This window comes from Paracoccus sp. IB05 (assembly GCF_016405985.1).
Classification (GTDB): domain Bacteria; phylum Pseudomonadota; class Alphaproteobacteria; order Rhodobacterales; family Rhodobacteraceae; genus Pseudogemmobacter.
This window is the reverse complement of sequence record NZ_JAEFCF010000040.1, coordinates 1-48,381: the sequence shown is the minus strand read 5'-3', so window position 1 is coordinate 48,381 and position 48,381 is coordinate 1. Positions and strand designations below refer to the sequence as shown.

Sequence of the window (48,381 nt, the reverse complement as noted above, 5' to 3'; positions counted from 1 at the left end):
CTCTGATGCGTATCTCAAGCGATCCCATCTGCAATTGGGTGCCTGTAAGGGCCACGATCGCCCTTCCTGCCTCGAAGTCCTCTCAGAGCTTCAAGAGCCTGTGTCGTCCTACCGGGACGCGCTCTGGCGGCTCTTCGAGTACCAGCGTGAAGCCGGTATCGGCTATCAGAAAACGCCCATGCCCTGGGCCATTCAGCTTGTCGCTGACATGTTCTGGATCGAACCCCGCAAGGTCCGCGCCGATCTGATCAAAATGGCGCAGGTGTCCTGATGGACCCCGTTATCGGTTCCGCGCTTATCGGCGCGGGTTCATCGCTGCTTCACGCCTTCTGTGTGGGGGCGCACCCATAGCTGGCGCAACTGGCTTTCCTCTCGGTGACGATGAGGCAGACCGGTTCTTTGAACGACGTCACCTGCACTCAGCCAAAGGCAGGCTTTGCCCGCCTTGCCCTCTCCTGCAACGTGGACGCCATAGGGAGGCGGGCACAGCATACCGGGTCGTCCACGCCTTTCCGCCAGAAGGCTTTTGCGACGGATCACGCGAAGGGATCATTGCAATGAACTGCCGCTCTGCGCCATATTCCGGGCATGGAACAAGGCCTTGCCGACTTCCACATAGCGGTCAGGCCGCGCCGGTACGGCACCGCAGGAACGAGGGAGAGATGAGGGTGCAACGCTGGCCATGAGTATGGTCATTCAATACTGGCATCAAACCGACTGCCCGCCAGAGATCCGCCGCCGGCAGAGCGAATGGGCGCGCGCCTTCCCCGGACAGTACCAGCTCTTTGATCGCAAGACCGCCGCCGACTATCTCGACCGGCATTTCGGGGGGGAGGCGCTGGCAGGCTTTCTTGCCTGCGCGGTCCCTGCAATGGCCTCGGACTATTTCCGGTATCACCGGCTGGCGGCGGAAGGCGGGATCTATGTCGACCCGGCCTTTCTGCCCGGCCCCCTCGCCCCGCAGCTGTTGCGATCCGGACATCCGGTATTCGCGCTCTCGGCCCCGGCGGAGGACCTTACTCCTGCAGTCCGGCAGGCGCGCACCGTTCTCGGCCGGGTGCTGATCAACAGCGTTTTGCATGCGGGCCCGGCCCCGATGCGTTACTTCGTCTTGTTCGCGGAGCTGGTGCGGCGCCTTGTCCGGCAGCGGGCCGCAGACCAGATCCCGATGCTGACAGGGTTCGGAGTGCTGACGGCGTTTGACTATATCATCAGCCTTTCAGAGCCGGATCCGGCGCATGTCCTGGACGCGCTGCGCAACGCCGTTCCGCCGGGCAGCGACCGCGCTCTGGAGGTGATCGGCGCGTTTGTGACGGACCATGCCGGGGGGTTTCATGGTGTTTCGCGCAGCACAACAGGATCGATGGCGGCGATGGCGGCCTCGCTCTACCGGCCTAGGGAAGATCAGGCACGGCCTGCAGATCCGCCACATTGGTCACACCATGACGGCAGCATTTTCGCGCCTGGCCGTCCCCGCCCCCTGCCCTCTCGGGAAATGCAATCTCCGGAAATGCGCTCGGCGGAGATCACCCGGAACCAGCTCATCCATCAGGGGCTGTTCGATCCTGTTTACTATCTCAGTCAGTGTGGGGATGGCCTGGGCACAAGCGAGGCATGGCGCCATTTCCAAAGCCATGGCGATGCAAAGGGGCTGGATCCATCCCCCTATTTCTCCACTAAGTTCTATAAAGCGAGCTACCCCAACTGGCACAAAAAAGCCGCCAGCGCGGCAGAGGATTATCTGTTGCGGGTGGCAAAAGGTCAGAAACGCCAGCCCCACCCCCTGATTGACCCCGAGGATTACCGCGAGGCCTATCCCGATCTGCGCGACCCCGCGCAAGATCCCGTGCGGCATTTCATCCTGCATGGCGATGCCGAGGGGCGCTCGCCTTCCAAAGGGTTCGATGCCGCTTTCTATCGCCGGTGTTACCTCACGCTCGGCCAAAGCCACCCGTTTCGCCACTATGTCACCAAAGGGTCAGCGCGGGGATTTCTGCCGCGGCCAACACCTGTCGATGCGGCAATGTCACGCGAAGCGATGGGGGCTGCGATGACCGGACGGCCACGCCCCTTCGTGCTGGTCTGCCATGACGCGCAAAAGGCCGGGGTGCCGATCCTGACGCTCGATCTGGCGCGCGCCCTTGGCACCCGGGGCTATGATCCGGTTTTCCTTATGGGCAATGCCGGGCCCTTGCTCGACAGGTTTCGTGCGCTTGGCCCCGTTTTCATCCTGGCAGGGGGATGGGATGCAACCGGGCTGGCCTCTGCGCTGCCCCAGGGCACGGCTGCGCTGATCAATACCAGTGCCGCCGCCGGGCTTTCGGTACCTCTGGCGCAGGCAGGTCTCGACTGTCTGGTGCTGCTGCATGAGATGCCCGATTACATCCGGGACCAGGGCCTGATGCCGGATCTTCGTCTGGCGCAAGCGGCGGGCGCCCGGCTGATTGCCTCGATGCCGCAGATTTCACGGGCAATTTCACAGGATATTTCGCAGGTTCCCTTACGGGGCAAGGCAGGGGCGCCGGTTGGGGCCCCCTGCCCTGTCGGGCAATTGCGCCCCGGGATCATACCGCCCCCGACGCCGCTGGCCTCATTCCGGCGCGCGCGTCTCTGGCGGCAGCGGCAAGACGGGCCGGTCTTTATCGGCGCCGGCCATGCCGACAAGCGCAAAGGCTTTGATCTCTTTCTCGACGCGGCCCGGCGTATCCTGGCGGCGCAGCCCGGCGCGCGCTTTGTCTGGCTGGGGGCGCTGGACGCCTGGGCCAGGGATCTCGCGAATGCCGCCCTGGCCGGGGGGCTGCCCCTGACCCTGCCCGGATTTGTCGAGGATTGCCTCGGCTGGTATCGCGCCGCTGACGTCTATCTGCTGACCTCGCGCCAGGATCCGGGGCCGACCACCGCGATCCATGCTGCAGCGGTTGGCACACCCTTTGTCGGCTATGCCGCCGATATCGGCCTGATCGGGATGACAGAGGGCGCCGGGCGTTTCCTGCCCCCCGAGGATGAGGCGGGATTTGTCGCGGCAGCGGTTGCCGCCGCCAATGCCGTCACCGCCGGGTCCCGCCGGGATCTGCGCCGGCTGATCCGACGGGAGACCGGGTTCGGGCCCTATGTCACAGCGCTTCTGAGCCGGTTTCACTCCGCAGCAGACGGCGAAGCCTGACCCAGTCGCGGATCGGCATGGCCGGATTGCCGATCATGCGCGCCCCGGCCGCGACCTTGCCGATCACCACCGCGCCGCCGCCGATCTCTGCCCCGTCGCCGATCTCCATCACCCGGCGGCGGCTGCCATTCATGACCGCCCCCCTCGGCGCGATATTCACGCTTTCGCCGATCTTCACATGCCCGGCCAGGGCGGATTCGATCGCCAGCGTTGAAAAATCGCCGATCTCCACATCATGGCCGATGCTGGAGGACAGGATCATCGCACAGGCGCCGATCCGCACCGCCGGCCCGATCCGGGTCCAGGGCATGGTGATCGAACCGGGGCCGAATTGCACATCCGGATCGACATGCGGCAGGTCGGGGCAGCAGGCGGTGGCAAGAGTTGCTCCTTCCTCGCGCAGCCCCCCGGCCACCCGGCGCCGCAATCCGGGGTTCGAGACCGTCAGCAGCACAGGCAAAGCTGCGTGGTCACGCAGCCGCGCAGCTGAAGAGATCACCGGCACACCAAGGCCGGGATGCACGAACCCGTTTTCAATATCATCAATCAGCGCCCGGACACGGACGCGGCCCCGCCAGTATTCCTCAAGCCCGCGCAGGATCATCAGACTATGCCCGCGTGCACCGAAGACGGTGATCTCGTCGAAATCACTGGTGGATTTCATTCGGCCTGCTCCGGTTTGGGGTCGCTGTGATCAAGCACCGCCGCAACGATTGCGGTGATCCGGGCCAGCTGTGGCGCAGTAATACGGCCATGAAAGGGCAGGCAGAGAAGTTCAGGCCCCGCCTCCGGCGCCACCGGGGGCGCACCGGAGGCGGTCACGATACCGGCATCGGCCCAGTATGTGCCAGGGCCGCAAAGCAGCGGAAAGTGATCTCGCGCGAAGATGCGCCCCTCGGCGAGGGCCAGCACGAGCCGCGCGCGCAGATCCGGCGCAAGACGCAGCGCGTAATAGCCGGGGCTTTCGCCCCCTGCCCGATGCAGCCGCAGCCCAGGCAAGCCGGAGAATGCATTGTCATAGGCCTGGCGCAACGCCCGGCGCGCGGTCAGCTCTGCCGGCAGATCGGGCAAGAGCGCCAGCCCCATGGCCGCATGCAGTTCCGAAAGTTTGCCATTGAGACCCGGCCCGGTCGCCCGCCCCTGTTCCAGCCCGAAATTGCGCAGCCGGCGCAGGGCCGCCGCCTGATTACCGCGCGTGACGACAAACCCGCCCTCGGCCGTATTCAGCAATTTGGTCGCATGCAGGGAAAAGGCCGAGGCATCGCCGAAATGACCAATCGGCATGCCGTCAATCTCGGCCCCGAAGGCATGGGCGGCATCATAGACCAGCCAGAGGCCATGCCGGCGCGCGAGGGTCTCCAGCGCCGCGACATCGCAGGGCATCCCCAGGAAATGCACCGGCAGAATGGCCGCCGTGCGCGGTGTGATCGCCGCCTCCACCGCGCGCGGGCAGAGCGTCAGCCGGTCTGGATCGACATCGGCAAAGACCGGCACCAGCCCGAGCGCTGTGATCGCCTGCGCGGTCGCGGCAAATGTGAGCGGGGTGGTGATGACCTCGGCTCCTGACGGCAGCTCGCCCAGCATCAGCGCAAGTGTCAGTGCCATCGTTCCCGATGAGGTCAGCGAGACCGTATCCCCCGCGTGCTGCCGCTCATTCAACGCGCGTTCCAGCCGCGTATGCAATACACCGCCATTGGTCAGCCAGCCCGCATCCAGCGCCTCGGCGGTCAGGCGGGCGAAACGGGCGGGATCGGGCAGCATCGGCGCGCCGAACAGGACAGGCGGCAGATCAGTCATTGAAGGCTCCGCTCGCAAGCGCCTCGCGCAGGTCCCGATTGGACGTGAAGGGGAGCTGATGCTTGCGATGAAGCTGCGTGCCGCCTCCCATCACCGGCAGGATATCGGCTCCGCCTGCCTGACAGCTGACACCAAGCATCCGCTCGATCGCATGGGCAAGGGTCCCGTCAACCTGGCCAGCCTCGGGCGGGAATGCCTCCTGCCCGAGCGCCAGATCCTGAAGCGGGCGGAGCGCGGCGCTGCGGGCCCAGAACATCGACCCCACCGGAAAGCGCAGTCTGTCATTGTCGGGCAGCGGCCCGGGCAGTGCCATCCGCCGTGCCAGTTCGCGCGCGATATCGCGGTTCGCCCCCCAATGTGCCGCGCCAAGCACCGCGCGATACGTGACCGGAACCACCATGCCAAGCCTGAGGATCGACCCGAAAAAGGACAGGATCCGGTTCACCTCGCCTTCCGAACCGAGCAGGCAGCCGAGAATATGCGCCAGCCAGTCATCCAGCCTGTCGGAATGCAGCGAGCGTTTGCCATGCAGATGCAGTACGATGTCATGGCGGGCATGGGCATCGGCAAAGCCATATAGTTTGGGCCAGATATCGCGGCCCCGGTTCGCAAATACCCGGATCTCGGCATCCGGCAGATGCGCGCGGATGTGCCTCGCCTTCTCATCGGTGTCAGTTGACACATAGAGGCAGAACGGCACGGCAATATGCGCGAGCCTCGCGGCAAAGACCGGCGCCAGCTCGTCATAATAAAGGTGCAGGAACACACCCACCGGACGGCCCGGCGCGGCACATTGCGCCCTCGGGCGCAACGGCAATCCCGCCTTGCCCCGTTCGCGCACAAAACCCTGAGGACCATGCGCCCAGAGCGGCTCATTGCTCACAATCCGGGTCAGCACCGGTTCGAGCAATTTCGGCCCGACATCCAGGTGCAGGGGAGAGGCGCGATCCTCCAAAGCTTCGATCACCCTGCGCGCACGGCCTGCAATCCTCTCGATCCGGGCTGTCCGGTCAGGTGCGGCCCCGCGCCGGGCGAGCTGCCGCATCTCGTGAAGATCCGCCGAGAGCACGTGGATGATGCCCGCGCTACCCGTGTCGGAGGGCAAGGGCGCAGGCCCCCCCTGCTCCAGACACTGCAGCGCTGCGACGATCTCTTGCGCTGCGGCCAAAACGGTCGACCGGACATCATCTGCCACAGAGGCAGCGCTGCCGGCTGTAGGTATCGGAATGGATCGACCCGGGGAATAGGCCGCGGCGGCAACGGAAGAGCTGCTGATCAGCGCACGCGCCCGGTCAAGGATCACGCCCGCAGCCCTGTCAAAGCCGTATCGGGAAACCACACGATCATGCAGGGCAATCCGATCCGGCAAACCGACGGGCGGCGCCGCGAGCAGTTGATTCAGCGTCGACACCAGCTCTTCCTGCCCGGCAGCCTGCCGGATCTCAGGAAAATCCGGATCGTGGAAGCCGGACACCCGGTCTGAGACAACAAGCGCCCCGCTGGCCAGCGCGTCAAAGCTGCGGTTGCTCATGAAGCCCCGCGTCGCCATCGGCGGCATATGGCTGTTCAGCAGGATGCGGGCGCTGGCATAGACTTCAACCAGCGCCTCAGAATTCAGGCGCTCGCCCCGCCAGAGACGGGCGGGCACCACATCCTTCCAGCCCGGCCCCCAGATCTGCGGCTCAAACCCGGCCTCTGCCGCCCAAAGGATAATGCGGCGATCCACGCGGGGGGCATAGCCGCCGACAAAGGCCAGCGGAATCTCATCCGCCCCCGCCGGACGCCGCAAGGGATGGAAACGGGCACATTCGGTGGCCTGAGGCAGGTAATCTGCCGCAAGCCCATGATCCCGCAGCTGGGACGTGAGCTTCTCGGAGCCGATGAACAATGCCTGATAGCGTCGCAACATCCCGATCGGCGCCACGTTCGGCGGACTGATCATCCAGAGCAGATTGGCCATCCCCGCGACAGGCTCTTCCAGATGCGGGCCAGCGATCTGCAAGAGAACCGAGGGCAGCGCGGACGGCTCCGGCTCTTCGCCCCGAAACACCAGAACCGCCTCACAGCCCGCATGCCGCCGGATGGCCCGGGCCAGGCCTTCCGCGTATTGGCTTTCACCCCAGGACTGGTGGTTCGTCCTCGTCGCATTGATCCTGATACAGACGAGAACCCCTGACCCGCTCATAGCATTTTATCCGATACGTCCAGGAGCACCCAGGCGCGCCCCGCTGACAGGCCCAGATTTGAGGTTTTTGCGAGGAGCGTCAATGCGCTGCACCACCCCTTCGGGCGGGCTTTACGCATGGATCGGACGCGATGGCAGGCTTTTGCGCCCCTGCCCTCAGCAAAAACCTATAAATCCATTATAATTCAACATATTACAATGAATTGGCCGCGGTTTCACCCTGAGTTGCCGAAATTTCCCTCAAGGCTTCTGTTGATCGGTCTTGCGCCCTGCCCATGCGCCAGATGGTGGCGCATTTGCAAACCAGACAAAGCCGGGGTTTTATGGCCAGGCTAGCGGGTGGCGCACGAAAACGCAGCAGTCAGCCTGACTGCTCCGGCCCGTCGAGCGCGACCGGGCCGAGCGTTGGCCAGAGATCTCCCGGCCCGGGATTGGCCCGGTCAGAGCTGCCGCCGAAATGGGTCATGATGCCCCAGACCGCGTTCAATGCGGTCTGAACCGCCCCCTCGACCCAGGCCGGGGTCCAGCTGATGCCATCCCCGGCAAGGAAAATGCCGCGCTGATCCGCCGGCATCTCGGCCTGAATGAAGTGTCGGTACATCCGCAGATTATACCGGTAATGCCCGGGCAGCGCGCCTTTGAAGGCACCAAGGAAATTGTCATCCGCCTCCCAGCTGACGCAGATCGGGTTGCCGCGAATATGGCTCCGGATGTCAGTGCCGGGATAGATCCGCTCCAAAGCCGCAAGCGCCAGTTCGACCCGCTTTTCCGGCCCGTAAGGCAGCACTTTCAGCGCATCGGTCATCCAGCTGTAGGACAGGCAAATGACGGCCGGCCTGTCGGGGCCATTGTCGAAGAAATAGGTGCCGCGTGTGTTGCGATCGGTCAGCGTCATCGACAGAAGCGGCCGCCCGTCGGGGCCGGTTTCCTTCCAGAACGGCCGGTCGACCATGACAAAGGTTTTCGCGGCCTGCATATATCGGGTGCGGTCCAGCGCCATCCAGAGTTTCTGATCAAACAGCGCCTCATCCACGGCGACCGAAGTGGTCAGAAGATGGCTCTGACAGGTCACCAGCACCGCGCTGTAATCGCGCGCCACACCCCATTGGTCGGTGACGGTGAACCCGCCCTGCCCGCTCCGCGCGATGCGCGTCGCGCGCCCCAGCGTGGCACCCCCGTTCAGATCCGCCAGCGAGGTGCCCTCGGGCCAATGCGCCGCGCGCGCAGGCAGACGCCAGAGCTGATGCAGCACCCCTTCAACCCCGCCGACGATATAGCGCTGATGGTCGTCCAGTTCGAGCAGGTTCACCCGCAGGATCTCGAGCATCGAATTCGGAAAGTCACTGTCCCAGCCGCCGGTGCCAAACCCAACCTGGCCAAAGACCTCGCGATGCCGGAAGCCAAGGCTCTGGAACGCACTGGACGAGGTGACGAAATCGTAAAATGTCCGCTCATCCCATTTCGCAACCAGCGGATCCCAGATCGCTTTCAGACGGGCTACATCGCGGTCGCGCACGGCTTCGGTCAGGGCGGCGAAATCGGCATGTTCCTCAAGCGCGGCGCGGTACGCGGCGGCGACCTCGTGATAAAGCTGCGGCAGATCCTCGGGGCCGCGGGCGAAATGGGTCTCGCCTTCAAGGTCGATCACCGTCGATCCGGCGGCCTCGGTCAGCGGATTGGGGAAAGGGCGGCTTTCGACGCCGAGGAGATCGACATAATGGTAGAAGGCGCGCGACGAGACTGGAAAGCGCATGCCGCCAAGTTCGGCGATAGTATCCTCCGTGCCCTCGAACAGCTCAGAGCGCAGCCGGCCACCGAACTTACCAGATTCGTAGATTTCGGGATGGAGGCCCAGCTTCATCAGTTCATAGCCCGCGATGATGCCCGCAGCCCCCGCCCCGATCACCGCGAGTTTTTCACCAAAGCGCGCCTTCGGCACGCTGCCGAGCCCGGCGGGATGCGTCAGCCAGTCGTCATAGGCAAAGGGAAAATCCGGGCCGAAGGCGGTTACAGGCTTTTTCAGGGTCATACTATCAGAGGCTTTCGGGCTGGTGCTTTGCAGATTGAGGGAAACCAGGGCAGATTTGTAAAGACAGTAGCGGAAGCGAGGTTCAGATGAAGGTGGCACTCTGGCAGGCGAAGCCGACCAATGGGAACATTGAGGCGGCATTTTCGGCGATTTGCACACAGCTGCAGGTGGCGGCAGCGGCAGGGGCCAAACTCCTGCTGGCGCCGGAGCTGTTGCTGCCGGGTTATAACCGGCCGGATCTGCATGAAAGCCTGTCACAGCCGCTGGACGGCGCATGGATCACCCGGTTGCGTGAGATGGCGGCGCGCGCGGGCTGCGGCATCTGCCTCGGCTGGGCAGAACGGGATGGCGCTACCGTTTACAACGCCGCCACGACGATCGGCCCCGATGGCGCGGTGCTGGCGCATTACCGCAAGATCCAGCTTTTCGGCCCGATGGAGCGCCGATCATTTCACCCTGGCGACCAGCTTTGTCCGGTGTTTGATCTGGAAGGACGAAAGCTTGCCATGCTGGTTTGCTATGACATCGAGTTTCCCGCCCATGCGGCAGCTCTTTCCCGCAATGGCGCCGAGCTGATTCTTGTGCCCACAGCCAATCCTGCCGGCTTTGAACATGTTCAGCGCATCCTGGTGCCGGCCCGCGCGCATGAAGGCAATTGCGCCGTGGCCTATGCCAATCTGACCGGTGCGGAAGGGGACCTGACCTTTGGCGGGCTTTCCGTGATTGCCGGGCCGGATGGCCAGCCGCTTGCAACCGCCGGTGCCCGGGGAGAGGCATTGTTGATTGTGGACCTCGCGGCGTCAGATGAGGTGCCAGAGAATCTGAGATCTGCGCAGGCGGCGGATTTCAGGCCGGTCTGATCTTTCGAAACATCCGGCATGTTTACCCTGGTATACATACCCCGAGGCTTGGGTGTTTACCCCGGTATACATCTGGCCGCAGGCGCGGATCTCACAAGGGAATGGAACATCCGCACGGGGTCTGGCACCTGGACCTCTGCCTTTCGCAGCACCGCGTTGAGATAAGCGCCGGGGCTGCGGATACGACCAAAGGCCTCCACAAGGCCCAGAACCACCAGCGCGCAGCCCTGCAGCCCAAACCGTTTTTTCGCGAGGCCAAGCACGGGATGCGTCAAACCGATCGCCGGGGCCAGTGTTTCAGACAGCCGGATAAGATCAGGCCAGCTTCGCGGCGGGTGTGGAGCGTAATCTTTCACACTCGCAGCCATCTCCAGGCATTCATCAAGGCTGATATCCTGTGCTTTCTGAGCAGAGTCAGAATCAAAGGTTTCTTTTCCTGATCTCTGAATGTGCCGGTCATTCTGGCCGTTGCTGGCGGTCATTTCGCCGGATCGTTCAGATGCAGTATCTGGCTGTGTCATGTCGGGCGGCATGTGGTCAGGCGCGCTGTCATCCGGATCGGGCAGGGTCGCCGCGATAGCCCGCAGCTCATCAGGCCCGAGCTTTCGCCGCAGCGCGAGGCGGGCAGTTTCCAGGAGTGGCTGAGCCAGATCTGCGGCGCTGTGAAACAGCCGGTCGCGGATCACTGCCCGCAGGGCCTTCACCTGAGCGGCTTCCTGATGGCAGGTCTCAGCAAGGGCTTCCAGATGGGGATGCAGGTCGAACAGCGGCGCGAGGCTGATACCATAGCTCAGCTGCACATCGGCCTCAGAATTGCGGACCTGATAGCGTTTGCCATTGGGGCTCGGCCGCTTGCTCACCAGCCCGACAGACCGGAGATGGTTCAGCCGGCGGCGCAAGGTGCGCTCGTCAATGCCGTCACAGCGTGCGATGAGCACCCGGTTCGAGGCGAAGACCATCCTCTGATCGGGCTGCGGATCCTGTGGCAAAAGGCTCAGGAGCCCGCGCAGAACCGCAATGTCGCGGTCGCGCAGCTGAAGCCGTTCACGGCAGATCCGTACCAGATCCAGAAGGTGCCAGCGCAGGTCGGTGCCGCCTTTGCCTGTCATCTGCGGCAGGGCAGGGCGAGAGGGTGCAAACGACCGGCGCCCGTCCCGGCGGGGCAGGGGCGAATAAGTGATCTGTTCCATGATGTCATCGGGCGGAACGAGAAGACGGTCCGATTATGGGCCGCATGCCGGCTGGCACACCGGGAAAACGACAACAGTTTTCCAATCACCGCCTGAGCGATGTTGCATGTGATTCGGGCCTGCGCTAGAGTGCTCTTGCTAGACGTTAAGCATTCTCAGGGTTGGCGCCCTGTGGTTTGCACGGGCCTTCCGGGTGGTTTCCATTCGGAAGGTCTTTCTTTTTCCGACGCTGCTCCTTTGTTGTTATCGTTGGGGTGTGATGTGTCCGGTCAGCTGCGTTTCGCGCGCGCCGCCAGAAATTCCTCATGCAGGCGCGGCAGCAGATCCTGGGCCTCGTCATGCAGCCAGGCCGCGAAAGCTGCATTCCCGGCCGTCGCCTCAAAGCTCATCCGGGCCCTTTGCAGCCGGACCGAGCCCAGCTCTGTCCCGTCACGGGCGAGGATAGGGGCGGCACTGTCGGCAGCGGCTGCTTTTACCGGCCGCGCAGCCGCCGGGATCGCCCTGACCCAGGCCTCAAAGCGCTGATCCGAGGTCAGCTCCGGGGCAAATGGGGCAGGGTGGACCGAGCCCGCCGCGATCTGTCCTTCGAGGATCCGCAAGGCCAGATCGTACCAGCGCTTCCAGCCCACCGAGGGCGCCGCGCCAATCCGCTCAATCACTTCACGCGGCAGCGCCTCGCGCACTTTGCGCATATGCGAGGTATGGCTGCGACTGACATTCAGCGCGTCCTGGATCACGCGGGCCTCATAGCCTGCCTCTTCAAGGTCGCCGGCAAACAGCGCCTTTTCAATGAACGAGGGATCCTTCCTCAGATTGTTTTCCTGGCCCTGAGCCAGCACCGCCTCTTCATCCGACAGCGTGCGGATCAGCGCCTTGACCGGCAGGTCAAGACCCCGGATCGCCGCCAGACGGCGCCGGCCATAGACCACCTGATAGCGGCCGCTGAGCTTTGGATGCGGGCGCAGCAGGATCGGCACCTGCTGCCCGTGTTTCGCAATGCTCTCGCGCAGTTCCAGGATGTCTTCGCCCAGATCGCCAAGCCGGTCCCTGAGGCCGGTATCTTCGATCTGGGCCGGATCAATCTCCTGGACCGAACGGCTGCCGATGCTGCGCAGGTCATTGCGGATCGCCGCTATCGGGCCGCTGGCCTGAAAGACCTCGGGCATCTTGGCGGACTCAGCCACCCCGGCAGGGCGCGGGGCAGGGGAGATGCCTTCGAACATGTTCTTGCGGGCCATGTCAGTTCCTTCCCCAGGCTCTGTGGATGTCTTGCTCCAGCTCACGCGCGACCGCATTCACGGATTCCATCGCGCGGTCATAGGTATTGCGGTTCATGCTGCCGCGCCCGACCTCGAACAGGGTCTGATGCGTCAGCCCGGCATCCGAGATGGCGGTGGATTTCAGGAAGGTCTCGGTCATCACCCGTTTCCCGAAATTCGCACGCAAAAGCCCGGCGACCTGGGCCTGCGGCCCGTCCGAGGGTTCGAACCGCGACACCAAGTACCGCAGGAAATCGTAATCCAGCGTCATGCCTGCGTCCCGGATCGTATCAAGAAGCGACGCTGCCATGGTCAGAAACTGCGCCAGCGAAGCCACGTCGATGAAATTCGGCACCACCGGGATCAGGATCGACGAGGAGGCCACCAGCGAAGACAGCGTCAGGAAGCCCAGCTGTGGCGGGCAGTCAATGAAGACAAGGTCGTAATTTGCCTCGACCGACTGGATCGCCTCGCGCAGGCGCAGATAAAACGGCGGCTCCGAGCCCTGGCGCAGCGCATAGGGGGTCTCGGTTTCATATTCCGACAGGATCAGCCCGCCTGCCGCGATGTCGAGACCGTGGAAATAGGTCTTGCGAATGACCTCGTCCATCGGCAGCGGGTCGGTGTAGCGGATCGCGTCATAGATCGTGCCCTGATGCGAGAAATCAATCTCGGGGCGCAGGCCGGTCATCGAAGACAATGAGGCCTGGGGGTCCATATCGATCACCAGCACCCGGTAGCCATGCAGCGCGAACCACTGGCTGAGATAGGCCGCGGAAGTCGTCTTGGCCGACCCCCCCTTGAAGGAGACGCAGGACAGGATCTGCACGGGCTCCTGCCCGACCCGGCCGCGCAGGTAAAGCGAAGGGTCCCGGGTGGTGCGCGCCAGCGCGAGGCGGATCAGCCCGAGATCTTCTGCCGTGTAAAGCCTGCGGCCGCGTTCGTCCTGCGCCACATCGGGGATCTTGTCTTCGGCATGCAGCTTGCGCAGATGTCCGGGGGCGAGGCCAAGAAAATCGGCCGCTTCTCCCGAGGAAAAGCTGCGCAGATATTTCCGTGCATCCGGCGCAAAATTGCGCTCCAGATGCTGGCGGATGGAATCGTGCAAGGTTGCTGCATCGCCCTGGAGCTCTGCAAATACACGCTCTGCTGTCATGCAGCCCTCATTTATCCTGTGCGGCACAGTTTTTCTGTGCTCTGCCCCCTGTACAGGGATGCTCGTGATGTCTGTAGCGCAAAAATCCGAAATTCTTGCATTTCTGCGCTACAAAGAGAAATGCGCCAGGAATGGGCGTCACGCAAGAAAATTCTACACCTGGTAGTGCCTTCCCGGGCCCGCTTGTGGATAAAATGCGGCGCCCGGTTGTCATGTGGCCGAAATGTAACGAAAACAGCCCGGTTGGTCATCCCGACCTGTATCAATATCTTGTAGCATTCCCGGCGCCGCTGGCCGCCGGATCAAAGCTGCGATTCGTCAGGCAGGTCAGAACGCTCTCCGCCCGTGATCGGGCCGCCGCTGATGTGTTTGTGAGGGCGTCGGCACGGGGTTGCGCATCTGGTTCCACAAGGCCGGGACAGCCAGGTGTTTATGCCGGTGCCGCAGGTTGAAAAAGCATCTGGTCGCGCCAGCCATGTCTTCATGGGTCACCGCGCCACCTTCTCCCCGGGGGATAGAACCGGCCCTGTCCGGCATGCTTGAAAGACAGGGGTGGAACTGTTATCTTACCTTTGTCTTACATTGGAGCTTTGCTCATGCCCCGGCCCCCCTCTGTGACCACGACCCTTTCGACCAAAGGCCAGATTATCCTGCCCAAGGCCATCCGGCAGCGGCGGGACTGGGAGGTTGGCACCCGGCTCATCGTCGAAGAGACGGCAGAGGGTGTGCTTCTGAAACGCGCGCCCAGCTTTGCCGCAACAAAGCCCGAGGATGTCTTTGCCCTGCTGCCTCATCGCGGCGATCCGAAATCGGTTGAAGAGATGGATGCGGCCGTGCTGGCCGAAGCCCGGCGGCGTCATGATCGCGATTGATACGAATGTGGTGGTGCGCTACCTGACCGGTGATCACCCCGACCAGTCGCCGCGCGCCCGCGCCCTGGTCAATGGCCAGGCAATTTTTGTCGCGGTGACGGTCATCCTGGAAACCGAATGGGTGCTGCGCAGCGCTTACGGCTACAAACCGGCCGAAGTGGCGCGCGCGCTCCGTGCCTTTGGCGGGCTCGCGACCGTGACCATTGAAGATGCGGTGATCGTGGCGGATGCGCTGGACCGGGCCGAACAGGGCATGGATTTCGCCGATGCGCTGCATCTGGGAAAATCGGCGCAATGTGATGGTTTCGTGAGTTTTGACCGAAGGTTCGTCAAACTGGCGCAGGAGGCTGGATTTTTGGACGTGCAAAGCGCCTGACCCGATGGGCGCTGACCACCTCCGGTGATCTGCGGGGCTGGCGCCCGGGGGCAATCTCACGCTTTATGGCAATATGGGTGCGGCGGCGTTGGGGCCAGCGCATCCAGGGTATTGGAGCATGCCTATGACCTTTGACCCCGCCGCAGGTCTCTCTGCGCCCCGCGGCCCGCAGGATTTGGCAAATGACCCGCGCAATCCGGGCATGCCGCTTGAGATTGCGATGTTCGAAGGCCACGCGGTCAATCGCTCTGCCACAGAGCGCCGGGCCGCGTCGCTGGGGGCGCGCCGCACGGTCAAGAAAGAGTATCAGGCGGCCTGGCTGATCAATGCGATCCGCTGCATCGACCTGACGACGCTCGCCGGCGACGATACTGCGGCGCGGGTGCGCCGTCTTTGCGCCAAAGCCCGCCAGCCGCTGGCCGCCCATATCACCGAGGGGCTGGGCATTTCGGATCTCGGGCTTACCACTGGCGCAGTCTGCGTCTATCCGACCATGGTGGGCCATGCGGCAAAGGCGCTGCAGGGCAGCGGGATCCCGGTCGCCTCGGTTGCGACCGGTTTTCCCGCCGGGCTGATGCCGCTCCATTTGCGGCTGGAAGAAATCCGCTATGCGGTGGCCGAGGGTGCCGATGAGATCGACATCGTCATCACCCGCGAATATGTGCTGACCGGTAACTGGGCGGCGCTTTATGACGAGATCGCGGCCATGCGTGCGGCCTGTGGGACGGCGCATCTCAAGGCGATCCTTGCCACGGGAGATCTGCAAACGCTCAGGAATGTCTATGCAGCGTCAATGGTTGCGATGCAGGCGGGTGCGGATTTCATCAAGACCTCGACCGGTAAGGAAGGCGTCAATGCCACTTTGCCCGTCAGCCTCGTGATGGTGCGGGCCCTGCGCGATTATCTCGACGCCACCGGCCACCGCATCGGTTTCAAGCCCGCAGGCGGCATGAAATCGGCGAAAGACGCGCTGAGCTGGCAGATTCTGATGCGGGAAGAAATGGGCCGCGACTGGCTCATGCCGCATCTCTTCCGCCTTGGCGCCTCGTCAATGCTTGGGGATATCGAGCGTCAGCTGGAACATCATGTCACCGGACGCTATTCATCCGCATCGCGCCTCGCATTGGCATGAGGAGGGATAAATGAACAAGATCAAAGAGATCCTGACGACGATGGATTATGGCCCCGCCCCTGAGGACATCAGCGTTCTGCGCGACTGGCTGAAACGCCATGAGGCGGGCTTTGGCCATTTCATCGACGGCCTGTTCACCGCGCCCTCGCAGCTTTTCGAGGTCATGAACCCCGCCACGGGCGAGACCATTGCCCGGGTCTCGCAAGGGGCAGAGGCCGATGTCAGCGCAGCCGTCAAAGCCGCGCGGATGGCGCAAGCGAAATGGGCGGCGCTGCCGGGGCATGAACGGGCGAAACATCTCTACGCGCTTGCCCGCCATGTTCAGCAACATGCCCGCTTTCTCGCGGTGCTGGAAACCATCGACAATGGCAAGCCGATCCGCGAAAGCCGTGACATTGATATCCCGCTGGTGGCACGGCATTTCTACCATCACGCGGGCTGGGCCGAGATCCTCGCCGATGAATTCCCCGGCGCAGGCCCGCAGGGTGTGTGCGGCCAGGTGATCCCGTGGAACTTCCCGCTGCTGATGCTGGCCTGGAAGGTCGCACCAGCCCTCGCGGCCGGGAATACGGTGGTGCTGAAGCCAGCGGAATATACACCGCTGACCGCGCTGGCCTTCGCGGAAATCGCGCGCGAGGCGGGGCTGCCGAAAGGGGTGCTGAACATCGTGACCGGCGATGGCACGACCGGGGCGGCGCTCACCGGCCATCCCGGCATCGACAAGGTCGCCTTCACCGGCTCGACCGCGGTTGGCCGGGTCATCCGCCGCCAGATCGCGGGGTCCGGCAAGGCGCTGACGCTTGAGCTGGGCGGGAAATCCCCCTTCATCGTTTTTGCTGACGCCGATCTGGATGCGGCGGTCGAGGGCGTGGTCGAGTCAATCTGGTTCAACCAGGGCGAGGTCTGCTCTGCGGGCTCGCGCATCCTGGTGGCCGAGGCGGTCTCTGCACGGTTCACCGATCTTCTGAAACGCCGCATGGCCCATCTGCGGGTTGGCGATCCGCTGGACAAATCCACTGATATCGGCGCCATCGTGCATCCGGTGCAGCTGGCGCGGATCACCGATCTGGTCGAAAAGGGCAGGGCGGAAGGGGTCGCGATCCACCAGGGCGAGGCGCCGGCAGGCTGTTTCTACCCGCCGACGCTGGTCACCGGGGTCGAGCCCGCCTCGATCCTTGCCACCGAAGAGATCTTCGGCCCGGTGGTCACCCTGACCCCGTTCCGCACGCCCGAAGATGCCGTGGCGCTGGCCAATAACACCCGCTACGGCCTTGCGGCTTCGGTCTGGTCGGAAAACATCAACCTCGCGCTGGATGTGGCGGGCCGGGTGCGGGCCGGGGTGGTCTGGATCAATTCTGCGAATCTCTTTGATGCCGGCGCCGGTTTCGGCGGCATGCGCGAAAGCGGTTTCGGCCGCGAGGGCGGGCGCGAAGGCATGAGCGCCTATCTGAAACAGCAGGTCCCCAAAGCGAAAAATCCCGAAGAGACCCCGGCAACCCCCGATGCCAGCCCTGCGGAATCCCTGCCGGAAAGCGCCATCGACCGCACGGCCAAGCTCTATATCGGTGGCAAACAGACGCGCCCCGACAGTGGCTATTCCTACCGCGTCGAAGGGCCCAAAGGCACGGTCGGCCTTGCGCCGCTTGGCAGCCGCAAGGACATTCGCAACGCGGTCGAGGCCGCCCATGCCGCGAAATCCTGGGGCGGGCAGACCGGGCATAACCGCGCCCAGGTGCTGTATTACCTGGCCGAGAACCTTTCGGCGCGCGCGGCGGAATTCGAGGACCGGTTGCGCAGTTTCGGACAGACGGCATCGGCGGCAAAAACCGAGGTCGAAACCGCGCTGCGTCGTATTTTCTGGTATGCGGCCCAGGCGGATAAATTCGATGGTGCGGTGCATTCGACCAAATCGGCGCATGTGACACTGGCGATGCACGAGCCGCTCGGCGTGGTCGGGCTGGTCTGTCCGACGGCCCTGCCGCTTCTCGGCCTTGTCTCGCTGGCGCTGCCGGCGGTGGCGATGGGCAATCGGGTCGTGGTGGTGCCGTCGCAGACCCATCCGCTGGCGGCGACCGATCTGTATCAGGTGTTCGAAACCTCGGATCTGCCCGGCGGCGTGATCAATATCGTCTCCGGCGAGCGCGAGGTGCTGGCGAAAACGCTGGCGGAGCATGAAGATGTCGATGGCCTCTGGTATTTCGGCACCGGCGACGGGGCGAGGACGGTCGAGACCGCCTCGGCCGGCAATCTGAAACAGACCTGGTGCGAGGAGGGCGCGGCCCGCAACTGGCTTTCCGCTGAAGGCCAGGGCCGAAGCTTCCTGACCCGCGCCACACAGGTCAAAAACATCTGGGTTCCTTACGGCGAATGATTATCTTTGATTGTGACGGCGTGCTGGTCGACAGCGAGATCCTCTCGAATGCGATTGACGCAGAACTGATGACGGCGGCTGGATGGCCGATCACGGCGGCAGAGATCATCCGCGGCCATATCGGTCAGCCCAAGGCGGTTATCTGGGATCAGATCGCCGCGCTGCGGGGTGCGCCCTGGCCCGAGGGTCTCATTGAGCAGGCCGATGCGCTGCTCCTCGCGCGGATGGAGACCGAATTGCAGCCGGTCGAAGGCATCCGGGCCGCGCTGGAACGCCTGCCGGGGCGTAAGGCGGTGGCCTCGTCTTCGGCACTGCCGAAACTGCGCCGCGCGCTTGAGATCTGCGGGCTGAGCGATTGCTTCGCGCCGCATATCTATTCCGCAAGCCAGGTGGCGCGGGGCAAGCCCTTTCCGGATGTGTTTCTGTTCGCCGCAAGTCAGTGCGGCGTCTCCCCGGCGGATTGCGTGGTGGTCGAGGACAGCGCCGCCGGGGTGAAAGCGGCCCTCGCCGCAGGAATGCGGGTGGCCGGCCTGACCGCCGGACGCCATTCCTGGCCGGGACATGGCGACCAGCTCCTGGCGGCGGGGGCGGCACGCATCTTCACCCGCACATCCGAGCTGACCGAGGCTGCGTTACGGGCGCTCTGACCCGGCGCGCTTTCGGGCCTCCGGCAGCACCCTTACCGAAGCGGCGAAAGCTCCGGACCGCAGTTTACGGGTCGGATCCGGCCCATTGCACATCACTTCACTCACATTGACCCCAGACCCTGGCTAACAGCCGGGGGGTCGCTTTTCGGCTGCTGGCGGGATTTTCAGCACGCGCGGTCAGGAAAATGAAATTGCCTGTGCGGAAAACAAGCTGGAGATTGCGCGTGCCTTGGGAGAGGTATGGCCCGCATCCGTCGGGCCTGTTTGTGTTGCAGGCATGCGATGAATCCTGCGATGCCGGGGAGGGGGAGAAAAGAGATGTCCTTGAGAGAACCGGCACAGGCCGGACGTCACCGCCGTTTCCGGCTGACCCAGGAGGGCGTGGTCTCCCTGATCGCGCTGACGCTGTTTCTGGCTTTCGCCCTGTTTCTGAACAACTTCATGTCCCAGGGCAATCTGCTGACCTTGCTGAAAAACGTGGCGATCCTCGGCACGCTTGCGGTGGGGATGGGGATGATCGTGGTCGGGCGCGGCATCGACCTGACCATGGTTGCGGTCATGGTCGTGGGCGTGGCTTTCGCCATCTGGCTGTCGTCGCAGGGTTTCGGCTTTGGTGAAGCGGTGCTGATCGGCGCGTGTCTGGTGGCGTTTTGCGGGCTGATCACCGGCATTCTGATCGCCATTGCCGAAGTGCCGCCGATTTTTGCCACCCTTGCCATGGCGTCGATTGTCTATGGCGGGGGCCGCGTCGCCTTCAGCTCGGATGTGCTTTATGCACCGGCGGGGATTGGCTGGCTGGTGGCCATCGGCTCGGGCACCTTCCTGGGCGTGCCCTATTCCATTCTGATCCTTGCGGGCATCGCGGCGCTGGTCGCGCTGTTTCTCAGCCTGACGCGGTTTGGCCGCTTCATCTATGCGACCGGCGACAATCCTCATGCGGCGCGCACCATGGGTCTGCCGACCCGGCCGGTGCAGATCAGCCAATATGTGCTGGCCGCGCTGATCGCCTATGCCGCCGGGATCCTGATGACCGGGCTCGTGTCCGGGATCAACACAAGGCTTTATAATTCCACACTGATCTATGACGTGCTGCTGGTCGTGGTGCTGGGCGGGATCAGCCTTTCCGGTGGCCAGGGCGGCGTGCGCAATGTTCTCGTTGGCACCGTACTGGTGGGGATCCTGATCAATGGCATGACGATCATGAATTTCAGCTATACCAGCCAGAACCTGATCAAGAGCGTGATCCTGCTGGCCGCGCTGGCGCTGGATGCGGTGATCAACCCCCGCGATGAGCAGACCTCGCAAAGCGGCGATATCTGAACGTCATGCGGACTAAAGAGAGTTTCAGGGAGGAGACACAATGAAAGTTCTGAAAAATACCGCCTTCGCGGCGCTGGCGGCTTCCGCGCTGCTGGCAGCGGTTCCGGCGCAGGCCGATGATATCGAACAGGTGGGGCGCGCCGCCTATCTGGAAGCCGTGACCGGCAAGAAGGTGATTTTCGTTCCGCTGTCGCAGGGGATGGACCTTAATCAGGCCTGGACCGCCGTCTGGCAGCGCCATGCCGCCCGCTATGGATTCAGCTTCGAGGTGCGTGACCCGAATATGGACACCGCCGCCGGCATCCGCGCGCTGCAGGGTGCGATTGCCGAAAAGCCCGATGTGCTGATCGTGCAGAACCCCGATGTGCAGACCTATGCCCGTGCGCTGAAACAGGCGCAGGATGCCGGGATCAAGATCCTGCAGATCAATATGCAGTCGATCACCCAGACCGACAGCTATGTCGGCAATGACTGGATCGAGATGGGTCGCCTGGAAGCAGGCGAGCTGGCCCGTACCTGCCTCGCCCCCGGCGCGCCTTCGGGCAAGATTGTCTGGCTGGCGGGCGTGCAGACCGGTGCCGCAAATATCTATATGCGTGAAGGTCTCAATCAGATCCTCGCGGAAAATCCCGGCCTTGAGCTGGTCTCGGACCAGCCCGCTGATTACGACAGCGAGAAAGCCCGCCAGATCACCGAGACCGTGCTGCAACAGCATCCCGATCTCTGCGGGATCATGGGCATCTGGGACAATGCCGAAGTCGGTGCCGGTGCCGCCGTTCTGGCCGCAGGCAAGCAGGATCAGGTGACCATCGTGACCAATGGCGCGGGCGCCCATACCGCGTGCGAGAGCATCGAAAAGGGTCTGCTTGACGTTGTTTACAACTTCAACGCGCCGATCCAGGCCGAGATTGCCGCGCAGCAGATCTCGGAATTCCTGCAAAACCCCGACCGCCCGGCGGGTTCGGAAAAAACCGTCTTCTTCGGGCCGATCACCCGGGTCGACAAAAATAATGCCAGCGGCCGTAACTGCTGGAAAATTGACGAGCTGAAGTAAGGACCTGTCTGCAATGAGCCTCAGCGAAAGCCTTGTCCGGTTGCGGTACCGGGTTCTTCCCGATCACGTTCTGGGCGAGCTTCTCACCAAGAAATGGGTGGACAGTGCAATTCCCTTCGCAGCCCTTGTGCTTGTGATTGCGATTTTCGCACCGATCGTGCCGCGCTTCTTCCAGTTCGGGACGATCTCACTTCTTTCCGGCGAGATGGCCGAGCTGGGGCTCGTTGTTCTGGGCCTGACCATCGTAATGATCTCGGGGGGGATCGACCTTTCGGTCGGGTCCACCTTTGCCCTTGCGGTCACCACCGCGCTTTACACCATGAATGTCATGGGGCTGAGCCTGGGTGGAGGGCTGGCCGCCACTCTGGGGGTCGGCGCGGTTTGCGGCGCGATCAACGGCTTTATGGTCGGTATCCTCAGGATGCGGGCCTTTCTGACGACACTGGTGACGCTGATCATCTTCCGCTCGGTGTTCGATATCGTCTTCCCGCAGATCTCGACCGATATCGTGATGAATTACCCGGAGTCCGCGGCCTGGGATTTCCTTGGCATGGGGCATGTTCTGGGCCTGCCGACCCCCTTCTGGGTGCTGGCCGCGATTGCGCTGATCCTGCATATCGTCCTGTCACGTGGCCGTTATGGCTGGCGGCTGCTGGCGGTGGGTGGTGCGCGGCGCTCGGCGCATAATGCCGGGATCAATGTGCGCTGGACGGTGTTTTCCGCCTATGTGATCTGCTCGGTTCTGGTGGCGCTTGGCGGGTTCCATTTTGCGGCGCGGATCGGATCGGCTGCATCCGATATCGGCGCCGGGATGGAGCTTCAGGCCCTGACCGCGACTGTTCTGGGCGGCATTTCGCTGGGCGGCGGGCGTGGATCAGTTGCGAAAGCCCTGATGGGTGCGCTGTTCGTCCTGATCCTGTCGACGTCCTTGCTGGCGCTGGCCATTCCCGGCCCGGTCAATGCGCTGATCCTTGGCCTTGTGCTGGTCACCGCCGTCTTCCTTGACGTTCGCTGGGTGAAGAACCGCCATAAACTGCTGCGCGCGGTCTATATCTCGCCCACGTTCAACAAGCTGCCGCCGGCGATTTCCACGACCGAGGGGCCGCTGGTCCCGAATGACCGGCTGCGCGCGTCAGAGCCGATCGGCCTTGGCATCATGGATGGCGCCGAGGATGCGATTTTCGACCGCGAGGGCAATCTTTACACCGGCTCGCGTCATGGCGATATCATGCGCTGGTTCGGGCCGGATTACACCCGTTACGAGATCTTCGCCCATACCGGCGGCGCGCCGCAGGGCATGGCTTTCGACGCCGAGGGTAACCTTGCGGTCTGTGTCGGTGGCATGGGGCTTTACCAGGTCTCGCCCCAGGGCGAAGTTACGCTTCTGACAGCGGAAACCAATCGCAGCTGGACCTCTATCGCGGATGATTCCGTGATGAAGCTCGCCGATGACTGCGACATCCTTCCCGATGGCCGGATCATCTTTTCCGAGGCCACCGTCCGGTTCGAGATGCATGACTGGTATGCCGATGCGCTGGAAAGCCGCGGCAATGGCCGGCTGATCGTCTATGATCCCAAAACCAAAACCACCCGTACCGTGCTGTCGAACCTGATCTTCCCGAACGGGGTCTGCACCTCTTATGACGGCGAATCCGTGCTGTTTGCCGAAAGCTGGGCCTGCCGGATCAACCGCTATTACTATGCCGGGCCGAAGAAAGGCAGGCTTGAGCGGGTGATCGAGGGTCTTCCGGGCTACCCGGACAATATCAACCGTGCCTCGGATGGCACCTATTGGCTGGCCCTGATGGGGTCGCGCACCCCGGCGCTGGATCTTTCGCTTGAGATGCCGTCTTTCCGCCGCCGTATGGCGCGCCGTGTGTCGCAGGATGCCTGGCTGATGCCGAACCTCAACACCGGCTGCGTGCTGAAATTCAACGAAAAAGGCGAGATTCTGGAAAGCTTCTGGGATCTGGGCGGCACCCGCCATCCGATGATCACCTCGATGCGCGAGCATAGGGGTACGCTCTATCTCTGCGGCATTTTCAACAACCGCATGGGCGCGCTGAAACTGCCTGGGGCGGATCAGGACTGGTGCGGCGTCGACAGCTATTGGGGGAAACCGACATGAGCGCGATCCGCCGCTTTATCGACCGCCGCCTTGGCCGGGGCGAGGCCGCGATCACGGTGCCGGTGCTGGATGGCCCTTTGCTGCCGAATGCGGGTCTCGATGAGGCGGCTGAGGTCGCCTTGCTGACATATGCCGATAATCTCGTCGTGACCGGCAAGGGGCTGGTCGCGTCTTCTGGCCCGCGCGTGATCCGGGTCGAGACCGGCGAAGAGATCGCCGCTTTCGACGCCGATGTTTCGGCGCTGGCTTATGGCAAGGGTATGCTTGCCGTGGGTCTTGACGGCAAGGGCGTGAAGCTGCGCGGCGGCGCCCATGACGGCAAGAGCTTTGCCACGCCGAAGAACCCGAGCGCGCTGGCCTTTCTTGACGCCGACACGCTTCTGGTGACCGAAGGTGCAAGCCAGCGCCGCGCCACAGACTGGCGCCGCGATCTGATGGAACGGGGCCAGTCCGGCGCGCTCTGGCGGCTGAACCTTGCCACGGGCGAGGCGGTCAGGGTGCTGGGCGGTCTGGCCTGGGCCGGGGGCGTTGCCGCGACAGGGTCGCAAAAGGTCTGGGTTTCGGAAAGCTGGCGGCACCGGGTGCTGTCGGTCGATCTTGGCACCGGCAAGGCCGAGCCTGTGCTGGAACATCTGCCCGCCTATCCGGCCCGGATCGCCCCTGCGGTCGAGGCGGGGTTCTGGCTCAGCTTTTTCTCGGTGCGCAATCAGCTGGTCGAATTCATCCTGCGCGAACCGGCCTATTGCAAACGTATGCTGGCCGAGGTGCCGGAGCCGTTCTGGATGGCACCCGCCCTTGCCTCGGGACTGTCCTTTTCCGAACCGATGCAGGGCAGCCAGCTCCGCCGGATGGGGGTGACCAAACCCTTTGCCGAGACCCGGTCTTATGGGCTGGTGCTGCAATGCTCGCCGCAGATGAAACCGCTGCGCAGTTTCCATTCGCGGGCCGATGGCCAGGCGCATGGCTGTGTCTCTGCCGTCGAGCAGGGTGACGATCTTTTTGTAGCCTCGAAAGGCCATGGCAAAATCCTGCGCCTTGATGGCGCCGCCCGGGGGATCTGATGGCGGAGAGTTTGAAGTTGGAAACCGTGGTAGAGCTGCAAAATGCCACCAAAAGCTTCGGCGGCATCGCGGCGTTTCGCGACATGGATTTCACTTTGCGCAAGGGCGAGGTCCATGCGCTTCTGGGGGAAAACGGCGCCGGAAAATCGACGCTGACCAAGGTGATTGCCGGTGTCTACCGGCTGAGCCAGGGCCGCATGGCCCTGGACGGGCGCGAGATCAGCTTCGCCTCGCCGGCAGAGGCGCTGAGAAACGGCGTCGTCATGGTGTTCCAGGAAACCAATCTTGTCCCCGCCATGACCGTCGCGCAGAATATCTATCTGGGCGATGAGAAGATGTTCAACCGCCTGCGCGGTCTGTACATCGAGGCGCGGCAATTCCTTGTCGGCATGGGGTTCCAGGTCGATCCGACCGCCCAGGTCTCGACGCTGGGTGCGGCGCAAAAGCAGATGGTCGAGATTGCCCGCGCCGTGCATCACAATGCGCGCGTCATCATCTTTGACGAGCCGACCGCGACGCTGACGCCCGAGGAAAAACGCCATTTCTTCATGCTGATCGAGCGGCTGAAGGCCAAGGGCGTGGCCATTGTCTTCATCACCCATGCGCTGGAAGAGGCGCTGGAGGTCTCGGACCGCATCACCATCCTGCGTGACGGCCAGCTGGCCGCGACCGGCGCGGCGTCTGACTTCACCCGCGAAAGCATCGTCCAGGCGATGGTCGGGCGAACCCTGTCGGAAAGCCTGCATGGCGGCGTGAAACGCAAGCCCCGGCCTTATGGCGAAAAGGTACTCAGCGTCGAGAACCTGTCTTGTGGTGCGATGGTCCGCAATTCCTCCTTCTCGGTCTTTGGCGGCCAGGTGACGGGGATCTTCGGCCTGGTCGGCGCGGGCCGGTCTGAGATGGCCAAAGTCGTCGCCGGCGTCCTGAAACGCGATTTCATGCATGGCGGCGAAGTGCGGCTGAACGGCAAGCCGGTGCGTTACCGCGTGCCGCGCCCGGCGATGCGCGATGGCATCGTCTATGTCACCGAAGACCGCAAACATGACGGGTTTTTCGAAACCATGACGGCGGGGCAGAACCTTTTGCTGGGGGAATTGTCGAAACAATCGAACCCGCTTTCTGTTGTCTCGCCGCGTCGTGCGCTGGAGCTGGCCAGGGAATGGGGCGAGCGGCTCCGGCTGAAGCAGATCTCGGACCGCGCGCGGATGATCGAACTGTCGGGCGGCAATCAGCAAAAGGTGGTGATCGCCAAATCACTGATCCAGGAGCCGAAGCTGATCATTTTCGATGAACCGACCCGGGGCGTCGATGTCGGCGCGATTGTCGAGATCCACCAGCTGATCCATGATCTTGCGGATCAGGGCCTCGCGGTGGTGGTGATCTCGTCCTATCTTCCTGAAATCATGGCGGTTTCCGACCGTATCCTCGTGGCGAAACGCGGCAAGATCGTCGAAGAGATGATGGCCCTTGACGCGGATGAAGAAAAGATCATGTTCGCGGCCGTTCACTGAGCCGCCCTGGCGCGGGGTGCATCAGCCCCCGCCAGCGGCATATAGGCAGACGGCATCCGGGTCATCGAACCGGCGGCCAGGCTCAGAGACAGGAGTTTGCGGGAAAGGCTGACAGCAGCCCGCCCCGGGGCTACGATCTTGTCACAGGGGGCCCGTCATGGCTGCAAGCAATATCAATCTCAAATTGCTGCAGACCTTTCTGCTGGCTGCCGAACATGGCAGTTTTCGCCGCGCGGCAGAGGAAAGCAACCGCTCGCCCTCGGCCGTGTCGATGCAGATCCGCGATCTTGAGGCGCAGGTGGGGATGAGCCTCTTCATCCGCACGCCGCAACGCGCCAATCTGACCTCGGAAGGGCGGGTGCTCTATGAGCAGGTCAGCCATGCGATGGCCGAGGTGCAGGCCGGGCTGGCGCGCCTGTCCGAGGTCGCGGCGCAGCGGCGTGGCCATGTGCGGATTGCCTGTGCGCCCACCCTCGCCTCGACCCGGCTCGGGCGCATCCTTGCGACCTTCAAGCTGCGTTATCCGCGCAGCCTGGTGGATCTGAAGGAAACGCCGCCCAATGCCGCGCTTGCACTTTTGCAGGAGCAGGAGGTTGAACTTTATATCGGGCCGGAAGTGCCCGGGCTCAGCGATTTCCAGTTCGAGCCGATCCTCGAAGACCATCTCGTCGCCTGTATCCCCGCCGATTTCGACGAAGGCGCGCAGCGTTTCACGCTGTCAGAGGTGGCGCGTTTCCCGCTGATCCTGCTCGACCGCCAGACCGCGATCCGGGCGCAGATCGACCGGCTGGCGGCAGATCAGGACATCTCGCTGAACCTGCAATATGAGGTGCAGAACGCCTATACCGCGATTGCGCTGGCCTCGGCCGGGCTTGGCGTGGCGCTGGTGCCGGAGATTGCGGTGCCGATGATGCCGACGGCCGAATTCCGCGTGGTGCGGATCTCGGATCCCGGCTCGACCCGCGCGGTGGGCATCCTGACCGCGAAGGGCTATGTCCAGCACAGCTATTCTGAACAGCTGATCGAGCTGATCCGGACCGAACTGGGCCGAACCTAGTCGGTATTGATCCAGATCGCCTTGGTCTCAAGATATTCACCCAGATGTTCCAGCCCGCCCTCGCGGCCATAGCCCGACATTTTCATGCCGCCAAAGGGCACGGCGGGGTCGATCGCGTGATACATATTCACCCAGACTGATCCGGCACGGATGCGGCGCGACAGTTTATGCGCCGTACCCAGATGCGTGGTGAAAATCCCCGCTGCGAGGCCATAGGGCGTGGCATTGGCGCGCTGCACCACCTCGTCCAGCGTGTCAAAGGGCATGGCGGAAATCACCGGGCCAAAGATCTCTTCGCGGGCGATGGTCATCTCATCGGTGACGGCACCAAAGACGGTCGGTGCGATGAAATTGCCGCCCTCAAGCCCGGGCAGATCCAGTCTTGTGCCGCCGGTATAGGTCTTTGCGCCCTCTTGCAGGCCGGTGGTCAGGAAGCCTTCGATCCGCTGGCTTTGCCGGGCCGAGATGATCGGGCCGATCTCGGTTTCCGGGGCGATCCCATCCCCGATCCTCAGTTTCGCGGCATAATCCGCGACGCGGGTGACGAAATCGTCATGGATCTCGCGCGCGACAAACAGGCGCGATCCGGCGATGCAGATCTGGCCGGAATTGGCAAAGACCGCCATCGCCGCCACGGGGACCGCCTTGTCGATATCCGCGTCGCGGCAGATGATGACCGGTGATTTGCCGCCCAGTTCCAGCGAGACATGTTTCAGCGTGCCGGTGGCGGCGCGGGCAATGGCCTGACCGGTGGCGGTCGATCCGGTAAAGACGATCTTGTCGACATCGGGATGCACCGCCAGCGCCGCGCCGGCATCCGCTCCGGTGCCTGTCACCACATTCAGCACGCCTTCGGGCAGACCAGCCTCGGCCATCAGCCGTGCGATCATCAGCACCGTCAGCGAAGCTTCCTCGGACGGTTTCAGCACCACCGTGCAGCCGGTCGCCAGCGCCGGGGCGATCTTCCAGACCGATCCCGCAATCGGCGCGTTCCAGGGGATGATCGCGCCGACCACGCCGATCGGTTCCCTGACTGTCTGCGACAGGATCTCGCCCGGGAAGGAATTCGGGATGGTCTGGCCATGGATCGCAACCGCCTGGCCCGCGTAAAAGCGCAGCATCCCCAATACACGCCGCGCATTGCCCAGGGTGCGGGCAATCGGCATCCCCATATCCAGCGTGTCGGAAAGGCACAGATCCTCCCATTCCGCCTCGAACCGTTCGGCAATGCGCAACAGCAGCGCCTGACGTTCAAAGGGGGTGAATTTCGACCAGGGCCCTTCAAAGGCACGCCGCGCGGCCCGGACGGCAGCGTCGATATCGGCTGCACCGCCCTTCGGTACGGTTGCGAGCAGGGCGCCGGTGGCGGGATTGCGCGCCTCCATCACCTCGCCCGAGACGGCGCTGACCCATTGGCCATTGATGAACATCGGGCGGAAGCCGCCATCGTAAAGCGCGGTTGCGCGGCTGGTCCAGTCGGTCATGTTATCCCCTCCGGTCGGTCAGATCACCGGATCTCTGCGGCACAAAATACCCGGCGCAGAGCCGCGCTCAAGGAAGGAAACCTGATCGCGCGTTCAGATAATGCGGCTGTCACCGGCGCCGGCTTTCCCCCATTCTGCCGGCGTTTGGCGGGGGGCAAAGCCCCGCGAGGGAGATATGATGCGACTGAGTGGTAAGATTGCTGTCGTCACCGGCGGCGGGTCGGGCTTTGGCGAAGGGATCGTGCGGAAATTCGTGGCCGAGGGTGCGAAAGTCGTGCTGATGGACCGCGATCAGGCCAATGCAGAACGGGTGGCGGAAAGCCTTGGCGCTGATTGCCGCCCCTTCATCGGTGATGTGGCAAGCGCCGAAGGCATGACGGGCGCGCGGGATCTGGCGCTATCAGTCTTTGGCGGGCTGAATGTGCTGGTCAACAATGCCGGGGTGGGTCATTTGCCGACACCGCTCGACGCGCTGGACGAGGCGGATTTCGACCGGATCGCCAATGTGAACATGCGTTCAATTTATTATGGCGCCCGCGCGATGGTGCCGCATTTCAAGGCGCAGAACGCCGGTGCGATCCTGAATGTGGCCTCCACCGGCGGCGTCTCTCCGCGCCCCAATCTGACCTGGTATAATGCCTCCAAGGGCTGGGTGATCACCGCGACCCGCGCGATGGCGGTGGAACTGGCCCCGTTCGGGATCCGCGTCAACGCGATCAACCCGGTGGCGGGGGATACGCCGCTTCTGTCCACCTTCATGGGGTCGGACACGCCCGAGATCCGTGCAAAATTCCTCGCCTCGATCCCGCTTGGCCGGTTCTCGACGCCCGAGGATATGGGCAATGCCGCCGCGTTCCTCTGTTCCGAGGAAGCGTCGATGATCACCGGCGTCGCGATGGAAGTCGATGGCGGGCGCTGTATCTGAGGCGGCAAGATGAAAGAGATCTATGAGATCGCGGTCGTCCCCGGGGACGGCATCGGCCCCGAAGTGGCGGCCGCCAGCGTCGAGGTATTGCGCGCGGCCTTCGGGAATGACTGCCCCCTGCGCTTTGCCGATCATCCTGCGGGCGCCGAGCTTTACCGCCAGACCGGCGAGAGCTTTCCGGAAACCACCTTCCGCGCCTGTGCCGGGGCGGATGCGGTTTTGCATGGCGCGGCGGGAATTCCGGGTGTCGTCCATCCTGACGGGACCGAGGCAGGGCTGGATTTCACGCTGCGGCTGCGGTTCGAGCTGGATCTTTTCGCCAATATCCGCCCGATCCGGCTTTATCCCGGCATCCGGTCGCCGCTGGCGGATGTGAAGCCCGGGGATATCGATTACATCATCCTGCGCGAGAACAGCGAAGGGCTTTACGCCGCCCGGGGCGCCGGCGCGCAGCTGCGCGGTGAGATGGCGGTGGATACCCTGGTTCAGACCCGAAAAGGCGTCGAACGCATCGTGCGCAAGGCGTTCGATCTGGCGCGGGCCTCGAATGGCGCGCCGGCGGATGGGGTGAAACGGGTCACCTGTGTCGACAAGGCCAATGTGCTGCGCAGCTATGCGTTTTTCCGCGCGATCTTTGACGAGGTGGCGGCGGAGTATCCCGATATTCAGGCCGAACATGGTCTGATCGACGCGATGGCGATGTATCTTGTGACAAAGCCCGGCCATTACAATGTGATCGTGACCGAGAATATGTTCGGCGACATCCTTTCGGATCTGGCGGCGGCAACGATTGGCGGCATGGGGCTTGCCCCCTCGGCCGAGGTTGGCGAGGCTCAGGGGCTGTTCCAGGCGGCGCATGGCTCGGCCCCGGATATTGCGGGCAAGGGGGTCGCGAACCCCTATGGCACCGTGCTTTCGGCGGCGTCGATGCTGGAATGGCTGGCAGCGCGGCATGAGGATTGCCGCCTCTCAGGGGCCGCAGCCCGGATCCGTACTGCCGTCAGCGCGGCAATTGCCGATGGGCTGATCAGCCGTGATCTGGGCGGCGACAGCGGCAGTGCCGCCATCACTGAAGGGCTGCGCGCCCGCCTGACCTGATCTGGCGCTGCGCTGAAACGTGAAGGCGCGCAGCCGGCAACTGCGCGCCTTTATCTCATGCCTTGCAGGGCATCCCCGCCGGGTTCCGGCGGCTCAGCCAGACCAGAGCCAGCCCTGCCGCCGCCGTCAACCCGCCCGCGACCGGCACTGCGCTATAGCCCAGATCCAGCGCGATCACTGCGCCACCAAGCGCCGCACCGATCGCATTGCCAAGGTTGAAGGCCCCGATATTCACCGAAGAGGCAAGGCCCGGCGCATCGGCAGCGGCCTGCATCACCCGCATCTGTACCGGCGGCACGATGGCAAAAGCGGCAGCCCCCCAGAGAAACAGCGTGATCGCGGCACCAGGAAGCGTTCCAAGAGTAAAGGGCGCGACCAGCATGATCAGCGAAAGCGCCGCGAGGAAGATCGCCGTTGCCCCTTCCAGCGACCAGTCGGCCATCCGGCCACCCAGCCAGTTCCCGAAGGTGAAGCCCAGCCCGATCAGCACCAGCGCCAGTGTCACAAACCCGTCCGACGCGCCCGCCAGGGTCGCCAGCACCGGCGCAACATAGGTGTAAAGTACGAACATCGCGCTGGCGCCAAGCACCGTCGTGGCAAGCGCCACCAGCACCGGCGGCCGGGTCAGCACGCGCAGCTCCCGCGCGACTTCGGGGCGCGCGCCGGCGGCACCGGGCGGCAGGGCGAGCCACAGGGCCGCGATGGTCAGAAGGCCAAGCGCCGCCGTCCCGGCAAAGGCCTCGCGCCAGCCGGTCGCCTGGCCGATCCATGTTGCCACCGGCACGCCGCCGATATTGGCGATTGTGAGACCCATGAACATGGTCGCAACCGCGCTGGCCTGTTTCTCTTTCGGAACGAGGCTCGCCGCCACCACCGAGCCGAGGCCAAAGAACGCCCCGTGGTTCAGGCTGGTCACCACGCGCGAGGCCAGCAGGGTCCAGTAATCAGGCGAAAGCGCCGACATCAGATTGCCAAGCGTGAAAATCGCCATCAGCACCATCAGAGCCGTGCGTTTGCCAAAGCGTGCGAAAAGGAGCGTCATGACCGGCGCCCCGACCATCACCCCGATGGCATAGGCGCTGACCAGCATCCCGGCCGAAGGGATCGAGACCCCGACCCCGCGCGCGATCACCGGCAGCATCCCCATCGGCGAAAACTCGGTCACGCCGATGGCAAAAGCCCCCACGGCGAGGGCCAGCAACGGCCAGTTCAGTTTGCGGCTTTCCATATCTTGTCCTCACGCGGTCCAGTCAGGTGCCAGACCTGCGGGCGAGACGATGCGGCCATCGGCGCGGGCAAGACCGCTGATCGCGGCCATCTCGGACCCGGTCAGCGCAAAGTCAAAAATGTCGAAATTCTCGGTCACACGCGCGGGGCTGGCGGTTTTCGACAGGGCGACAAAGCCTTGCTGGATCAGCCAGCGCAGGCCGACCTGAGCGGCGGTCTTGCCATATCGCGCCCCGATCCCGGCGATCAGCGGATCCTTTGGCACCGCACCATCGGCCATGCCGAAATAGGCGGTCAGGGATGTGCCGGTCTCCCGCGCCAGAGCGGCCATCTCTGACTGGTCAAGCCAGGGATGGATTTCGATCTGATTGGTCAGGATGGGGGCTGCGCTGGCTTCGGTCGCCGCGCGCAGCTGGCTGCGGTTGTAATTGCTGACGCCGATATGCCGGGTCTTGCCCGCCGCCCGGGCCTCGTTCAGCCAGTCGATCTGTTGTGCAACCGGCACCTGATCGCCGGGCCAGTGCGCCAGCAAAAGATCGACCTGATCGACCCCGAGCTTTTCGAGACTTTCATCGACCGAAGCCGCAAAACGATCTGCGCTGTAATTTGCCACCCAGACCTTGGTGGTCAGGAACAGCTCGCTTCGCGGCAGACCCGAGGCCTTCAGCGCCTGTCCCAGAGGGGCCTCGTTCTCATAGATCTGCGCCGTGTCGAAATGGCGAAACCCGGCCTCAAGCGCCGCCGGGACGATGGTCTGCACCTCGGGGCCAGACATGCGGAACACGCCAAAGCCAAGCGCCGGGATCATAGCCCCATGGGTCTTTACAAATTGCATCCTGTTCTCCTGTGCCAGATCCATCGGGCGGCTGGCGTTGCCCCCAGATAGACCCGCTGCGAGGGCTTGATAATTCCTCCGATCTTCGCATCATCTGTGAAATTATTTCCTGGATGCGCTGAGAGGGGCAGGGGACGAGGATGGACAACCGCGCAGGCGAGATGCAGGTGTTTTTGCGGGTGGTTGAATCCGGCAGTTTTTCCGAGGCGGCCCGGCAATTGCTCATGACCCCTTCGACCGTCTCGAAACTGATCGGGCGGATCGAGACGCGGCTTGGTGTGCGGCTGCTGGAACGCTCGACCCGGCGGCTTTCGCTTACGGGCGAGGGGCAGGTCTATTATGACCGCAGCCTCAACCTCCTCGCTGAGCTGGATGCGATCGAGGCTGACCTGGGACGGGGGGCCGCCAGCATCACCGGCAAGGTGCGGATCTCGGCTTCGGTCGGGCTGGGCGTGGTGGCGATACAGCCCTTGCTGCCGGAGTTCTGGCAGGCATATCCGAATATCACCCTGGATCTTTCGATCTCGGATGAGGTCGTGGATCTCTATCTCGACCGCACGGATGTGGCGTTTCGGGTGGGGCGGCTGGCAAGCTCGGGCCTGACCGCGATCCGTCTGGGTCATGCGGCGCGCAAAATCGTGGCCTCGCCCGATTATCTGCGCCGGCGCGGTGTGCCGCAAAGCGGTGCCGATCTGGCGGATCATGCCTGCCTTGGCTTTAATTTCCGCCGCTCATCGCCGGTCTGGCCGCTGCAGGAGGGCGGGCGGATCATCGACAACCGCGTGAATGGCCCGCTTCTGGCCAATAATGGCGAGACGGTGCGTCAGATGGCGCTGGCCGGAATGGGTCTTGCGCGGATGGGGGAGTTTCATATCCGCAAGGATCTGGCGCGCGGCACACTGGTCGAGGTGCTCGCCGAGGCCGTCGACGGTGACAATGAAGATGTGCATGCCGTCTTTTTGGGCGGCGATCACCTGCCGCGCCGTGTCCGTGCCTTCCTCGATTTCATGACCCCCCGGCTGCGGCATTTTCTGGAACAGGCGCCGGGCTACCGCAGCAGCTGAGACGGCATCGGCGCGGCATGCGCAGGGCGGTGACCAGCTGGTCCGGGCGCAGGATCCCGATGCGGATTTCCTCTTGCGAGGCAACCGGCACCACCCTTCGCGGCGAGACCTGATCGCCCCGACCGGCAGCAATAAGGCGAAACGGCAGACCCGGACGCGCGCCAGGCCGATGATCCGGCGTGCTGTCGGGCTGGCTGGAATCCCCGCCAATACGCGGATCGAACAGGCGAGAGATTTCGAGGCGCAATCCAGCCTGATGGCGTTCTGAAATCCTGCCCTCGTCCGATTTCTCCGATCCTGGCAGGCTATTCCGAATGGCACAAAAACACGCCGAATTAACCGCTGTTGCCTGTCTTTGGTGCTGTCATCGGCTGGCCCTGTCGCAAGGGTTGATTCAATTGCCCCGCATTGCAGGCGGTGTTCCCAGAGCAATACAGCCGCGACCTGGCGCCGCCCGCAAAGCTTGAAGAACAGAAGCGATTCCCAAATTCCTGCAGTGCCGCGGCATGACGACCAGACCATTTGTGGCGCCGCAATATGCTCCGGGCGCGGATTCGAAGGAATCCCGATGCGGGTGACCAACATCTTCGGTAATTCCGGGCCTGAATATCAGAACACGGAAAGACCCTTTGATATTCAGAGCTTTGTCGAAATGCCCCGGGCCGCAAGGAGGCTGGAACTCTGCAAATCATTTTATGATTTCTGCGTGCAGATCGGGTCGGGCGCTTGCGCTATATCGGAGCATATCAGCGCCCGGGAAGCCGGTCATGACGCGCCGCAGAGGATCTTCGCGGTCAACGGGTCCGGCCTCGATGCCGATGTGGGCGAGATCGCCCGGGCTATTTCTCCAATCCGCCCGGGGCTGCTGGTCATTTGCCGCAGCCTGTCTGGCCTCGCAGACCTGGTCATCGCCTTGATGTTCACCTGGGGATTCCGCGACAATGACCTCCGGGCCACCTTCTGCCGGTCGCAGACCGGACTATGCAATGATCTGGGGAGCTTTCTCTCTGGCGCAGCTGTGTCGGGCTTTCCAATGGTTTCCGCCATTCGGCGGGTGCCAGGGGGAGCGTCCTTTTCGTGACCGGCTTCGGCCTTGTCCCGGACTGTGTCAAAGCGCTGAACAAGGTGAAAGGCCGCAAAGCAGCCGGTCCATCACCGCGCCGTCAAACACTCTGAAACGGGTCGCGGGCGGGGTGAGCAGTGCCTATCCGCTTCCCGTCAACACTGAAGAGCTATGTGACCCTTTCCCCACTTGCACCAGGCGGATGGCAGAATTCTTCGCTGACGACCGGTCCCGGACCTGCTGTGCCGGGGTCGTTGCCAGATATGAATGGTCATGGCCGTGCCCCGCAGGTTCGGAGAGCGGTTTCAGATTTCGGTCGTCATCGGGTTTGGCTCGACCTTCCCGTTGATCCTCTTGGGCGCGCTTGCGACCTGTGCACCAGGTGTTTGATCCCACGGTTTGCTGGTGCGATCCTTTCTCTGGAATGGAAGGACGCCCTTTGGGAAAAATTCGTCATGGCAGCGCCACGACCACGCACGCCGTCAGAGCAGCAATACAGCGATCGCAAGTCGAAGATCTGCCCGCCATTGGTTCAAGGGCGGGTCTGAGGGCTCGCGCAGTTGAGCCGTGAGTTGGGCATCAATCTCAAGACCGTTGCGAAGTGGCGCAAGCGGTCGACCGTCGAGGATATGAAGACGGGGCCTTCGGAGCCACGATCCACTGTCCTAACCTTGGCGGAAGAAGCAACCCGCGCCTCGCAGGGGCGCGATGCGGCAGCAGTACGGGAGCGGGGGCCCTGACCTGACCCGAGGCGACGGGGGGGCTTCGGTCTCCGGGTGACCACTCCCCGAGGTCAGATTGCCGGTCCTGGCCCTGCGCGGGCTTCTGTCCTTTCGCACGGCCGGCAGGTCAGCCGGCACTGCTGAGCCGCTCGAGCAGCGCGTCGAGCTCAGGGTCGCTCTCTGGGTGGATCAACTCGCCGGGCGAAGGATAGCTGCCGCCGGCGACCTCGCTGCGAAAGGCTGTAAGCGCCCTTTGCCGTTCGATGACGATCTGCTGGCGCAGGCTGGCCACATCCCCCCAGGAGCGGGCATGGCGTGGCAGGCGCGGGCTGTCGCCGATGATGTCCGAGGTGAACAGGAACGCCACATCACCGCCCGGGCCTGAGCCGAGCGAGACGGTGACCAGCCCCGATTTGCGGGTGATGGCCGAAAGCAAAGGCGCTGCGACCAGCTCGGCCTCGACCGCGAAGGCACCGGCCTCTTCGAGGCGGCGGAAGCGATGCCAGAGCTCTTCGGCCTCGGACGGCTCGCGCCCGACGCCGCGGGTGCGGCCGGTCCAGGTGCTTTTGCGCGGCACGAAGCCCAGATGGCCCATGACGGGGATATCTTCCGCCGCCAGCAGGCTGACGACCGAAAGGCGGCGCGCGGTGATCACCGCATCGGCGCCATCGGTCAGGGCGCGAAAGGCGGTGCGCAGGATCTCGTCTTCGGTGATGGCTTCAGCGAAACCAAGCGCCGCCGTCACAAAGACCCGTTTCGATCCGCGTCGGACGGTTGTCACATTGGCAGCACGGCAGACCACCATCTCAATCCCGGCGGCTTCGGCGGCTTCGGCCTCTTCTGCGGTATCGGCGGTGACCTGGGCGTGGCGGGCGGGGGTACCTTTCCCCGCCCGGAGCGAGCCGACCGTCACCATGCGCTCGGCCGGTTGCGCGGCCCAGTCAAAGATCTTCGGCATCAGGCTTTCAGCTTCCGCGCATATTCCGGCGGCGCGATGACGCCCGGCTTGTCGAACCATTTCGGCACATCGACGCCCGACCACAGCAGGATATTGCCCCAGGGGTCAAAAGCGCCGGTGCGCACAATCACCTTGGCCTGTGCCGCCATCGCACCCAGGATATTGGCATGCGTGGTCATCTCGTGATCGGCATCGGGGAAGAGCGTCTTCACTTTATCCAGCAAGACCGGGTTGTTCGTTGGCAGGTTGTCAGCATAGCTGACTTTCTCAGCCACGAAATCCGAAGCGATCAGCGACAGCACCTGGCCCAGATCCGGCAGGTCTTTCTCGATCGCGAGATCGACGCGCCAGGCCGTGTCGGGGATCGGGAAGCCTGCATCACAGACGATCATCAGATCGCCATGCCCCATCGAGGCAATGGCATGGTTCAGTTCAGCGTTCAGAATGCGACCGCGTTTCATTGGATTTCCTTCGCAAAGGCTTCGATTTCATGGCGCCGCCCCAGCGACGGCACCACGCCGAGTTTCGTGCAGGCCCAGGAGCCGCAAAGCGTGCCATAGCGCGCGGCCTCGGGGATGGATTTCCCCTCGGCCAGCGCCACGGCAAAGCCCGAACAGAAGGCGTCGCCCGCGCCGGTGGTATCGACCACCGCGACCTCGGGGGCGCGAATATGCAGGTCATGCTCGTCCGAGAGGATCAGCACACCTTCACGTCCAAGCGTCACCACCACCGTGCCAACCCCAAGCCGCCTGAGCCGGATCGCCAGATCGCGGGACGGGGTCGGGTCGTCAGGCTTCAGGCCCAAAAGGATCCGCAGTTCGCTTTCATTCGGGATCAGCACATCGACATGTTTGAAAATCGAGGGATGCAGCGCACGGGCCGGTGCCGGGTTCAGGACTGTTCTCGCCCCCGAGGCCTTGCCCAGTTCCATCGCGCGCGAGGCGGCGGCATCGGGGATTTCCAGCACCGTCATCACCACATCCGACATGGCCAGCCGGTCGGCGGATTTGTCAACCTCGGCCGCATCCATCGCGTTATTCGCGCCCATATCGAGGATGATAAAGTTGTTGCCCTCGGTGTTAAGAATGATGAACCCCACCCCGGTCGCGCGGTCCGGCAACTCGGTCACATGGCGGGCGTTCACCCCTTCGGCGCGGTACATATCGGTGGCGATCTTTGCCAGCGCGTCATTCCCCACACAGGCGACCAGCGCCGAATCCGCGCCAAGCCGCGCCGTGGCGACCGCCTGGTTCGACCCTTTGCCCCCAGGCCCCATATCGAAATCGGAGCCCAGAATTGTCTGGCCAAAAATCGGCAGGGTGGGGGTTCTGATCGTCATCCCAACCGCAAAACTGCCGACAACGGTAATAACCGGTTTCTTCATGCTGCCCCCTCCACTTCGGACAGATGTGCGGGCTGCACACTCGCCGCCATCATCAGATTTTGCTCGGAAATCTCCGCTCCGGTGAAATCGCGCGAGACCATGCCATGCGCCATCATCACCACGCGGTTTGCGTGCAGGACGAGTTCGGGCAGTTCGGACGAGATCATCAGCACCGCCAGTCCTTCTCCCGCCAGGCGTTTCAGGATCGCGTAGATCTCGGCTTTCGCGCCGACATCGATGCCCCGGGTTGGTTCATGCAGGATCAGAACCTTCGGCTCTGACACGATGCCGCGCGACAGGATGATCTTCTGTTGATTGCCGCCCGACAGCGTGCTCATCACCTGGCCCGGCCCGGATACGCGGGCGTCAAAGGCGCGGATCTGCTGGCTGGCGGTTTCCCCGATCAGGTCATTCCGCAAAACGCCGATCTTCGAGTGGCGGTCGAGCGTCGAGGACACCACATTCTGCGCCACTGACATCGACAAAAGCGCGCCGCCGTTGCGGCGATCCGCCGGGATCAGTGCGATTCCGGCCCGAATGGCAGCCATCGGCTTTTGCGCCGGCAGTGTCTGGCCGGCAATGGTCACGGTGCCCGAACGCGGGCAGAGGCCGAAAATCGCCTCGGCCAGAATATCCTTGCCGCTGCCGGGCAGGCCGCCGATCCCGAGGATCTCGCCGGGGCGCAGATCAAGCGAGACGCCGTTGATCTCGCCCGGCACCCGGAAGTCGCGCAGGGACAGAACGGGCGCCGTGTCGCGCGGCGGATGGGTTATTCCGTAAGGCGCGGCATCCCCCAGATCGCGCCCGACCATCGCGGCCACCAGATGCGGCACTTCGATGCCGGTCAGATCGGTGATGCTTTCGACCAGTTCGCCATCACGCATGACACTGATCCGGTCGGAGAGCGCCAGCACCTCATTCAGGTGATGCGAGATATAGACAATCGCCACGCCCTCCGCGCGCAGCTGGCGCATGATGTTGAACAGGTGTTCGGATTCATGTGGCGAGAGCGCCGAATTCGGCTCGTCCAGCACGAGGACCCGCACCTTGCGGGCCAGCGCGCGGGCGATCTCGACTAGCTGCATCTGCGCCACCGACAGATCGCGCAAAGGTGTCGCGGGGTCGATATCCATGCCGAGCCGGGCGAGGATTTCACGCGACTGCGCTTGCGCGCGGGCACGGCGGATCAGCTGCCAGGATGGGATCTCTGCCAGCGCCGGCAGCATCACATTCTCGCCCACCGAGAGGTTGCGGCACAAAGACAGCTCCTGGAACACCACAGCAATCCCGCGCCGCCGCGCGTCCAGCGGCGAGGCCAGCCGCAGCGGTTGGCCATCCAGCATAAGCGTGCCCTCGCTTGGCGCCAGAACGCCCGCGAGAATATTCATAAGCGTCGATTTTCCCGCGCCATTCTCACCGATCACGGCATGAATCTCGCCCGGGTTCAGCGACAGCGACACATTCGAGAGCGCGCGCACACCGGGGAAAGATTTGCCGATCCGCTGAAAACTGACGACGGGGGACCTGTCCATCTGCATTCCGTGCCGATCTGTTCAGAAACTGTCCGGGAAACGTCCCGGGCCCCGACGAGCCCGGGACGCTTTGATCAGTTCACGTCTGCGATATTTGCAGAGGTGAAGATGCCGACGCCGGTGTCGAGATCGTCAATGGTCTCGCCGTTGAGGAACTTCGCCAGCAGGTCAACGGCGGCAAAGCCCTGGGCTTCCGGAGCCTGGTCGATGGTCGCCTGGATCACCCCGTTCTCGACGAACTCAACCGTCTGGTCGAGCAGGTCAAAACCGACGATCTTGACCTCGCCCGCGCGGCCATTGCGATCCACCCAGGAACCGGCTGCCGGAGTGGTGCAGCATTCAAGGCTCAGAAGCCCCGAGATTTCCGGGTTGCCAAGCATGGCGTTTTCAATCGCGGCATACATTTCCTGCGGATCGGTGCCGGTATTGACGGTCTGCACCACCTCGGCCGCGGGGCAACCGGCCGCCATCGCCTCGCGCGCGCCGCTTTCGCGGTCGAGCGACCATTGCGCGGCTGCATCCAGCGTGAGGATCAGCAGCTTGCCCTCGGGATGCACCTCGCACATCAGCTTGCCGGCTTCGCGGCCCGACTGGATCAGATCCTGGCCGGCGAATGCGATGCGTTTGCTGTCGGGATTGTCGGTATTATAGGTGATGACCGGGATGCCCGCCTCGACCACGCGGTCGATGATCGGTGCCAGCGCATCGGTCGAGACCGAGGAAATCGCCAGCCCGTCCATCGTGTCCAGCAGCGCCTCGATCTCATTGATCTGGCCATCGGCATCGGCGCCAACCGGGCCGATGAATTTCGCTTTGACCTTGTCCAGCGCATCGCCGCGCTCGACGCCTGCGCGGATCTGCGGCGCGAATTCATTCGAGACATCGTGATACGAGACGAAGATGTTCAGCTCTTCGCCCGCGGCCACCTTTTCGGCGATCCGCGGCGCCAGGGCGAAATCCTTGACATTGATCGGGTCAGCTCCGGCCAGCATCGGCCAGGCAAGCCCCGCGACCAGCGCGGTTCCAAGCAGTTTTTTCATCTGAGTTCCTCCCTCTTTGTTGTTTTCGATCATGCCCTCCCGCATGATCGCCCCTATCGGGGTCATTCAGATCCGGCGTTCCCGGATGGTCCATTTGTCGATGGCAACCGCGACGACGATGACGAGGCCGATCAGGAATTCCTGGGCGAATGGCGAAACCCCGGTCAGCACCAGCCCGTTGCGCAACACGCCGATGATCAGCACACCAAGGATGGTGCCGATGATGGTGCCTTCACCGCCCGCAAGCGAGGTGCCGCCGACGATGGTGGCGGCGATCACGTCCAGCTCCAGCCCCAGTCCGGTGCGCCCTGCCTGGCCCGAGGGCAGGAAGGCGATCGACAGGATACCGGCAAAGGCGGCAAGGCCGCCCATCAGCGCGAAGGCTGCGATCTTCACGCGCTCGACCGAGATCCCCGAGACGCGCGCCGCCTTGGTCGATCCGCCCACCGCCAGCACGCGAAAGCCGAACGAGGTCCGCGCCAGCAGGAACCAGCCCGCCAGCGCGATCAGGGCAAAGAACACAAGCTGCATCGGGATGCCGCCAACCGAGCCCTGACCAAGGAAGGTGAACTGCGCCAGCACATCCGGCGCGGCGCCATTTTTGGCGTTGACGGTGACCGGGCGGCCATCCGTCAGGATCAGCGCCGCACCGCGCACCATCGACAACATGCCAAGCGTCGCGATCAGGGAGGGCAGCCGCCCATAGGTCGACAAAAGCCCGTTGATAATGCCGATCACAATCCCGGCCAGGATGCCCAGCACCAGGGGCGCGAAAAGCCCGTAGCCGGCGACGATCACCATGCCGGTCACCAGGCCGCAAAACGCATAAATCGACCCCACCGAGAGGTCGACTTCGCCCGAGGCGAGCACGAAGGTCATGCCGACCGCCATGATCCCCAGAAGCGAGACCTGACGCCCGATATTCAGCAGATTATTGGTTGTGAGAAAGCGATCATTCAGCAGCGTCAGCGCGATACACATGACCAAAAGGGCCAGCGCGACGCCGGTTTCGCGCCCGCCGAACCGCAGGAACCGCTTTTTTGCCGCTTTTGCGGCAGGCTGTGCCAGAGATCCTGTCATCAGCTTCCTTTCCGGGATGGCCGCAATCAGGGCCTTTCTGGGATGGCGAATGGCCCGCCGTCGCGGGCCATAATGGCTCAGGAGAACCGAAGTCAGGCAGCCATGAAGCTGCCGGCAGGAACCGGCTTCATCTCTTCGTAATTGCCATATTCGCGCAGACGGGCGAAGGGCGCATTCGAGACGGCGTTATAAGAGCAAATGTAACCCCAGCGATAGGTGTCGCTGTTGTTTGCATCCGAGCGGTGCAGCAGATTGCCGTGGAATACCAGCGCGTCACCGGCTTCCATCTCGACATAGAGATGCTCGTAGCGCTCGATGGCGGCCTCGAGATGGGTGCGCGCCACATTGGTCTGGCCATCTTCGCGGACGTGATCCAGACGGCCGAGCTTATGGGTGCCGCTCAGCACCTGGAGGCAGCCGTTTTCTTTGGTCGCCTTGTCGAGCGAGATATAGATCGACAGCATATCGGGGCGCAGGCAGCCATTGTTGTACCAATAGCCGAAATCCTGGTGCCATTCCCAGGCGCCGCCCTCGCGGGGCTGTTTCATCGTCATTTTGTGGCTGTAGAGATAGCTCTCTTCACCCAGCAGCGCTTCGGCCTGCAACACCATGCGCTGGTCACGGGCCAGAAGCCCGTATTTGTCATCGCCAGCGGTGTTCCACATCTTCAGAAGCGTGCTTTTGCCATCGCGGTCACCCTTGGCCATGACACTGCCTTCGCGGGCCTCTTCTTCAAGCTGCTTGCGGGCGTGGTCCCGGAAATTGGTGACTTCTTCGGCTGAAAGCAGCCCTTTGACGATATAGAAGCCATCTTCCGCATAGCGGTTCTGCTGGTCCCTGGTCGGCATGAGCATGACCCGGCCCTCCCTCTGTCTTCGAAATGAAATCCGATCCTCCGGACCGCGCGCCATGGCTGCAGCGGCCCCTCCTGTGGCGGTTATGACCTGTCGGGTGCCATTCTAAAATGGACTCTCAGATCAATTATTTGTACAAAACGCGCATGATTGCGCTCCGCGAAAAACGAACGGTTTTTGTCGAAAACCTGCATACGCTGCCCGATCCCCGCTGGGACGGCGCAGTTACCCGTGTGGCCCGGGCGGGCCATGTGATCTGTGGCCCGGATTATGCGATCAGCCGGCTGTCCTCGCCGGGATTCGATCTGCTGTATTGCCGGGAAGGGCAGGGGACGATCCGCATCGGCGAGGAGCTGCGCCGGATCGGCCCCTCGACCTGCGCGGTGATTGCGGGCGATCAGCCGCATGGCCATTTCGCCGACCGACAGGACCCCTGGGTGCTGTACTGGCTGCGCATCACCGGGGCCGAGGCGACAGAGATGATGCGCCTGCTGTTCGGCCCCGCGGGGCGGATCCCGATCGCGCGCGGGGCGGCGGTCGCCGACTGGTTTTCCCGCCTCTTTGATCTGATGCGCGAGCGGGGCACGAACCAGGATCTGCTGATCAACCGGCAGATCGGCGAACTCTGGTCATTGCTGAATGCCGAAAGACTGGCACTTGAAAGCGACCGTCTGCCGCCCGCGCTGATGCGCCTGATCGCCGCGATGGGCGCCCGCCCCGAGCTGCGCTGGACGGCGGAAGACATGGTTTCAACAGCCCGGATGAGCGCGGCACAGCTGCGCCGCCTGTTCAGCGCGCATCTGCAGACGACACCGCGCGACTGGCTCAGGCGGCAGCGGATCCAGCGCGCTCAGGATCTGCTGCTGCGCCAGGGGGTTACGGTCTCGGCGGTCGCTGAGGCCTGCGGCTTCAGCGACATCTATCATTTCAGCCGCGAATTTCGCCGGGTGGTCGGTCTGTCACCGACCGCCTGGCGTCAGTCAGATGGCGGCGGCGGTTTGTGAGACCTTGTCACTTTGCCCGAGGATGCCGGGCAGCACCGCCGCCAGCCGTTCGATATCCGCACCGGTTGTGGCATGGGAGGTGACCAGCCGGATCGCGGTCTGCCCGTCTGACCGGGCAATGAGATAATGCGCGAAACCGGCCTGGTTCAGCGCCTCGCTCTGCCCGGCACTGGCGGCAAAAAACAGCATATTCGCTTCGACCGGGTAAAGCGGGCTGTGACCTGCGGTCCGCATAAGACCGGCAAGCTGGCTCGCCATGGCGTTGCTATGCGCGGCCAGCCGCAGCCAGAGGTCATTTTCCAGCCAGGCTTCGATCTGGGCCGAAAGGAACCAGAGCCGCGATGCCAGATGCCCGGCGCGTTTCATCAGCCGGTCAAATCCGGCGGCCTGATCGGGGTTGAAGATCAGAACCGCTTCGGCCCCGGGCGCACCGCTTTTGGTCGCGCCGAGACAGAGGATATCGACGCCGGCGCGCCAGCTCAGATCCGCCGGTGTGCTGCCGGTTGTCGCCAGCGCATTGGCAAAGCGGGTGCCATCCATATGGACGCCCAGCCCGGCCGCCCGTGCCGGCCCGGTCAGCGCCCGGATATCGGCGGCGCGGTAGGCGGTGCCCAGTTCCGTGCACTGGCTGAGCGAGAGCACAGCCGGTCGCATCCGGTGCGGATCCTGGCTGTCATGAAGGGGTGGCAGATCGTCGGGCGAGATCCTGCCGTCGCGCGCCCCGATCGGCAGCAGCCGGGCCCCCGACTGGAATTCAACCGCGCCGCATTCGTCGAGATTGATATGGGAGTCGCGATGGCAGATCACTTCGGCAAAACGTGGCGCGAGCTGTGTCAGGGCCAGCGCATTCGCCGCCGTCCCGGAAAACAACGGGAAAAAGCGCAGATCGCGGTCAAAGACCTCGCAAAAGCGGCCTTCGACCCTTTTTGTGATCTCATCCGCAGCATAGGGCGAATGACCCTGGCGCAGCACGGGCGCGAGGGCATCGAGCAGCTCCGGCGATGGCGGGCAGCTGTTATCAGACCGGAAATCAGTCATTGCAGCGCATTGATCCCCGCAAGGACCGCCGCGCGCGGCGTTTCCTCGAGCAACTGGAACAGGCAGTCACCAGGCAGGCAGCGCCCCATTGCGCGGACCACCGCGACGATCCCGTCGCTGGTGAAATGCAAGGGGATGGGGGCGTCTTCCGGGCGCTCCGGCCGGTGGATCCAGCCGGCAGGCTGACCCTTTTCCACCACATCGCCGGGCTCGGCCAGGGGCTCGAACACGCCTTCCCCCGGGGCATAGGTGAAATGGGCCTGCGTGTTGAAGACGAAGCGGGTCGCGATCTCCTCACGCCATTCCCCGGCCAGGTCCAGGATGCCGAGATGGTCGAGGAGGCGGTATACACAGCGCTCGGCCACATTCAGATCAGCGGCATTCAGCGCGCCGCCGCCGCCAAATTCGCCCGAGAGATGCATGACCCCTTTGCGCAAAGCCGCCCGTCCGGCGACCGGCGCGGCAGGGATCCCCGCCTGCGCCCAGGACAGCGGCGCATTCATCGCCTCAAGCGCGGCGAAGGTCCTGGCCGCCATCGCGGCATCACAGCCCAGATCGGCATAGGAACAGGAAAGATGGCGCAGCGAACTGCCCCCCGAATGCAGATCCAGCATCGCGTCACACAGCGGCAGCAGCTCTTCGGCGATGAAAGCCGCAATCTGCCCGGTTGGGGTGTCAGTATAGTGATCCCCAAAGCTGCGGTTGAGATTGCCACCATCAAGCGGAGAGGTGCGCTGGCCCGCGACAACAGCGGGCAGATTTGCCGCCGGCAGAACGAGGATCCGGCCCCTGATGCGGCTGACATCAAGGCTGCGGATTAGCCGCGTCAGAGCCAGCTGCCCCTCATATTCATCCCCATGCGAGCCCGCCATCAGAAGGATCGTCGGTCCCTCGCCATTGGCGAAAACCGCGAAAGGGATTGCGATTGTGCCATAGGCGGAACGATGGACAGAATGCTCGACACGGATCCAGCCGACCTGGCGCCCCTGGGCGGTCAGGTCCGGCTCACACCAGACGGAGGTGAGGGACATGCAGTTCTCCGGTTATGAGGACGGTGACCGGGTTTCCGGTCACCGGAACGGTCCGGGCGGCACGCGATGCGCCCGGAGCCCCTGGCGCGGCGGTCAGCCTTCCAGCCAGATCCGTTCGATGATGCGGTCGCCCGAGAGGTCTGCGACATTGCTTGGCTCGAACCCTTTGACCCGCACCGATTTCGCATCGAGGAAATCGGCAAAGACCGGGATCGCGCTCGGCCCCTCATTGTGCAGGATCGCCTGCATCTCGCCATAGATCTCTTTGCGGCGGTCGAAATCGAGCGCGGCCTTGCCCTCGGCCAGCAGCGCATCAAAGCGCTCATTGGACCAGTAGCTTTCATTCCAGGACGAGCCGGTGCCATAGATCAGCGAGAAGGTCTGGTCGATCGGGCGGTTCAGCCAGCTGGACACCGCGAAGGGCTGCTTCATCCAGGCGTCGGTCCAGTAGCCATCCGCCGGGCGGCGTTGCACATTGATCTTCAGGCCCGCCGGCCCGGCCTTGGCGGCATAGACCATGGAAAGGTCAATCGCTTCGGGTAGCGCCGCCTCGGACGTATAGAGGTCGATGCTGAAATCTTCCATCCCGGCGGCCTTGAGGTGGAATTGCGCGCGTTCCGGGTCGAACAGGCGCTGCGGCAGGTCGGCATTGTAATAGGGGCTGTCGGGCGAGATCGGGTGATCATTCCCCAGCGAGCCCAGCCCGCCCATCACCAGATCCAGCATCGCCTGACGGTCGCAGCCATACATCAGCGCCTGGCGGATATGATTGTTGCTGGTCGGTTCCTTGTCAGCGGCGCAGATAAAGGTCCAGTGGACCGCACCGGGCGAGCGCACCAGGTCCAGCTTCGGGTTGTCGCGGATGAAGGGCACGACCTTGCGGTCGACCTGATTGATCACGTCGATCATGCCGCTTTGCAACGCCGCGAGCCGCGAGGTGCCGTCATTGATCACATGGATCACCACCTGATCGACATGGGCGCGATCAGATTTCCAGTAATCCGGGTTGCGTTCCAGCACCGCCCGCACGCCGGGGTCAAAACTGACCAGCCGATAGCCGCCGCTGCCGGTCAGGTTCGGCCAGTCTGTGAAACCATCGGGCACAATCATCGCGTGATAATCGGCGAAGACGCGCATGAATTCAGCATTGGCGCTGTCAAGCACCACCGTCACTTCGTCCGCTGCGGTCACCTGAATGTCGCTGATCGTGTTGAACAGGGATTTCGCGCCAGAGGTCGTGTCTTCACCGCGATGCAGATTGACCGAATAGACCACGTCAGCGGCATCAAGTGTCTTGCCATTGTGGAAGGTGACACCGCTGCGGATCTTCAGGACCCAGGTGATGGCGTCGGTGCTGTCCCAGCTTTCGGCAAGTTCGGGCGCCAGCGTGCCGTCGGGCAGCACCTCGACCAGCTGGTTGCAGACCGCAACCCCGATCACCCGCTGCACCTGCTGGGTAAAGGCGCGCGGGTCGAGCGAGTTGTCGGTGCTGCCCCCGGCCATCCCCAGATTGAACACGCCGCCTTTGACCGGCGCCGCGCTTTCGGCGCGCGCCATGCCAAGGGGCAGCAAGAGACCAAGCGCAGATCCTGCCGCAAGGAAGCCGCGCCGGCTGAGGCCAGAGCGTGTGCCAGAGCGTGTGCCGGTGAGAGGGAAAGATGTCATCTGATATGTCCCTGTTGTCATTTGTTTTGATTGTTCAGATCGCGTTCATCGTCGCTGAGGCTGCGGTCTGTATGCTCCTGCGCCGCTTTGACTGCGGCCCCGGCATCGCCGGCGAGGATCGCGTCGATCATCGGCTGATGCCATTCGATCAGATTGATCCGGGATGGCCAGTTCAGCTCCGACCAGCGATAGAGCCATTCGGTATGGCCCGAGATCGCCTCATATTGCCGTTTGAGAAGCCCGTTTCCGCAAAGCCCCACAATGCCACTGTGAAACCCGAGATCGGCCTTGACCCGATCCTCGGCGACCCCGGACATCTCTGCCGATCTGAGCCGCTGGCCGAGTTCGGTCAGCCTGTCGCGCTTGTCGTGATCCATGGAACCGGCCAGCAACCGGACGGCCAGTTCCTCCAGCGCGCCGCGAAGCTGGTAGCTCTCGCGCAAAACTTCGGGGTTGATCTCTTTCACCGACCAGCCGGCATAGGGGCGCCGGACCAGCAGGTTTTCGGTTTCTAGGGCCGCAAAAGCCGCCCGCACCGTGCCGCGCGCCACCTGAAGGGCATTCGCGACCTCCTGTTCGGTCAGGCGTTGTCCGGCCACAAGCTCACCGGCGACAATCATGTTGCGCAGGTGCGAAATCGCCCGGTCCGTAAGACTTACTTTCTCGAACAGCATGAAAGACCCCCCGATTCCTCGAAAGATAGATGATTGTTAGCAATCAGCAACACAGATTCGGGCGGGCGGGGGTTTTTCTGCGACTGTTCAGGCCGGAGCGCCTGATTTCCGGGCAAAGTGCCAGGACAGCAGAGCCCTGGGCTTTGCCGGAGCCGTCATCGTAGGGGCGCAAAGCCGGCAGTGTTCAGGATTGCCAGCAATGCGGCCCTTCGCTGAGGCGGCGCACCACGTCAGGCAGGTTTCCGTCGGCCAGATTTGCAAGGCTGGTTTCATCCAGCACTGAATAGCCCCGAGTTTCTTAGACGCCTTCACGTCTCATCATCTGCTCTCGTTCAAACTCGGCGGGCGACAGCATCCCGTTCCTCGCATGCTTGCGCTTCGGGTTGTAGAACATCTCGATGTAATCGAACACGTCCTGCCTTGCCTCTTCGCGGATCCGATAGGTTCTGCGCCTGATGCGCTCGCGCTTGAGCAGGTTGAAGAAGCTCTCGGCGACTGCGTTGTCGTGGCAGTTGCCGCGGCGGCTCATCGAATG

General features: G+C 63.5%; 41 protein-coding genes and 1 pseudogene. 20 read left to right on the top strand and 22 right to left on the bottom strand.

Translation table 11 applies throughout. The features are described 5' to 3' along the window. Together JC607_RS20635 and JC607_RS20630 are read left to right on the top strand one after the other, a co-directional pair. The coding region (locus JC607_RS20635; protein WP_198838708.1) for a hypothetical protein at positions 1-271 on the top strand (271 nt) is incomplete at its 5' end. 411 nt (positions 272-682) lie between these two features. After that, on the top strand, positions 683-3,163 hold the full coding sequence (locus JC607_RS20630) for a glycosyltransferase (protein WP_233093054.1): 2,481 nt from the start codon (positions 683-685) through the stop codon (positions 3,161-3,163). Here the strand turns inward: JC607_RS20630 and JC607_RS20625 are convergent. The 4 genes from JC607_RS20625 to JC607_RS20610 form a co-directional block, all read right to left on the bottom strand. After that, positions 3,114-3,827, bottom strand: coding sequence for an acetyltransferase (locus JC607_RS20625; RefSeq protein WP_198838707.1), 714 nt, complete (start codon positions 3,825-3,827; stop codon positions 3,114-3,116). The two genes, JC607_RS20630 and JC607_RS20625, sit on opposite strands and share 50 nt — an antisense overlap. Beyond that, complete coding sequence (locus tag JC607_RS20620; RefSeq protein WP_198838706.1) at positions 3,824-4,960, bottom strand: DegT/DnrJ/EryC1/StrS aminotransferase family protein; 1,137 nt, start codon at positions 4,958-4,960, stop codon at positions 3,824-3,826. Before JC607_RS20620 ends, JC607_RS20625 begins: the two co-directional genes overlap by 4 nt. Next, the gene (locus JC607_RS20615; protein ID WP_198838705.1) at positions 4,953-7,145 is read right to left on the bottom strand and encodes a rhamnan synthesis F family protein; all 2,193 of its coding nucleotides are present in this window, start codon (positions 7,143-7,145) and stop codon (positions 4,953-4,955) included. Before JC607_RS20615 ends, JC607_RS20620 begins: the two co-directional genes overlap by 8 nt. A 361-nt stretch (positions 7,146-7,506) precedes the next feature. Then, positions 7,507-9,174, bottom strand: a complete 1,668-nt coding sequence (locus JC607_RS20610) for an NAD(P)/FAD-dependent oxidoreductase (protein WP_198838704.1) — start codon at positions 9,172-9,174, stop codon at positions 7,507-7,509. Between the two features lie 86 nt (positions 9,175-9,260). On the opposite strand from JC607_RS20610, the gene JC607_RS20605 reads away from it, so the two are divergent. Continuing rightward, positions 9,261-10,034, top strand: coding sequence for a nitrilase-related carbon-nitrogen hydrolase (locus JC607_RS20605; protein WP_198838703.1), 774 nt, complete (start codon positions 9,261-9,263; stop codon positions 10,032-10,034). Between the two features lie 56 nt (positions 10,035-10,090). Here the strand turns inward: JC607_RS20605 and repC are convergent, their stop codons facing one another. From repC to repA, 3 genes are all read right to left on the bottom strand, one after another. Beyond that, positions 10,091-11,143 (bottom strand): plasmid replication protein RepC, encoded by a 1,053-nt coding sequence (gene repC, locus JC607_RS25840; RefSeq protein WP_255532621.1) that lies wholly within the window; start codon positions 11,141-11,143, stop codon positions 10,091-10,093. Between the two features lie 350 nt (positions 11,144-11,493). Next, complete coding sequence (repB, locus tag JC607_RS20595; RefSeq protein ID WP_198838701.1) at positions 11,494-12,462, bottom strand: plasmid partitioning protein RepB; 969 nt, start codon at positions 12,460-12,462, stop codon at positions 11,494-11,496. A 1-nt stretch (position 12,463) separates the two neighbouring features. Further along, complete coding sequence (gene repA, locus JC607_RS20590) at positions 12,464-13,639, bottom strand: plasmid partitioning protein RepA (RefSeq protein WP_198838700.1); 1,176 nt, start codon at positions 13,637-13,639, stop codon at positions 12,464-12,466. Between the two features lie 596 nt (positions 13,640-14,235). Between repA and JC607_RS20585 the strand changes: the two genes are divergently transcribed. From JC607_RS20585 to JC607_RS20535, 11 genes are all read left to right on the top strand, one after another. Next, positions 14,236-14,511 (top strand): AbrB/MazE/SpoVT family DNA-binding domain-containing protein, encoded by a 276-nt coding sequence (locus JC607_RS20585; RefSeq protein WP_198838699.1) that lies wholly within the window; start codon positions 14,236-14,238, stop codon positions 14,509-14,511. Beyond that, positions 14,498-14,887, top strand: a complete 390-nt coding sequence (locus JC607_RS20580; RefSeq protein ID WP_198838698.1) for a type II toxin-antitoxin system VapC family toxin — start codon at positions 14,498-14,500, stop codon at positions 14,885-14,887. The genes JC607_RS20585 and JC607_RS20580 overlap by 14 nt, the downstream gene beginning before the upstream one ends. A gap of 202 nt (positions 14,888-15,089) precedes the next feature. After that, a complete protein-coding gene (deoC, locus tag JC607_RS20575; protein WP_233093055.1) occupies positions 15,090-16,019 on the top strand; it encodes a deoxyribose-phosphate aldolase in 930 nt (309 codons plus the stop codon). A 10-nt stretch (positions 16,020-16,029) separates the two neighbouring features. Beyond that, positions 16,030-18,390, top strand: coding sequence for an aldehyde dehydrogenase family protein (locus JC607_RS20570; RefSeq protein ID WP_198838696.1), 2,361 nt, complete (start codon positions 16,030-16,032; stop codon positions 18,388-18,390). Next, entirely contained in the window at positions 18,387-19,037 is a 651-nt protein-coding gene (locus JC607_RS20565; RefSeq protein ID WP_198838695.1) for an HAD family phosphatase, read from the top strand. Before JC607_RS20570 ends, JC607_RS20565 begins: the two co-directional genes overlap by 4 nt. A gap of 318 nt (positions 19,038-19,355) precedes the next feature. Beyond that, positions 19,356-20,357 (top strand): ABC transporter permease, encoded by a 1,002-nt coding sequence (locus tag JC607_RS20560; protein ID WP_198838694.1) that lies wholly within the window; start codon positions 19,356-19,358, stop codon positions 20,355-20,357. 40 nt (positions 20,358-20,397) lie between these two features. Then, complete coding sequence (locus JC607_RS20555) at positions 20,398-21,411, top strand: sugar ABC transporter substrate-binding protein (RefSeq protein ID WP_198838693.1); 1,014 nt, start codon at positions 20,398-20,400, stop codon at positions 21,409-21,411. A gap of 13 nt (positions 21,412-21,424) precedes the next feature. Further along, a complete protein-coding gene (locus JC607_RS20550; protein ID WP_198838692.1) occupies positions 21,425-23,539 on the top strand; it encodes an SMP-30/gluconolactonase/LRE family protein in 2,115 nt (704 codons plus the stop codon). Continuing rightward, positions 23,536-24,600 carry a hypothetical protein gene (locus JC607_RS20545; protein ID WP_198838691.1) on the top strand — a complete coding sequence of 355 codons (1,065 nt, stop codon included), beginning with the start codon at positions 23,536-23,538 and terminating at the stop codon, positions 24,598-24,600. The genes JC607_RS20550 and JC607_RS20545 overlap by 4 nt, the downstream gene beginning before the upstream one ends. Next, a complete protein-coding gene (locus JC607_RS20540) occupies positions 24,600-26,111 on the top strand; it encodes a sugar ABC transporter ATP-binding protein (protein WP_233093051.1) in 1,512 nt (503 codons plus the stop codon). Before JC607_RS20545 ends, JC607_RS20540 begins: the two co-directional genes overlap by 1 nt. A 157-nt stretch (positions 26,112-26,268) precedes the next feature. Further along, positions 26,269-27,168: a LysR family transcriptional regulator gene (locus tag JC607_RS20535; RefSeq protein ID WP_198838690.1), complete on the top strand. Its 900-nt coding sequence runs from the start codon at positions 26,269-26,271 to the stop codon at positions 27,166-27,168. On the opposite strand, the gene JC607_RS20530 is transcribed toward JC607_RS20535, so the two are convergent. Beyond that, on the bottom strand, positions 27,165-28,652 hold the full coding sequence (locus JC607_RS20530; RefSeq protein ID WP_198838689.1) for an aldehyde dehydrogenase: 1,488 nt from the start codon (positions 28,650-28,652) through the stop codon (positions 27,165-27,167). The genes JC607_RS20535 and JC607_RS20530 overlap by 4 nt on opposite strands. Positions 28,653-28,830: 178 nt before the next feature. Between JC607_RS20530 and JC607_RS20525 the strand changes: the two genes are divergently transcribed. Next, a complete protein-coding gene (locus tag JC607_RS20525) occupies positions 28,831-29,577 on the top strand; it encodes a glucose 1-dehydrogenase (RefSeq protein ID WP_198838709.1) in 747 nt (248 codons plus the stop codon). Between the two features lie 9 nt (positions 29,578-29,586). Continuing rightward, the gene (locus JC607_RS20520; RefSeq protein WP_198838688.1) at positions 29,587-30,675 is read left to right on the top strand and encodes an isocitrate/isopropylmalate dehydrogenase family protein; all 1,089 of its coding nucleotides are present in this window, start codon (positions 29,587-29,589) and stop codon (positions 30,673-30,675) included. Positions 30,676-30,730: 55 nt separating this feature from the next. Here the strand turns inward: JC607_RS20520 and JC607_RS20515 are convergent, their stop codons facing one another. After that, positions 30,731-31,903, bottom strand: a complete 1,173-nt coding sequence (locus tag JC607_RS20515) for an MFS transporter (RefSeq protein WP_198838687.1) — start codon at positions 31,901-31,903, stop codon at positions 30,731-30,733. A 9-nt stretch (positions 31,904-31,912) separates the two neighbouring features. Further along, complete coding sequence (locus tag JC607_RS20510) at positions 31,913-32,737, bottom strand: aldo/keto reductase (RefSeq protein ID WP_198838686.1); 825 nt, start codon at positions 32,735-32,737, stop codon at positions 31,913-31,915. A 140-nt stretch (positions 32,738-32,877) separates the two neighbouring features. Here JC607_RS20510 and JC607_RS20505 point away from each other — a divergent pair, with 140 nt between their 5' ends. From JC607_RS20505 to JC607_RS25545, 3 genes and pseudogenes are all read left to right on the top strand, one after another. Beyond that, positions 32,878-33,801 carry a LysR family transcriptional regulator gene (locus JC607_RS20505; RefSeq protein WP_198838685.1) on the top strand — a complete coding sequence of 308 codons (924 nt, stop codon included), beginning with the start codon at positions 32,878-32,880 and terminating at the stop codon, positions 33,799-33,801. 463 nt (positions 33,802-34,264) lie between these two features. Further along, on the top strand, positions 34,265-34,882 hold the full coding sequence (locus JC607_RS20500; RefSeq protein WP_198838684.1) for a hypothetical protein: 618 nt from the start codon (positions 34,265-34,267) through the stop codon (positions 34,880-34,882). A gap of 421 nt (positions 34,883-35,303) precedes the next feature. Continuing rightward, positions 35,304-35,550 (top strand): annotated as a pseudogene (locus JC607_RS25545) (hypothetical protein); the annotation flags it as partial. Between the two features lie 163 nt (positions 35,551-35,713). On the opposite strand, the gene JC607_RS20495 reads toward JC607_RS25545, so the two are convergent. From JC607_RS20495 to JC607_RS20465, 7 genes are all read right to left on the bottom strand, one after another. Further along, the gene (locus JC607_RS20495; protein WP_198838683.1) at positions 35,714-36,544 is read right to left on the bottom strand and encodes a 3-methyl-2-oxobutanoate hydroxymethyltransferase; all 831 of its coding nucleotides are present in this window, start codon (positions 36,542-36,544) and stop codon (positions 35,714-35,716) included. Further along, the gene (rbsD, locus tag JC607_RS20490; protein ID WP_198838682.1) at positions 36,544-37,005 is read right to left on the bottom strand and encodes a D-ribose pyranase; all 462 of its coding nucleotides are present in this window, start codon (positions 37,003-37,005) and stop codon (positions 36,544-36,546) included. The genes JC607_RS20495 and rbsD overlap by 1 nt, the downstream gene beginning before the upstream one ends. Next, positions 37,002-37,928 carry a ribokinase gene (locus JC607_RS20485; protein ID WP_198838681.1) on the bottom strand — a complete coding sequence of 309 codons (927 nt, stop codon included), beginning with the start codon at positions 37,926-37,928 and terminating at the stop codon, positions 37,002-37,004. The genes rbsD and JC607_RS20485 overlap by 4 nt, the downstream gene beginning before the upstream one ends. Further along, positions 37,925-39,460 (bottom strand): sugar ABC transporter ATP-binding protein, encoded by a 1,536-nt coding sequence (locus tag JC607_RS20480; protein WP_198838680.1) that lies wholly within the window; start codon positions 39,458-39,460, stop codon positions 37,925-37,927. Before JC607_RS20480 ends, JC607_RS20485 begins: the two co-directional genes overlap by 4 nt. A 74-nt stretch (positions 39,461-39,534) precedes the next feature. Beyond that, positions 39,535-40,500 (bottom strand): substrate-binding domain-containing protein, encoded by a 966-nt coding sequence (locus tag JC607_RS20475; protein WP_198838679.1) that lies wholly within the window; start codon positions 40,498-40,500, stop codon positions 39,535-39,537. 66 nt (positions 40,501-40,566) lie between these two features. Next, a complete protein-coding gene (locus JC607_RS20470) occupies positions 40,567-41,580 on the bottom strand; it encodes an ABC transporter permease (RefSeq protein ID WP_198838678.1) in 1,014 nt (337 codons plus the stop codon). A 92-nt stretch (positions 41,581-41,672) separates the two neighbouring features. Beyond that, a complete protein-coding gene (locus tag JC607_RS20465; protein WP_198838677.1) occupies positions 41,673-42,434 on the bottom strand; it encodes a phytanoyl-CoA dioxygenase family protein in 762 nt (253 codons plus the stop codon). A 146-nt stretch (positions 42,435-42,580) separates the two neighbouring features. On the opposite strand from JC607_RS20465, the gene JC607_RS20460 reads away from it, so the two are divergent. Next, entirely contained in the window at positions 42,581-43,438 is an 858-nt protein-coding gene (locus JC607_RS20460; protein WP_198838676.1) for an AraC family transcriptional regulator, read from the top strand. Here JC607_RS20460 and JC607_RS20455 read toward each other — a convergent pair. The 5 genes from JC607_RS20455 to JC607_RS20435 all read right to left on the bottom strand — a co-directional run. Next, positions 43,415-44,476 (bottom strand): low specificity L-threonine aldolase, encoded by a 1,062-nt coding sequence (locus tag JC607_RS20455; protein WP_198838675.1) that lies wholly within the window; start codon positions 44,474-44,476, stop codon positions 43,415-43,417. The genes JC607_RS20460 and JC607_RS20455 overlap by 24 nt on opposite strands. Then, the gene (locus JC607_RS20450) at positions 44,473-45,507 is read right to left on the bottom strand and encodes a succinylglutamate desuccinylase/aspartoacylase family protein (RefSeq protein WP_198838674.1); all 1,035 of its coding nucleotides are present in this window, start codon (positions 45,505-45,507) and stop codon (positions 44,473-44,475) included. Before JC607_RS20450 ends, JC607_RS20455 begins: the two co-directional genes overlap by 4 nt. A gap of 93 nt (positions 45,508-45,600) precedes the next feature. Beyond that, positions 45,601-47,172 (bottom strand): ABC transporter substrate-binding protein, encoded by a 1,572-nt coding sequence (locus JC607_RS20445; protein ID WP_198838673.1) that lies wholly within the window; start codon positions 47,170-47,172, stop codon positions 45,601-45,603. A gap of 17 nt (positions 47,173-47,189) precedes the next feature. Next, positions 47,190-47,846, bottom strand: coding sequence for a GntR family transcriptional regulator (locus JC607_RS20440; RefSeq protein WP_198838672.1), 657 nt, complete (start codon positions 47,844-47,846; stop codon positions 47,190-47,192). Positions 47,847-48,144: 298 nt separating this feature from the next. Continuing rightward, the coding region (locus JC607_RS20435) for an IS3 family transposase (protein ID WP_198838671.1) at positions 48,145-48,381 on the bottom strand (237 nt) is incomplete at its 5' end.

Bases quoted from the DNA above. Each gene is read 5' to 3' on its own strand.
- JC607_RS20610 (WP_198838704.1), bottom strand. From the start codon at position 9,174: ATGACCCTGAAAAAGCCTGTAACCGCCTTCGGCCCGGATTTTCCCTTT.
- JC607_RS20525 (WP_198838709.1), top strand. From the start codon at position 28,831: ATGCGACTGAGTGGTAAGATTGCTGTCGTCACCGGCGGCGGGTCGGGC.
- JC607_RS20605 (WP_198838703.1), top strand. From the start codon at position 9,261: ATGAAGGTGGCACTCTGGCAGGCGAAGCCGACCAATGGGAACATTGAG.
- JC607_RS20465 (WP_198838677.1), bottom strand. From the start codon at position 42,434: ATGCTCATGCCGACCAGGGACCAGCAGAACCGCTATGCGGAAGATGGC.
- repC (WP_255532621.1), bottom strand. From the start codon at position 11,143: ATGACAGGCAAAGGCGGCACCGACCTGCGCTGGCACCTTCTGGATCTG.
- JC607_RS20565 (WP_198838695.1), top strand. From the start codon at position 18,387: ATGATTATCTTTGATTGTGACGGCGTGCTGGTCGACAGCGAGATCCTC.
- JC607_RS20510 (WP_198838686.1), bottom strand. From the start codon at position 32,737: ATGCAATTTGTAAAGACCCATGGGGCTATGATCCCGGCGCTTGGCTTT.
- JC607_RS20460 (WP_198838676.1), top strand. From the start codon at position 42,581: ATGATTGCGCTCCGCGAAAAACGAACGGTTTTTGTCGAAAACCTGCAT.
- JC607_RS20625 (WP_198838707.1), bottom strand. From the start codon at position 3,827: ATGAAATCCACCAGTGATTTCGACGAGATCACCGTCTTCGGTGCACGC.
- JC607_RS20620 (WP_198838706.1), bottom strand. From the start codon at position 4,960: ATGACTGATCTGCCGCCTGTCCTGTTCGGCGCGCCGATGCTGCCCGAT.
- JC607_RS20520 (WP_198838688.1), top strand. From the start codon at position 29,587: ATGAAAGAGATCTATGAGATCGCGGTCGTCCCCGGGGACGGCATCGGC.
- JC607_RS20580 (WP_198838698.1), top strand. From the start codon at position 14,498: ATGATCGCGATTGATACGAATGTGGTGGTGCGCTACCTGACCGGTGAT.
- JC607_RS20445 (WP_198838673.1), bottom strand. From the start codon at position 47,172: ATGACATCTTTCCCTCTCACCGGCACACGCTCTGGCACACGCTCTGGC.
- JC607_RS20475 (WP_198838679.1), bottom strand. From the start codon at position 40,500: ATGAAAAAACTGCTTGGAACCGCGCTGGTCGCGGGGCTTGCCTGGCCG.
- JC607_RS20560 (WP_198838694.1), top strand. From the start codon at position 19,356: ATGTCCTTGAGAGAACCGGCACAGGCCGGACGTCACCGCCGTTTCCGG.
- JC607_RS20630 (WP_233093054.1), top strand. From the start codon at position 683: ATGAGTATGGTCATTCAATACTGGCATCAAACCGACTGCCCGCCAGAG.
- JC607_RS20530 (WP_198838689.1), bottom strand. From the start codon at position 28,652: ATGACCGACTGGACCAGCCGCGCAACCGCGCTTTACGATGGCGGCTTC.
- repA (WP_198838700.1), bottom strand. From the start codon at position 13,639: ATGACAGCAGAGCGTGTATTTGCAGAGCTCCAGGGCGATGCAGCAACC.
- JC607_RS20515 (WP_198838687.1), bottom strand. From the start codon at position 31,903: ATGGAAAGCCGCAAACTGAACTGGCCGTTGCTGGCCCTCGCCGTGGGG.
- rbsD (WP_198838682.1), bottom strand. From the start codon at position 37,005: ATGAAACGCGGTCGCATTCTGAACGCTGAACTGAACCATGCCATTGCC.
- JC607_RS20585 (WP_198838699.1), top strand. From the start codon at position 14,236: ATGCCCCGGCCCCCCTCTGTGACCACGACCCTTTCGACCAAAGGCCAG.
- JC607_RS20440 (WP_198838672.1), bottom strand. From the start codon at position 47,846: ATGCTGTTCGAGAAAGTAAGTCTTACGGACCGGGCGATTTCGCACCTG.
- JC607_RS20550 (WP_198838692.1), top strand. From the start codon at position 21,425: ATGAGCCTCAGCGAAAGCCTTGTCCGGTTGCGGTACCGGGTTCTTCCC.
- JC607_RS20480 (WP_198838680.1), bottom strand. From the start codon at position 39,460: ATGGACAGGTCCCCCGTCGTCAGTTTTCAGCGGATCGGCAAATCTTTC.
- JC607_RS20450 (WP_198838674.1), bottom strand. From the start codon at position 45,507: ATGTCCCTCACCTCCGTCTGGTGTGAGCCGGACCTGACCGCCCAGGGG.
- JC607_RS20540 (WP_233093051.1), top strand. From the start codon at position 24,600: ATGGCGGAGAGTTTGAAGTTGGAAACCGTGGTAGAGCTGCAAAATGCC.
- deoC (WP_233093055.1), top strand. From the start codon at position 15,090: ATGCCGCTTGAGATTGCGATGTTCGAAGGCCACGCGGTCAATCGCTCT.
- JC607_RS20570 (WP_198838696.1), top strand. From the start codon at position 16,030: ATGAACAAGATCAAAGAGATCCTGACGACGATGGATTATGGCCCCGCC.
- JC607_RS20555 (WP_198838693.1), top strand. From the start codon at position 20,398: ATGAAAGTTCTGAAAAATACCGCCTTCGCGGCGCTGGCGGCTTCCGCG.
- JC607_RS20485 (WP_198838681.1), bottom strand. From the start codon at position 37,928: ATGAAGAAACCGGTTATTACCGTTGTCGGCAGTTTTGCGGTTGGGATG.
- JC607_RS20615 (WP_198838705.1), bottom strand. From the start codon at position 7,145: ATGAGCGGGTCAGGGGTTCTCGTCTGTATCAGGATCAATGCGACGAGG.
- JC607_RS20495 (WP_198838683.1), bottom strand. From the start codon at position 36,544: ATGCCGAAGATCTTTGACTGGGCCGCGCAACCGGCCGAGCGCATGGTG.
- JC607_RS20505 (WP_198838685.1), top strand. From the start codon at position 32,878: ATGGACAACCGCGCAGGCGAGATGCAGGTGTTTTTGCGGGTGGTTGAA.
- JC607_RS20545 (WP_198838691.1), top strand. From the start codon at position 23,536: ATGAGCGCGATCCGCCGCTTTATCGACCGCCGCCTTGGCCGGGGCGAG.
- JC607_RS20535 (WP_198838690.1), top strand. From the start codon at position 26,269: ATGGCTGCAAGCAATATCAATCTCAAATTGCTGCAGACCTTTCTGCTG.
- repB (WP_198838701.1), bottom strand. From the start codon at position 12,462: ATGGCCCGCAAGAACATGTTCGAAGGCATCTCCCCTGCCCCGCGCCCT.
- JC607_RS20455 (WP_198838675.1), bottom strand. From the start codon at position 44,476: ATGACTGATTTCCGGTCTGATAACAGCTGCCCGCCATCGCCGGAGCTG.
- JC607_RS20470 (WP_198838678.1), bottom strand. From the start codon at position 41,580: ATGACAGGATCTCTGGCACAGCCTGCCGCAAAAGCGGCAAAAAAGCGG.